General features: G+C 67.1%; 52 protein-coding genes, 3 tRNA genes and 1 pseudogene (2 of these 56 only partly in view). 34 read left to right on the top strand and 22 right to left on the bottom strand.

From position 1 onward, the window contains the following. The 8 genes from OC550_RS11290 to OC550_RS11255 form a co-directional block, all read left to right on the top strand. Positions 1–1,199: the 3' portion of a cystathionine beta-synthase gene (locus tag OC550_RS11290; RefSeq protein ID WP_262105868.1), read on the top strand. 178 nt of this gene lie to the left of the window's left edge; the window shows 1,199 of its 1,377 coding nt (coding positions 179–1,377); its start codon lies beyond the left edge, outside the window; it ends in the stop codon at positions 1,197–1,199. Between the two features lie 14 nt (positions 1,200–1,213). Further along, entirely contained in the window at positions 1,214–2,374 is a 1,161-nt protein-coding gene (locus OC550_RS11285; protein ID WP_262105867.1) for a cystathionine gamma-synthase, read from the top strand. A 107-nt stretch (positions 2,375–2,481) separates the two neighbouring features. Beyond that, a complete protein-coding gene (locus OC550_RS11280) occupies positions 2,482–3,156 on the top strand; it encodes an MOSC domain-containing protein (protein WP_262105866.1) in 675 nt (224 codons plus the stop codon). 133 nt (positions 3,157–3,289) lie between these two features. Then, entirely contained in the window at positions 3,290–5,314 is a 2,025-nt protein-coding gene (locus OC550_RS11275) for an NADPH-dependent 2,4-dienoyl-CoA reductase (protein WP_262105865.1), read from the top strand. Next, on the top strand, positions 5,314–5,841 hold the full coding sequence (locus OC550_RS11270) for a PadR family transcriptional regulator (RefSeq protein ID WP_262105864.1): 528 nt from the start codon (positions 5,314–5,316) through the stop codon (positions 5,839–5,841). The genes OC550_RS11275 and OC550_RS11270 overlap by 1 nt, the downstream gene beginning before the upstream one ends. 408 nt (positions 5,842–6,249) lie before the next feature. Next, entirely contained in the window at positions 6,250–8,148 is a 1,899-nt protein-coding gene (locus OC550_RS11265; RefSeq protein WP_262106325.1) for a DEAD/DEAH box helicase, read from the top strand. Positions 8,149–8,428: 280 nt separating this feature from the next. After that, positions 8,429–8,500, top strand: a tRNA-Thr gene (locus OC550_RS11260). Positions 8,501–8,558: 58 nt separating this feature from the next. Next, a tRNA-Met gene (locus OC550_RS11255) sits at positions 8,559–8,632 on the top strand. A 230-nt stretch (positions 8,633–8,862) separates the two neighbouring features. On the opposite strand, the gene OC550_RS11250 is transcribed toward OC550_RS11255, so the two are convergent. The 3 genes from OC550_RS11250 to OC550_RS11240 form a co-directional block, all read right to left on the bottom strand. Further along, positions 8,863–10,338 carry an MDR family MFS transporter gene (locus OC550_RS11250; RefSeq protein ID WP_262105863.1) on the bottom strand — a complete coding sequence of 492 codons (1,476 nt, stop codon included), beginning with the start codon at positions 10,336–10,338 and terminating at the stop codon, positions 8,863–8,865. A 99-nt stretch (positions 10,339–10,437) separates the two neighbouring features. Next, positions 10,438–10,911 carry a MarR family winged helix-turn-helix transcriptional regulator gene (locus OC550_RS11245; protein WP_262105862.1) on the bottom strand — a complete coding sequence of 158 codons (474 nt, stop codon included), beginning with the start codon at positions 10,909–10,911 and terminating at the stop codon, positions 10,438–10,440. 57 nt (positions 10,912–10,968) lie between these two features. Then, the gene (locus OC550_RS11240) at positions 10,969–11,355 is read right to left on the bottom strand and encodes a hypothetical protein (RefSeq protein ID WP_262105861.1); all 387 of its coding nucleotides are present in this window, start codon (positions 11,353–11,355) and stop codon (positions 10,969–10,971) included. Positions 11,356–11,685: 330 nt separating this feature from the next. Here OC550_RS11240 and OC550_RS11235 point away from each other — a divergent pair, with 330 nt between their 5' ends. From OC550_RS11235 to OC550_RS11215, 5 genes are all read left to right on the top strand, one after another. Continuing rightward, a complete protein-coding gene (locus OC550_RS11235; protein ID WP_262105860.1) occupies positions 11,686–12,252 on the top strand; it encodes a type 1 glutamine amidotransferase domain-containing protein in 567 nt (188 codons plus the stop codon). A 118-nt stretch (positions 12,253–12,370) separates the two neighbouring features. After that, complete coding sequence (locus OC550_RS11230) at positions 12,371–12,610, top strand: hypothetical protein (protein WP_262105859.1); 240 nt, start codon at positions 12,371–12,373, stop codon at positions 12,608–12,610. Positions 12,611–12,699: 89 nt separating this feature from the next. Next, on the top strand, positions 12,700–13,161 hold the full coding sequence (locus OC550_RS11225) for a MaoC family dehydratase N-terminal domain-containing protein (protein WP_262105858.1): 462 nt from the start codon (positions 12,700–12,702) through the stop codon (positions 13,159–13,161). Continuing rightward, positions 13,158–13,586: a MaoC family dehydratase gene (locus OC550_RS11220; protein ID WP_262105857.1), complete on the top strand. Its 429-nt coding sequence runs from the start codon at positions 13,158–13,160 to the stop codon at positions 13,584–13,586. Before OC550_RS11225 ends, OC550_RS11220 begins: the two co-directional genes overlap by 4 nt. Then, positions 13,576–14,685, top strand: coding sequence for a UDP-N-acetylmuramate dehydrogenase (locus tag OC550_RS11215; protein ID WP_262105856.1), 1,110 nt, complete (start codon positions 13,576–13,578; stop codon positions 14,683–14,685). Before OC550_RS11220 ends, OC550_RS11215 begins: the two co-directional genes overlap by 11 nt. Before the next feature lie 3 nt (positions 14,686–14,688). Here OC550_RS11215 and OC550_RS11210 read toward each other — a convergent pair whose 3' ends face one another. From OC550_RS11210 to OC550_RS11170, 9 genes are all read right to left on the bottom strand, one after another. Continuing rightward, the gene (locus tag OC550_RS11210; protein ID WP_262105855.1) at positions 14,689–15,099 is read right to left on the bottom strand and encodes a hypothetical protein; all 411 of its coding nucleotides are present in this window, start codon (positions 15,097–15,099) and stop codon (positions 14,689–14,691) included. A gap of 244 nt (positions 15,100–15,343) precedes the next feature. Next, positions 15,344–16,489, bottom strand: coding sequence for an aspartate-semialdehyde dehydrogenase (gene asd, locus OC550_RS11205; protein WP_262105854.1), 1,146 nt, complete (start codon positions 16,487–16,489; stop codon positions 15,344–15,346). A 67-nt stretch (positions 16,490–16,556) separates the two neighbouring features. Beyond that, positions 16,557–17,099: a dihydrofolate reductase gene (locus OC550_RS11200; RefSeq protein ID WP_262105853.1), complete on the bottom strand. Its 543-nt coding sequence runs from the start codon at positions 17,097–17,099 to the stop codon at positions 16,557–16,559. Beyond that, positions 17,096–17,929 (bottom strand): thymidylate synthase, encoded by an 834-nt coding sequence (locus OC550_RS11195; RefSeq protein WP_306556920.1) that lies wholly within the window; start codon positions 17,927–17,929, stop codon positions 17,096–17,098. The genes OC550_RS11200 and OC550_RS11195 overlap by 4 nt, the downstream gene beginning before the upstream one ends. 76 nt (positions 17,930–18,005) lie before the next feature. After that, positions 18,006–18,536, bottom strand: a complete 531-nt coding sequence (locus tag OC550_RS11190; RefSeq protein WP_306556931.1) for a ferritin — start codon at positions 18,534–18,536, stop codon at positions 18,006–18,008. Positions 18,537–18,613: 77 nt separating this feature from the next. Next, positions 18,614–19,561, bottom strand: coding sequence for an NUDIX hydrolase (locus OC550_RS11185; RefSeq protein ID WP_262105851.1), 948 nt, complete (start codon positions 19,559–19,561; stop codon positions 18,614–18,616). A gap of 23 nt (positions 19,562–19,584) precedes the next feature. Beyond that, positions 19,585–21,813, bottom strand: coding sequence for an RNA degradosome polyphosphate kinase (locus OC550_RS11180; protein WP_262105850.1), 2,229 nt, complete (start codon positions 21,811–21,813; stop codon positions 19,585–19,587). A gap of 66 nt (positions 21,814–21,879) precedes the next feature. Then, positions 21,880–22,869: a mycothiol synthase gene (gene mshD / locus OC550_RS11175; protein ID WP_262105849.1), complete on the bottom strand. Its 990-nt coding sequence runs from the start codon at positions 22,867–22,869 to the stop codon at positions 21,880–21,882. Positions 22,870–22,907: 38 nt separating this feature from the next. Next, entirely contained in the window at positions 22,908–23,618 is a 711-nt protein-coding gene (locus tag OC550_RS11170) for a response regulator transcription factor (RefSeq protein ID WP_262105848.1), read from the bottom strand. 158 nt (positions 23,619–23,776) lie between these two features. On the opposite strand from OC550_RS11170, the gene OC550_RS11165 reads away from it, so the two are divergent. From OC550_RS11165 to OC550_RS11155, 3 genes are all read left to right on the top strand, one after another. Beyond that, positions 23,777–24,520: a hypothetical protein gene (locus OC550_RS11165; RefSeq protein ID WP_262105847.1), complete on the top strand. Its 744-nt coding sequence runs from the start codon at positions 23,777–23,779 to the stop codon at positions 24,518–24,520. Positions 24,521–24,726: 206 nt separating this feature from the next. Further along, positions 24,727–25,329 (top strand): FABP family protein, encoded by a 603-nt coding sequence (locus tag OC550_RS11160; RefSeq protein WP_262105846.1) that lies wholly within the window; start codon positions 24,727–24,729, stop codon positions 25,327–25,329. A gap of 45 nt (positions 25,330–25,374) precedes the next feature. Continuing rightward, positions 25,375–26,457, top strand: a complete 1,083-nt coding sequence (locus OC550_RS11155) for a folate-binding protein YgfZ (RefSeq protein ID WP_262105845.1) — start codon at positions 25,375–25,377, stop codon at positions 26,455–26,457. An 82-nt stretch (positions 26,458–26,539) separates the two neighbouring features. On the opposite strand, the gene OC550_RS11150 is transcribed toward OC550_RS11155, so the two are convergent. The 6 genes and pseudogenes from OC550_RS11150 to OC550_RS22370 form a co-directional block, all read right to left on the bottom strand. Then, positions 26,540–27,247, bottom strand: a complete 708-nt coding sequence (locus OC550_RS11150) for a GNAT family N-acetyltransferase (RefSeq protein WP_262105844.1) — start codon at positions 27,245–27,247, stop codon at positions 26,540–26,542. Positions 27,248–27,273: 26 nt separating this feature from the next. After that, the gene (locus tag OC550_RS11145; RefSeq protein ID WP_262105843.1) at positions 27,274–28,302 is read right to left on the bottom strand and encodes an ATP-dependent 6-phosphofructokinase; all 1,029 of its coding nucleotides are present in this window, start codon (positions 28,300–28,302) and stop codon (positions 27,274–27,276) included. A gap of 160 nt (positions 28,303–28,462) precedes the next feature. Then, positions 28,463–28,717 carry a PspC domain-containing protein gene (locus tag OC550_RS11140; protein ID WP_262105842.1) on the bottom strand — a complete coding sequence of 85 codons (255 nt, stop codon included), beginning with the start codon at positions 28,715–28,717 and terminating at the stop codon, positions 28,463–28,465. Positions 28,718–28,777: 60 nt separating this feature from the next. After that, on the bottom strand, positions 28,778–29,041 hold the full coding sequence (locus tag OC550_RS11135; RefSeq protein WP_262105841.1) for a hypothetical protein: 264 nt from the start codon (positions 29,039–29,041) through the stop codon (positions 28,778–28,780). After that, positions 29,038–29,679: a hypothetical protein gene (locus OC550_RS11130; RefSeq protein WP_262105840.1), complete on the bottom strand. Its 642-nt coding sequence runs from the start codon at positions 29,677–29,679 to the stop codon at positions 29,038–29,040. Before OC550_RS11130 ends, OC550_RS11135 begins: the two co-directional genes overlap by 4 nt. 391 nt (positions 29,680–30,070) lie before the next feature. After that, positions 30,071–30,223: pseudogene (locus tag OC550_RS22370) on the bottom strand (PspC domain-containing protein); the annotation flags it as partial. 359 nt (positions 30,224–30,582) lie between these two features. On the opposite strand from OC550_RS22370, the gene OC550_RS11125 reads away from it, so the two are divergent. Genes OC550_RS11125 through OC550_RS11115 form a run of 3 tightly spaced genes read left to right on the top strand, consistent with a single transcriptional unit; the run spans position 30,583 to position 33,906 of the window. Further along, on the top strand, positions 30,583–31,908 hold the full coding sequence (locus OC550_RS11125) for an ATP-binding protein (protein WP_262105839.1): 1,326 nt from the start codon (positions 30,583–30,585) through the stop codon (positions 31,906–31,908). Continuing rightward, on the top strand, positions 31,905–32,555 hold the full coding sequence (locus OC550_RS11120; protein WP_262105838.1) for a response regulator transcription factor: 651 nt from the start codon (positions 31,905–31,907) through the stop codon (positions 32,553–32,555). Before OC550_RS11125 ends, OC550_RS11120 begins: the two co-directional genes overlap by 4 nt. A gap of 34 nt (positions 32,556–32,589) precedes the next feature. Then, positions 32,590–33,906 (top strand): FAD-dependent oxidoreductase, encoded by a 1,317-nt coding sequence (locus OC550_RS11115; RefSeq protein WP_306556919.1) that lies wholly within the window; start codon positions 32,590–32,592, stop codon positions 33,904–33,906. 5 nt (positions 33,907–33,911) lie between these two features. Here OC550_RS11115 and OC550_RS11110 read toward each other — a convergent pair whose 3' ends face one another. Continuing rightward, a complete protein-coding gene (locus tag OC550_RS11110) occupies positions 33,912–35,120 on the bottom strand; it encodes a pyridoxal phosphate-dependent aminotransferase (RefSeq protein ID WP_262105837.1) in 1,209 nt (402 codons plus the stop codon). A 293-nt stretch (positions 35,121–35,413) separates the two neighbouring features. Here OC550_RS11110 and OC550_RS11105 point away from each other — a divergent pair. From OC550_RS11105 to OC550_RS11075, 7 genes are all read left to right on the top strand, one after another. Continuing rightward, positions 35,414–35,486, top strand: a tRNA-Trp gene (locus tag OC550_RS11105). 115 nt (positions 35,487–35,601) lie between these two features. Then, on the top strand, positions 35,602–35,868 hold the full coding sequence (gene secE / locus OC550_RS11100; RefSeq protein WP_262105836.1) for a preprotein translocase subunit SecE: 267 nt from the start codon (positions 35,602–35,604) through the stop codon (positions 35,866–35,868). 110 nt (positions 35,869–35,978) lie between these two features. Continuing rightward, positions 35,979–36,839, top strand: a complete 861-nt coding sequence (gene nusG, locus OC550_RS11095; RefSeq protein ID WP_262105835.1) for a transcription termination/antitermination protein NusG — start codon at positions 35,979–35,981, stop codon at positions 36,837–36,839. A gap of 126 nt (positions 36,840–36,965) precedes the next feature. Continuing rightward, a complete protein-coding gene (gene rplK / locus OC550_RS11090) occupies positions 36,966–37,397 on the top strand; it encodes a 50S ribosomal protein L11 (RefSeq protein ID WP_262105834.1) in 432 nt (143 codons plus the stop codon). A 127-nt stretch (positions 37,398–37,524) separates the two neighbouring features. Next, on the top strand, positions 37,525–38,232 hold the full coding sequence (gene rplA, locus OC550_RS11085) for a 50S ribosomal protein L1 (protein ID WP_262105833.1): 708 nt from the start codon (positions 37,525–37,527) through the stop codon (positions 38,230–38,232). A gap of 257 nt (positions 38,233–38,489) precedes the next feature. Continuing rightward, positions 38,490–38,816, top strand: a complete 327-nt coding sequence (locus OC550_RS11080; protein WP_262103508.1) for a helix-turn-helix domain-containing protein — start codon at positions 38,490–38,492, stop codon at positions 38,814–38,816. Then, a complete protein-coding gene (locus tag OC550_RS11075; protein WP_262105832.1) occupies positions 38,813–39,667 on the top strand; it encodes an IS3 family transposase in 855 nt (284 codons plus the stop codon). Before OC550_RS11080 ends, OC550_RS11075 begins: the two co-directional genes overlap by 4 nt. A gap of 131 nt (positions 39,668–39,798) precedes the next feature. Here OC550_RS11075 and OC550_RS11070 read toward each other — a convergent pair whose 3' ends face one another. Further along, positions 39,799–41,214, bottom strand: a complete 1,416-nt coding sequence (locus tag OC550_RS11070; protein ID WP_262105831.1) for an MFS transporter — start codon at positions 41,212–41,214, stop codon at positions 39,799–39,801. 189 nt (positions 41,215–41,403) lie between these two features. On the opposite strand from OC550_RS11070, the gene OC550_RS11065 reads away from it, so the two are divergent. The 6 genes from OC550_RS11065 to rplL all read left to right on the top strand — a co-directional run bounded on the left by OC550_RS11065 (position 41,404) and on the right by rplL (position 48,155). Further along, positions 41,404–43,317 carry a glycoside hydrolase family 15 protein gene (locus OC550_RS11065; RefSeq protein WP_262105830.1) on the top strand — a complete coding sequence of 638 codons (1,914 nt, stop codon included), beginning with the start codon at positions 41,404–41,406 and terminating at the stop codon, positions 43,315–43,317. A gap of 115 nt (positions 43,318–43,432) precedes the next feature. Further along, positions 43,433–43,900, top strand: coding sequence for an Ig-like domain-containing protein (locus OC550_RS11060; RefSeq protein WP_262106322.1), 468 nt, complete (start codon positions 43,433–43,435; stop codon positions 43,898–43,900). A 59-nt stretch (positions 43,901–43,959) separates the two neighbouring features. Further along, positions 43,960–45,066: a GNAT family N-acetyltransferase gene (locus OC550_RS11055; protein ID WP_262105829.1), complete on the top strand. Its 1,107-nt coding sequence runs from the start codon at positions 43,960–43,962 to the stop codon at positions 45,064–45,066. Positions 45,067–45,157: 91 nt separating this feature from the next. Beyond that, a complete protein-coding gene (locus tag OC550_RS11050; protein ID WP_262105828.1) occupies positions 45,158–46,852 on the top strand; it encodes a glycoside hydrolase family 10 protein in 1,695 nt (564 codons plus the stop codon). Positions 46,853–47,130: 278 nt separating this feature from the next. Beyond that, on the top strand, positions 47,131–47,706 hold the full coding sequence (gene rplJ, locus OC550_RS11045; protein ID WP_262105827.1) for a 50S ribosomal protein L10: 576 nt from the start codon (positions 47,131–47,133) through the stop codon (positions 47,704–47,706). Positions 47,707–47,777: 71 nt separating this feature from the next. Beyond that, complete coding sequence (rplL, locus tag OC550_RS11040) at positions 47,778–48,155, top strand: 50S ribosomal protein L7/L12 (protein WP_262105826.1); 378 nt, start codon at positions 47,778–47,780, stop codon at positions 48,153–48,155. Positions 48,156–48,217: 62 nt separating this feature from the next. Here rplL and OC550_RS11035 read toward each other — a convergent pair whose 3' ends face one another. Together OC550_RS11035 and OC550_RS11030 are read right to left on the bottom strand one after the other, a co-directional pair. Continuing rightward, positions 48,218–48,676, bottom strand: coding sequence for an aminoacyl-tRNA deacylase (locus OC550_RS11035; RefSeq protein ID WP_262106321.1), 459 nt, complete (start codon positions 48,674–48,676; stop codon positions 48,218–48,220). A 27-nt stretch (positions 48,677–48,703) separates the two neighbouring features. Beyond that, complete coding sequence (locus tag OC550_RS11030) at positions 48,704–49,906, bottom strand: acetyl-CoA C-acetyltransferase (RefSeq protein ID WP_262105825.1); 1,203 nt, start codon at positions 49,904–49,906, stop codon at positions 48,704–48,706. A 472-nt stretch (positions 49,907–50,378) separates the two neighbouring features. Between OC550_RS11030 and rpoB the strand changes: the two genes are divergently transcribed. Beyond that, positions 50,379–53,897, top strand: a complete 3,519-nt coding sequence (gene rpoB, locus OC550_RS11025) for a DNA-directed RNA polymerase subunit beta (protein WP_262105824.1) — start codon at positions 50,379–50,381, stop codon at positions 53,895–53,897. A 109-nt stretch (positions 53,898–54,006) separates the two neighbouring features. Next, positions 54,007–57,135, top strand: partial view of a DNA-directed RNA polymerase subunit beta' gene (locus tag OC550_RS11020; protein WP_262105823.1) — the 5' portion only. It continues 762 nt past the right edge of the window; the window shows 3,129 of its 3,891 coding nt (coding positions 1–3,129); it begins with the start codon at positions 54,007–54,009; its stop codon lies beyond the right edge, outside the window.

Genomic DNA, 57,135 nt, shown 5'->3' with positions numbered 1-57,135 from the left:
GGCTCAAGCCCGGCGGCACCGTGATCGAACCCACCAGCGGCAACACCGGCGTCGGCCTGGCGCTGGTGGCGCAGCAGAAGGGCTACAAGTCCATCTTCGTCACGCCGGACAAGGTCGGGGTGGAGAAGCGGGACGTGCTCAAGGCCTACGGCGCCGAAGTCGTGGTCACGCCCACCGCGGTGGCCCCTGACAGCCCCGAGTCCTACTACGGCGTCTCGGACCGCCTGGTGCGCGAGATCGACGGCGGCTACAAGCCGGACCAGTTCTCCAACCCCACGGCACCGCTGAGCCACTATGAGACCACGGGCCCGGAGATCTGGCGCGACACCGACGGCAAGGTCACGCACGTGGTGATCGGCGCAGGAACCGGCGGAACCATCACGGGAACCGGCCGCTACCTGAAGGAAGTCTCGGCGGACCGTCCGACCGGCCCGGTGAAGATCATCGGGGCGGACCCGGAAGGCTCCGTGTACTCCGGCGGCACCGGGCGCCCCTACTTCGTCGAGGGCGTCGGCGAGGACATGTGGCCGGGCAACTACGACAAGTCCGTGCCGGACGACGTGCTGGCCGTCAACGACGCCGAGTCCTTCGCGATGACCCGCCGGCTGGCCAAGGAGGAAGGGCTGCTCGTCGGCGGATCCTCGGGCATGGCCGTGGTGGCCGCGCTGCGCGTGGCCAAGGACCTGGGTCCGGACGACGTCGTCGTGGTGATCCTGCCGGACTCCGGCCGCGGCTACCTGGCCAAGATCTTCAACGACGAGTGGATGCGCTCCTACGGCTTCATCGCCGCGGGCGAGGAAGCCACGGTCGGAGAGATCCTCAATGGCAAGAACGGCCGGATGCCCGAGCTGGTCCACACCCACCCGACCGAGTCCGTCCGCGACGTCGTCGCAATCATGAACGAATACGGTGTTTCCACGCTGCCGGTGTTCTCGCAGGAGCCGCCGGTAGTGATGGGCGAGGTCCTCGGCTCCGTCGACGAGCGCACGCTGACCGCCCAGCTGTTCAAGGGCGAAGCCAAGCTGACGGACAAGATCGGGGACCACATGGGTGCGACCATGCCGCTCATCGGCGCCCTCGATTCGCTGTCGGCCGCGCGGGAAAAGCTGCAGACCCACAACGCGCTGCTGGTGACCCTCGAGGGCGCACCGGTGGGCGTGCTGACCCGCCACGACCTGCTGACCTATCTGACGAGCTGAAGGAAGAGGACCACATGACTGCAGAGAACACCGGCGGCTTCAACACCCGCGCCATCCACGCCGGACAGGCCTTCGAACCGCGCACCGGCGCGGTCGTTCCGCCCGTCCACTTCAGCTCCACCTACGCCCAGGACGGCATCGGCGGACTGCGTGAGGGCTACGAGTACGGCCGCGGCACCAACCCCACCCGCGATGCGCTCCAGGAGCAGCTGGCCGCCCTCGAGGGCGCCAAGTACGCCTACTCCTTCTCCTCCGGCCTCGCCGCGGAAGACGGCCTGATCCGCGCCCTGATGGCGCCGGGCGACCACATCGTGCTGGGCAACGATGCCTACGGCGGAACCTACCGCCTGATCAACCGCGTGCTCGGCCCGTGGGGCATCGGCCACACCGTCGTCGACATGGCGGACCAGGCGCGCGTGGCCGAAGCGGTGAAGGCCAACAAGACCCGCTTCGTCTGGGTGGAGACCCCGTCCAACCCGATGATGAAGGTCACCGACATCGAGGCCCTCGCCAAGGTGGCGCACGACGCCGGAGCGCTGCTGGTCGTGGACAACACCTTCGCCTCGCCGTACCTGCAGAACCCGCTGGCCCTCGGCGCCGATATCGTGGTCCACTCCACCACCAAGTACATCGGCGGGCATTCGGACGTGATCGGCGGCGCCGTGGCGCTGAACGACGACGAACTGGCCGAGAAGGTCGGCTTCGTCCAGTTTGCCGTGGGCGCGGTCTCCGGCCCGCTCGATGCGTTCCTGACCACGCGCGGCCTGAAGACCCTCGGCGTCCGCATGGACCGGCACTCGTCCAATGCGCAGGCCGTCGCCGAATGGCTGCAGGGCCGGCCCGAGGTGGAAGCCGTCTACTACCCGGGCCTGCCCGACCATCCGGGCCACGAGCTGGCCAAGAAGCAGATGCGCCGCTTCGGCGGAATGGTGTCCGTCTCCTTCAACGGAGGAGAGGCCGCCGCCCGCAAGATCGCCGAATCGACCCGCGTGTTCACGCTGGCCGAGTCCCTCGGCGGCATCGAGTCGCTGGTCAACTACCCGTCCCAGATGACGCACGCGTCCGTCAAGGGCACCGAGCTCGCCGTGCCGGAGAACCTGATCCGGCTCTCCGTGGGCATCGAGGACGTCGAGGACCTGATCGCCGACCTCGAACAGGCGTTCGCCAACCTCTGAGCATGAGCCGCTGAGGGGGCAGACTCCGGGCCCCAGGGCTAACGACGACGGCCGCCCGCCTTTCGCACGAAAGGCGGGCGGCCGTCGTCGTACATAGACTTAGCCTTATGACTCACGGATCCCTGCTCGCCGTCTGCCGCGTCCACGCGCTCAAACCCGACGAGAGCAACGTGGGAATCACCGCGATCGACAAGCGCCCGGTGGCCGGCCCGGTGGCGGTCCACGAACTCGGCCTGCGCGCCGACGTCCAGGCCGACAGGAAGAACCACGGCGGGGAGCTGAAGGCGCTCTACGCCTACTCCGCCGAAGACGCCGCGCAGTGGGCCGAGGAGCTCGGCCGGGACATCCCCGCCGGACTCTTCGGCGAGAACCTGAGGACCGAGGGGCTGCCGGTCAGCGGCGCGCTGGTGGGGGAGCGGTGGCGGATCGGCGAGGCCGTGACGGTGACGGTGACCATGCCGCGCATCCCGTGCGCCACCTTCGGCCGCCACATGGACCAGCCGCAGTGGGCCAAGCGCTTCCTGGCCCGGGGCCTGCCCGGGGCCTACCTGAAGGTCGACACGGTCGGAGCGATCGCCGCCGGGGACCGCGTCGAGGTGCTGTCCCGCCCGACGCACGGGGTGACGGTGGCGGACGTCTCCGGCGGGCTGGGCCTGGAGCAGGCGCGGGCGCTGCTGGAGTCGGAGAACGACGGCGAAATCACCCTGGGCGGCAACGTTGTCCGGGCGGTGCGTCGGGCGCTTAAGCGGGCGGAGGCCGGGGCTCCGGCGACAGCGCCGTAACCGCCTGGGCCGCTGGCGGGGCTGCCTGCCCGCGACGGACCTTCATCCTGGCTGCCTTGCAGACGGTGCGCTCTTGCCACCCGGGCAACGGTGGCATAGCGTTTATGCAACTTGTTGTGCAAAGGAGTGCAGTGTGACCGGTCCGTATCCCCGCCTGCTGGAACCCCTCGACCTCGGCTTCACCACGCTGCCCAACCGTGTGCTGATGGGTTCCATGCATACCGGCCTGGAGGAACGGCCGGGCGGATTCGAGCGGCTGGCCGCGTTCTACACCGAACGCGTGCGCGGCGGCGTCGGCCTGATCGTCACCGGCGGCTTCTCGCCGAACGAGGCCGGCCGGCTGGCACCCGGCGGGGCCATGCTGTCTACGCCGGCCGAGGCCGCGCAGCACCGGACGATCACGCACGCGGTGCATGCCGCCGGCGGCAGGATCGCCCTCCAGCTCCTGCATGCCGGGCGCTATGCCGCCCACCCGGACCTGGTGGCTCCGAGTGCGGAGCAGGCCCCGATCAGTCCCTTCACGCCGAGGGAACTGGGACCCGCCGAGGTCGAGCAGACCATCGAGGACTTCGCCCAGGCGGCCTGGCTGGCGCAATCGGCCGGGTATGACGGCGTCGAGATCATGGGCAGCGAAGGCTACCTGATCAACGAGTTCATCACCGCCCGGACCAACCGGCGCACCGACGCCTGGGGCGGGGACTACGGCAGCCGCATCCGTTTCCCGCTCGAGATCATCCGCCGCACCCGGGACCGCGTAGGGACGGACTTCATCCTGATCTACCGCCTGTCGATGCTGGACCTGGTCGAGGGCGGTTCCTCGCTGGCGGAGGTCATCGAGCTGGCGCAAGGCGTGGAGGCGGCGGGGGCCACCCTCATTAATACCGGCATCGGCTGGCACGAGGCGCGCATACCAACCATCGCCACATCCGTTCCGCGGGCCGGCTTCGCCTGGGTCACCAAGCAGCTAATGGGGCGGACCCGCCTGCCCCTGGTCGCGACCAACCGAATCAACACCCCGGAGACCGCAGAGCAGGTGCTCGCCGACGGCTGCGCGGACCTGGTCTCGATGGCACGTCCGCTGCTGGCGGACCCTGCCTTCGTGCTCAAGGCCTCGCGCCGTGCGGCCGATGAGATCAACACGTGCATCGCCTGCAACCAGGCGTGCTTGGACCACACGTTCGTCGGCAAGGTGAGCTCCTGCCTGGTGAATCCGCGCGCCGGGCACGAAACCGAGCTGCTCCTGGTGCCGGCCGAGGAGAAGAAGAGGCTCGCCGTGGTGGGTGCCGGTCCGGCGGGCCTGGGCTTCGCGCTCGCCGCCGCCGAGCGCGGGCACCGGGTCACGCTCTTCGAGGCGGCTGATGCGATCGGCGGGCAGTTCAAACTAGCCGCGCAGATTCCCGGGAAGGAGGAGTTCCGCGAGACCCTCCGGTATTTCCGGCGGCAGCTGGAACTCGGCGGGATCGACCTGCGGCTGAATACGCGCGCGACGGCCGAGGCCCTGCAGGCCGAGGGGTTCGGCGAGGTCGTCCTGGCCGCGGGCGTGCTGCCGCGGCTGCCCGACATCGAGGGTCTGGACCATCCCTCCGTCCTGGGCTACACCGATGTGCTGCTGGGCAGGAAACCGGTCGGCGGCACGGTGGCCATCCTCGGCGCCGGCGGCATCGGCTTCGACGTCGCGCACTTCCTCACGGAGGCCGACCCCAGCGAGGCACTGGATCCCGGAATCTTCTGTGCGGCGTGGGGGATCGACCCGCACTACGCCAAGGCCGGGGGGCTGTCCCGGCCCGAGCCGCGGCCACCGGCCCGCAGGACCTACCTGCTGCAGCGGAAAAACAGCAAGATCGGAGCCGGCCTGGGCAAGACCACGGGCTGGATCCACCGGGCGGAGCTGAAGGCAAAGGACGTGACCATGATCCCGGGCGTGACGTACCGGAAGATCGACGACGGCGGACTCCACTTCAGCGTCGACGGTACCGACCGCGTACTCGCCGTCGATACGGTGGTGCTCTGCACCGGCCAGGAATCCCGCCGCGAGCTGCTGCCGGACCTCGAGGCCGCCGGCCTGAAGGTCCACCTGATCGGCGGTGCCGACGTGGCCGCCGAGCTGGACGCCAAACGCGCCATCGACCAGGCGGTCCGGCTGGCCGCAGTGATCTGATGTCGCTGCGCCACGCCATCCTTACGGCGCTGCTGGAAAAACCCGGGTCCGGGGCGGAGCTGGCGCGGCGCTTCGACCGGTCCTTCGGGTTTTTCTGGCCGGCGACGCACCAGCAGATCTACCGCGAACTCGGCGGCCTGGAGCGGGACGGCATGGTCCGCTCCACCGGCCGGGACTCCTCCCGCGGCCGCGCCAAGGACTACGCGGTCCTGCCGGCGGGCCGGTCGGAACTGGCGGACTGGACCGGACGGCAGCAGGATCCGAGGCCGGTGCGCGAGGAGCTGATGATCCGCCTACGGGCCTCCGCCGTCCTGGGCTCGCCGGACATCGGCCCCGAGCTGCGCCGGCATCTGGAGCTCCACCGCCGGCAGCTGGAGACCTACCTCGACCTGAAGGAACAGACCTTCCACCCCGGGCCACCTGACCGTAACCGGCAATTGCAGCTCGCCGTGCTGGAAGCCGGAATCGTGTTCGAGCGCGCATGGATCGAATGGGCCGAGGACACCCTCGAGACGCTGACAGGCTGACCTCCAAGGACATCAGCGCCGCGGAGTGGATGATGCTGTGCCCAAGCTCACCGCCGCCGTCGTACCTCTGCGGACCGGCGGGCGGCGCCGATACCGTACAATGGATGTATCCCCCACTCCGGTATTCCCTTATTTCGGCGCGTCGCGTCTGATTGGTGTGTTGGGTCCGCAGCTACTGCGGACAGTTTCATTTTGGGAGCGCCGGCTGTCGAAAGCGTCATACAGACCGCCGGGAGGCGGCCAGCAGCTGTGACGGAAAGTCCTGCCGCGGGATTGCAACAGCGCCGGACTTGTGTCATTGAGCCTCCCAGGACGTCGCCGTCTCCTTGAGACGGCCATGCTTTGCGTGGCTTCCGTTCCCCGAAATGAAAATGAGGAACCTTCGTGTCCGAAAATCCCACTTCCACCGTGTCCGAAACCGAAGCCGCTGCGCCGGTCGAGGCAGCACCCCAGGAAGAAACCGTACTCTTCACCGACTTCGGCCTCGACGGCCGCGTCCTGGCGGCCCTGACCGACGTCGGCTACGAGAAGCCGTCCCCGATCCAGGCCGCGACCATTCCGGTCCTGCTGGAAGGCCGCGACGTCGTCGGCCTGGCCCAGACCGGCACCGGCAAGACCGCCGCCTTCGCCATCCCGGCCCTGTCCCGGATGGCCGAACTGCCCGCCACCAAGAAGACCCAGATCCTGGTGCTCGCGCCGACCCGCGAACTCGCGCTGCAGGTCGCCGAGGCCTTCTCTTCCTACGCCGCCCACATGGAGGACTTCACCGTTCTTCCGGTCTATGGCGGCTCCGCCTACGGCCCGCAGCTGGCCGGCCTGCGCCGCGGCGCACAGGTCGTCGTCGGTACGCCGGGCCGCGTCATCGACCACATCGAAAAGGGTTCGCTGGACCTGTCCGAGCTGCAGTACATGGTGCTGGACGAGGCGGACGAAATGCTGCGCATGGGCTTCGCCGAAGAGGTGGACCAGATCCTCTCGAAGACCCCGGAGGAGAAGCAGGTTGCCCTCTTCTCGGCCACCATGCCCAGCGCCATCCGCCGGATCGCCAAGAAGTACCTGAAGGATCCGGCCGAGATCACGGTCAAGGCGAAGACCACCACGGGCATCAACACCCGCCAGCGCTACCTGCAGGTCATGGGCCCGCACAAGCTGGACGCCATGACTCGCATCCTCGAAGCCGAGGATTTCGACGGCGTGATCGCCTTCGTGCGGACCAAGATGGCTACCGAGGACCTGGCCGACAAGCTCAAGGCACGCGGCTACCGGGCCGCCGCCATCAACGGCGACATCCCCCAGCAGCAGCGTGAGCGTACCGTCGAGGCACTGCGCGACGGCAAGATCGACATCCTGGTCGCCACCGACGTCGCGGCCCGCGGCCTGGACGTCGAGCGCATCTCCCTGGTCGTCAACTTCGACATCCCGCACGACACCGAGTCCTACGTGCACCGCATCGGACGTACCGGCCGCGCCGGCCGTTCCGGCGACGCCATCCTGTTCATGACCCCGCGCGAGAAGTACCTGCTGCGGGCCATCGAAAAGGCCACCCGCCAGCCGGTCGAGCAGATGCACCTGCCCTCCGCTGAGACCATCAACAACCTGCGGATGAACAAGTTCGCGGAAAAGATCACCGAAACCCTCGCCTCCGAGGACGTCTCGATCTTCCGCGACCTGATCGCGAACTACGAGGCCGAGCACGACGTGCCGGCCGCCGAGATCGCCGCGGCCCTGGCCGTCATGGCGCAGGGCGGACGTCCGCTCCTGGTGCAGGACCTGCCCGAGGCGCCGAAGGGCCAGCGCGAGCGCGCCGGCGGCGGACGCGATGCAATGAACTCCCGCGGACCCAGCCGCGCGCTGACCGAGGGCAATGCCACCTACCGGATCGCCGTTGGCCGCCGGCAGCGGGTCATGCCCGGCTCGATCGTCGGCGCCTTGGCGAACGAGGGCGGCCTGACCTCCGCCCAGATCGGCGGCATCGACATCCGCAGCGACCACTCGCTGGTCGAACTGCCCGCCGACCTGTCCCAGGACCAGCTGCGCGCGCTGTCCAAGACCCGCATCGGCGGCGAGCTGATCCACCTCGAGCTCGACAGCGGCCGCAAGCCGCGCCGCGACCGTGATGATTTCGGGGGCAGCCGCGGCGGCTACGGCGAGCGTGGCGGTTTCAAGAAGAAGTTCGACGGCGACCGCGGCGGTTACAAAAAGAAGTACGACGGCGAGCGTAGCTTCGGCAAGGACCGTGGCGACCGCGGGGAGTCCCGCTTCGGGCACGGCGCCGGTGCTCGCAAGCCGCGGCACAGCAATTACTAAGAACAAGGCTCAGCACCCCAGCTGACCCCTTCCGGGAGGCACCCGCAGCCAGGCAGGCTGCGGGTGCCTCCCGCTTTTGTGCGCAAACTCACTGCGTTCCCGGCCCGGCCACCAGGACTGCCAACCCGGAACGGCCCCGTCTGGCGCGGATCGAGGAGCCTCTCCGTGGCGCCCGTCGGCCTCAAAAACCGTGGCGGAGACCGGTTTATGTGGGACTGGACACAAACCGGTCATTTTGATTTCACTCTGGCCGAATCTGCTGGTAATGTATTTCTCCGTTGCCCCCCTAGCTCAGTGGTAGAGCGCGTTCTTGGTAAGAACGAGGTCACCGGATCGATTCCGGTGGGGGGCTCGGAATGGCGGAGCCCGCGTCTGTGTCGAAAAGGCGCAGCGCGGGCGTTCCCATTCGTGGCGGTGTAGCTCAGCTGGTTAGAGCGCACGACTCATAATCGTGAGGTCCCGGGATCGAGTCCCGGCACCGCTACAAAGGAAAGGCAGGTCAGCGGCTAGTTCAGCCGCAGGACCTGCCTTTTGTCGTTTCCGCCGCCTCAGCAGCCGCAGGAGGCTCTCCGCCGGCCGATCAGGAACCAACGGAACTTAGGGGGCACCGGGCCGGTTTCGACCCGCCCGGTGCACCCTCCCGGAGCGAAGGAAGCCGACCGTCCCCGCGGGGATGGCCGGCTTCCTTTGTTTTCAGTTGGCTCCGGGCCGAACCTAGTGGTCCGTGTTTTCCTTGAGGCGGCGCACCATCGGCGCGAACACGATGGCGACGAGGCCGAGGACGCCGCCTACGGTGAAGGCGAGGCGGACGCCGTCGACCAGGGCAACGTTGCCGGCGATGCCGCTGGAGGCCGCCATGGTCGTCCCGATGGTCATGGCCGCGATAAGGATGGCGGTACCGGCGGCGCCGGCCAGCTGCTGCAGCGTGTTCATGATGGCGCTGCCGTGGCCGTACTGCTCACGCGGCAGCGAGCCGAGTGCGACGGTCATCAGCGGGGTCATGAGCATTGCCATGCCGATGCAGAACACCGTGTGGAAGGCGACGATCATGCCGACCGGGGTGTCCACGTGGACGCTGCCCAGCAGCCACTGCCCGCCGCAGAGCAGGAGGGCGCCCGGGATGACGATCGGCCGCGGGCCGACCTTGTCGTAGACGCGTCCGACAACCGGAGAGATGATGCCCTGGATCAGGCCGCCGGGCAGCAGGGCCAGGCCGATGGTCAGGGTGTCCAGACCCATGCCGTTCTGCATGAAGATCGGCATCACCATGACGGTGCCGAGCATGGTCGCCATCGCGATCATGACGATGATCACGGAGATGCGGAAGTTGCGCACCTTGAAGGGGCGCAGGTCCAGCAGATCGGACTCGGTCTTGCGGAGGGCGCGCTGGCGGTTGACGAACAGCACCAGGGCCGCGACGCCGACAACCAGCGCGACGATCGGCGACCAGGCGCCGTCCAGCAGGTCGGCGATGGAGGACAGCGCGTAGACGATACCGCCGAAGGCAAAGGCGGAGAGGATGACCGAGGGGACGTCCAGGGGAGCCTTGCGGGTCTCCTTGCCGGTCTTGATGGCGAAGATGCCGAAGAGGAACACGATGATGGCAACCGGCACCATCAAGCCGAAGACCCAGCGCCAGCTCATGGAGTTAATGATGGCTCCGGAGAGGGTGGGGCCGATGGCCGGTGCTACCGAGATGACCACGGAGTTCAGGCCCATGACGGTGCCGCGGTGCTGGACCGGGACGGAGGTCAGGGTGGTGGTCATCAGCAGCGGCAGGATGATGGCCGTGCCGCCTGCCTGGACGATGCGGCCGATCAACAGCACGGCGAAGGTCGGGGCAATGGCCGCCAGCGCGGTGCCGGCGATGAACAGCAGCAGGGCCCAGACAAAGAGGCTGCGCGTCGTGAAACGCTGCAGCATGAAGCCGGTGGTTGGGATCACCACGGCCATGGTGAGCATGAAGCCGGTGGTCAGCCACTGTGCGGTGGTGGCCTCGATGGCCAGGTCCGCCATGAGGTTTGGCAGCGCGACGGTCAGCACCGTCTCGTTGAGAATCATGATCAGTGCCGACAGCACCAGCGCGGTGATCACCGCGGCAATCCGCTTGGGTGGGACCCTCTCGGGTTCAACGGATTCGGCCGCGGCGACCTCTCCGGGCGGAGTGCTCTCTTCCAGCGCGTTCTTCATGGATACCTTTTCTGGTCGGGGGGATTCAGTTTGAGCGTAAATAATACTTACAAAAGTATAATTGTTTGCGAAAAAAGGGGGTACCGCCGGGATGTGAGCTTAATCCGGTTCTCCGATGAGCGCGGCCAGCCGTTGCAGGGCCGGCAGGCTGGCGGCGATCTGCTCCTTCTCCTCAGGGCGCAGCTTGCCGGCAGCCGCTCCCAAGGTGTCGGCCCACATCGTTTCCAGCAGGGTCCTGATGCGTTGCGATTCCGGAGTGGGGTGCAGCGTGACGTAGCGCTTGTCCGCGGCATCGCGGATCCGGGTCACCAGGCCGCGGGCGACGAGTTCCCGAAGCTGCGTGCTGACGTTGCTGAACTGGCGGTTTAGCCGGGCGGCGACTTCGGCCACAGTGATGCCGGGGTGGGCCTCGATGACGCGCATGATGTCCACCATTCCGTTGGGCAGCAGCGGAACGCCGGCATCTTCATGGGATTTCCGGCGTACGTCCGAGGAGATGTCGATCAAGGCCACGGCAAGCTGACGGAGGTCCACGGCGCCCTCCAGCAGCGTGCCTGGCTTATTGTTTTCCATCCCCCAAGGATAAGGTCTCCCGCCGTACGGCTTCCGGGCGGCGGCCCGTCGCTGTCGCTACCGGAACCACTCCAGGCCCGGGTGGTTCTCATAGCCCGGATCGATGGTGCAGGTTCCCTCGGGGTCCGTGATTTCGCGGGCGTCCTTCACCGAGAAGACGTAGGAGGCATCGCGTTCGTTGCAGGCCCAGCCCAATTGCCGCTCGTAGCGGCGGACGATCTGCTGCTCCGCATAGTCCATCCAGTCAACTTTCCCCGGCGGGAACAGTTCGTCGAGGCGGCCGCCCTCGTGGTCCAGCAGCATGGTTATATAGGCATGCGGCTCGTCCGTCTTCGGGTCCTCGACGACATGCCAGTGAAAGACGGAGGCCGTAGGAAATGTCGTCAGCATCTGCATCGACAGGTCTCGCATGATCTGCGCGTGTTCGCGGTTGGGATCGGGCACCGGAGTCTCCTTCCAGCGGGGAGTGCTGCATAGGTGGCCGGCTTCGGGAAGCGGCATCGAGCCAATACCGCAGAGCCGGGAGATGATCATCCCACTCCGGGCGCGCCGAGGGCAGGGGCAGTGCCGGATCGTTATCGTGCAAGGGCAGGCCCGTCCCGGATCGAGATCCGGCGGGACGCCGGGACCGTACGGCCGCCCCTATGGCTTTCAGAATATGGCTTTCGGAATGCGTGCGGCTGCAAAAAAGGTCAGCTTGCTTAGTTCCGGGCGACCTCGTTAGCGTGGGGGAGGGAGCAACTCCCGAAGATTCTGCGAAGAACTGGAGGAATCATGGCTGAACAGAGCATTTCCGGAAAGAAGATCGCCTTCCTGCTAACGGACGGCTTTGAGCAGGTCGAACTCACCAGCCCGTGGCAGGCGGTCAAGGACGCCGGTGCGGAACCGGTGCTGGTCGCCCCGAAGGCGGGCGAACTGCAGGGCTTCAAGGGCGTGGACAAGGCGGACAAGTTCCCCGTTGACGTGGCCGCCGACGCTGCCAACGCAGCCGACTACGATGCGCTCGTCATTCCCGGCGGCGTCGTCAACGCCGACCACTTGCGGGTCGAGAAGGCCGCCGTGGACTTCACCCGGGCCTTCTTTGAGAGCGGTAAGCCCGTGGCCTCGATCTGCCACGGTCCGTGGATCCTGATCGAAGCCGGCGTTACCGGCGGGCGGAAGCTGACCTCGTACCACACGCTCGCCACCGACCTGAAGAACGCCGGCGCGACGTGGGTGGACGAGGAAGTCGTCGTGGACCAGGGCCTCGTGACGAGCCGCAACCCGGGCGACCTGGAGGCGTTCAACGCCAAGCTCATCGAGGAAGTCGCCGAGGGCAAGCACGGCGGGCAAACCGCCTGACCAGACCGTAGACAACGACGCCGGGACCGCCTTGCGCGGGTCCCGGCGTCCTTGTGCCGCGGCAGGGGAGCGCCGGCCCGGTTGAGGGATCTGCGCCTCCAACCGATAACCTTGGAGCATGAACCCATGGGATCTTGGCTCGCCGCTGTACCGCAAACTGGTCATCTCCGCCATGGTCCTCATCGGTGCCGGCATCCTGCTGTCCATCGTTGCCGCTGTCGCCAGCGTGCAGCCGCTGACATGGGTCGCGCTGGCCTTCATCATCACCGGGCTGCTGACCCACCTCGCCGGCCTCGTGGTCCGTGCCAGGGACGCCCGCGCCCGCGTGGCGGCCGCGCGGTCCGGCAGGGGCAGCTGACCCCTCCGGTGCCGCTGCCCCGTGCGGCTTCCCCGCTGCCGCTGCACTAGGCTTGTCCAAGCTTGTTTCCGCCCGCTCAAAGGAGTTCCATGACAGAGCAGAAGGGGGTCAACCCCGAGCTCGCCGGCCGCGTCTATCCCGCCGGCGATGCCTACAGCGTTGGCCGCGAGAAGATCCGCGAGTTCGCCCGCGCGGTCAAAGCGACACATCCGGCCCACTACGACGTCGAAGCGGCCCGTGAGCTCGGCTACAAGGACCTGGTGGCACCGCCGACCTTCGCCATCATCGTGGCGCAGCGCGCGGACGCCCAGCTGATCGAGGACCCCGAGGCCGGGATCGATTTCTCCCGCGTGGTCCACGCAGACCAGCGATTCGTGCACCACCGGCCCATTGTCGCCGGCGACGAGCTCGTGGCCGAACTCCACGTGGACCAGGTGCGGTCCATGGGCGGCGGTGCGATGATCACCACCCGGGCGGAGATCAGCACCGCGGAGGGCGAGGGGATCGCCACCACGACGTCGTCCATCCTGGTGAGAGGGGAAGGCCAGTGACTGTTGCCCTGAACGAGCTGTCCGTCGGCCAGGAGATCGGCACGGCTGCCATCGACGTGTCCCGGGCGGACCTGGTCCGTTACGCCGGTGCCTCCGGCGACTTCAACCCGATCCACTGGAACGGACGCTTCGCCGAGCAGGTCGGCCTGCCGGGCGTCATTGCCCACGGCATGTTCACGATGGGTGCAGCGGTGCAGGTCGTGACGGACTGGATCGGCAATCCCGGTGCCGTCGTCGACTACCAGACCCGCTTCACCAAGCCGGTGGTCGTCGAGGACATTGACGGTCCGGGCGCCACCATCGAGGTCACGGGCGTCATCGGCGCCGTCGACGAGGCCAACTCGACCGTACGGGTGGACCTGACGGTGATGTCCGCCGGCCAGAAGGTGCTGGTCAAAGCGCAGGCCGTGGTCCGTGCCTGGTAGCAGCGAAGCCGCAGCCGGCGTGCAGCTGGCCCCGTTGACTACCGTCCGGGTGGGAGGCCCGGCGGCGAAATACATTGAGGCGGCTTCTGAAGAGGCCGTCATTGCCGAGGTCCGGTCCGCCGACGAGCACGGCGAGGACCTGCTGATCATCGGCGGCGGCTCCAACCTGGTGATTTCCGACGACGGGTATCCGGGGACGGTCCTGCGGATCGCGAATTCGGGCTACTCAATTTCCGAGGACGGTGCCGCGGGCGGGACCGTCCTGCTCGACGTCGAGGCGGGCCAGCAGTGGGACGAGCTCGTCGAGGCCACTGTCGGGCAGGGGCTGGCCGGGCTGGAGGCGCTCTCCGGGATCCCGGGGCTGACCGGCGCGACCCCGGTCCAGAACGTGGGGGCCTACGGAGCCGAGGTGGCCCACTCGCTGGAGAACGTCCGGGCCTGGGACCGCCAGGAGGCCCGGGTACGAACCTTCACCAACGGCGAGCTTGGCTTCGGCTACCGCGATTCGCTGCTCAAGCAGACCACCCTGAACGGCTCGCCGCGCTATGTTGTGCTGGCCGTGCGGTTCCGGCTGCGCCGCGACGCGCTGGGTGCTCCGGTGCGCTACGCCGAGCTGGCCCGGGCTCTGGGCGTCGAGGTGGGAGAGCAGGCGCCCGCCGCCGACATCCGCCGCGAAGTCCTCCGGCTCCGGGCATCGAAGGGCATGGTGCTGGACCCCGCCGACCGCGACACGTTCAGCACCGGCTCCTTCTTCACGAACCCCATCGTCCCGCCGGCTGGGGCCGAACACCTGCCGTCCGACGCGCCGCGCTGGCCCGCGGGGGAGCAAGTGAAGCTCAGCGCCGCATGGCTGATCGATCGGTCCGGTTTCGGCAAGGGCTTCGGCCTGGCAGGAACCGCCAACGGCGCCGTCGACGGCTTTACGGTGGCCGGCGGACGGGCCGCACTGTCCACCAAGCACACGCTGGCAATCACCAACCGCGGAAACGCCGAAGCCGCCGACATCCTCGCCATCGGACGGACCGTCCGCGACGGCGTTGAAAGCACCTTCGGTATCAGGCTGCACCCGGAACCGCTGCTGATCGGCTGCTCGCTCTAACCCTCATGGGCCGCGCTGGCTGGCCGCATCCTGCGCTTTGCGAAAGAGGATCAGGTCCTCGCGGTGGGCCCGGAAATCCACCAGCCGCTTCGTGCAGATCCAGTGCACCAGCTTGCTGCTGATGCTGATCTGGACCTTCCGGTCGAGCCGGTGAGCCATGAGCCACACCGGTGACAGGAAGGCCGGCAGTGCCGTGAGGAATTCGTCGGCGCCCATCAGCCGCGCGAAGGCGCCGTCCGGCCGGAACTGCCGTTCCAGCGCCAGGAGCTGGACCTGTTCCAGGTTCACGTAGTCGTCGCCGCAGGCGTCCAGGTACTTCCTCAGGTGCGCGTGGACGCGCTCATTGCGTTCCACAGTGGCAGGTTCCTGCTCCGCGCTGCAGAACAAGAAGAAGACGCCCAGCAACCGGTCCATGCAGGGTCTGTTCATCGGATGCCTTCCGCCGCGGCCAAGGGAACGCTTCCACGCTATCCAGTGTCGAAGCTCCGGCCCGGGACTTCGAAGCGCTTTGTGGACTGCCCGGTCGCCGGCCTGCGTGTGTAGGACCACCCGGCCGGCGGAAAAGCGTCTCGGACGGCAGGAGCCCGCTTCCCAAGAGGGGAGCGGGCTCCGTGAAGCTGAGGCCGTGAAGCGTGCCGCCGGGAGGCTGGCGCCCGGCCTAGAGGTTGCCGGTGGCGATCCGCAGCATGCGGCGCAGCGGCTCGGCGGCACCCCACAGGAGCTGGTCGCCGATGGTGAAGGCGCTGATGTACTCCGGGCCCATTTCGAGCTTGCGGATGCGCCCCACCGGAATGTCCAGGGTGCCTGCCACCTTGACCGGCGACAGCTGCTCCACCGTGGCTTCCTTGGTGTTCGGAACGACCTTGGCCCACTCGTTGTCGGCGTCGATGATCCGCTCGATTTCCTCGACGGACAGGTCTTCGGTGAGCTTCAGCGTCAGCGCCTGGGAGTGGCAGCGCATGGTGCCGATCCGCACGCACAGCCCGTCGAAGGGGATGCGCCGTTCGGACGCGCGGCCCAGGATCTTGTTGGTCTCCGCGCCGGCTTTCCACTCCTCCTTCGACTGGCCGTTGCCCAGGTCCTTGTCGATCCACGGGATCACGGAGCCGGCCAGCGGCACGCCGAACTGCGAAGAGTCCATGGCCGGATCCTGCTGCTGGGCGAGGACCTTCCGGTCAATCTCGAGGATGGCGGACGCCGGGTCGGCGAGCTCCGGCGCGACCGCGCCGTGCAGGGAGCCGAACTGGTTCAGCAGTTCGCGCATGTGCCGGGCGCCGCCGCCGGAGGCCGCCTGGTAGGTCATCGAGGTTCCCCATTCGACCAGGCCGTTCTTGAACAGGCCGCCGAGGCCCATCAGCATCGCGGAGACGGTGCAGTTGCCGCCGACGAAGTTCTTCACGCCGCGGTCCAAGCCGGCGTCGATCACGTCGCGATTGACCGGGTCAAGCACGATGATCGCGTCATCGGCCATGCGCAGGGTCGAGGCCGCATCGATCCACAGGCCGTCCCAGCCCGCGTCGCGCAGCTTGGGGTAGACCTCGGAGGTGTAGTCGCCGCCCTGGGCGGTCACGATAATCGGCAGCTTGGCCAGCGTCTCGATGTCGTAGGCATCCTGCAGGGTGCCGGCACCCTCGGCGAACGCGGGGGCCTTGCCTCCGGCGTTCGACGTGGAGAAGAAGACAGGATTGATCAGGTCGAAATCGCCCTCGTCCTGCATGCGCTGCATGAGGACGGAGCCGACCATGCCGCGCCAGCCGATGAGGCCGACGGACCGGGCAGGGGCAGAAGCTGCTGCTGAAGTCATGCCAACCATTCTAGGACAGCGGCCCTGAGCAGCGGCAAAAACGTGACCCCGGTCTCGCCCGCTGCGGTCAGGCCGGTGACTGCGTCCAGCGCTCGATTCGGTAGCGCGTGCCGTTGGCCGAGGTCAGCCAGCCCTCGGCCGGCTCGCGGGCCTCGGCCGTCCAGCCGCCGCCCAGCCGCGGGGCGTAGGTGTCCCCGTCCGTCTCCATGTCGATGACGGTTACGACGGCGGTGGTCGCCAGGGCGGTGGCGTCGCGGAAGATTTCCCCGCCGCCGATGATCCAGATTTCCTCGCTGCCGGGGCTCTCGCCTGCTGCTGCCATGGCCTGATCGAGGGATGCGGCCGCCACGGCGCCCGCGGCCTCGACCTCGCGGCGCAGCTCCGGGCGGCGGCTGATCACGATGTTCGTCCGACCGGGCAGCGGTCGGTACTTCTCCGGGAAGGACTCCCAGGTCTTGCGGCCCATGACCACCGGATGGCCGCTGGTCGTGCGCTTGAAATGGGCCAGGTCCTCGGGCAAATGCCAGGGCAGGTCGCCGTCGCGCCCGATGACGCCGTTGGAGCTCTCCGCCCAGAGCAGGCCCACCAACCTGCGGTCTGCGGCGCTCATACGGACACCGCCGCCTTGATGGTCGCGTGGTGCCGGTAGTTGGCCACCTCGAAGTCCTCGTACTCGTAGTCGAAGATGCTCCCGGGCTTGCGCAGGATGTTCAGCTGCGGGTACGAATACGGTTCCCGGCTGAGCTGCTCGTTGACCTGGGCCAGGTGGTCGTCGTAGATGTGGACGTCGCCGCCGGTCCAGATGAACTCGCCCGGCTCGAGGCCGACCTGCTGCGCGACCATCAGGGTCAGGAGCGCGTAGGAGGCGATGTTGAACGGCACGCCCAGGAACATGTCCGCGCTGCGCTGGTAGAGCTGGCAGGACAGCTTGCCGTCCGCCACGTAGAACTGGAAGAAGGCGTGGCACGGCGGCAGCGCCATGTTCTTGATCTCGGCGACGTTCCAGGCCGAAACGAGGTGCCGGCGCGAGTCCGGGTTCGCCTTCAGCCCTTCGACGAGCTCGGCGATCTGGTCGATGTGGCCCCCGTCCGGCGTGGGCCACGAGCGCCACTGTACGCCGTAGACGGGACCCAGCTCGCCGTCGTTGTCCGCCCATTCATTCCAGATGCGCACCCCGCGCTCCTGCAGCCACCGCGCGTTGGAATCGCCGCGCAGGAACCAGAGCAGCTCCAGCGCCACGGACTTGAAGTGCACGCGCTTGGTGGTGATCAGCGGGAAGCCCTCGGCCAGGTCGTAGCGGATCTGGCGGCCGAAGACGCTGCGGGTGCCGGTACCGGTGCGGTCGGCCTTTTGCGTCCCGTTGGCGAGGACGTCGCGCAGCAGGTCCTCATAGGGAGTGGGGATTGGCCGGTCCGTTGGGGGAGGGGGCGTAGACGTCACGCCCTCCAGTCTAACGGGGGTGTGTAGGACCTGCGGCTGGTGTCCCCAGGTGCGCCACTCCGGGGCCAGCGTGTGCCTAGAGGGAGCCGCCGGCGGCTGCGGGGGCACCGTAGTCGCGTCCGTCGTCGCCCACGGACTCGCGGGCCATGAAGTTCTCGATGTCGAAGAGGTTGTCCGCGCGCTCGGCGATGGCCAGCAGCGTGGACATGGAGGCGACCTCCTCGACCTGCTCCTTGAGGAACCAGAGCATGAACTGCTCGCCCAAGGCGTCCGTCTCGGCGCGGGCCGCGGCAAAGAGGGCCTCGATCTGCCGGGTGACGGTCCTCTCCTGTTCCAGCGCCAGCCGGATCGGATCCACGACGTCGGCGAAGTCGTTGCGCACCGCGGGGACTCCGGGGATGCTGATCCTCAGGTCCCGGTCCAGCATGTACTGCACGAGCATCATGGCATGGTTGCGCTCTTCGATGGACTGCCGGTAGAAATGCCTGGCCAGCTGGGGCAGGTCCTCGTTGTCGAACCAGACGGCGATGGCGACGTACTGCTGGGAGGCGGCAAACTCGTGGCCGATCTGTTCCGAGAGAAGTTCGTTGAATGTGCTCATATCCAGCAGCCTAGACGGCGGGGACGCGGACCGGTAGCAGCGAGGCAGGTCCAGCCGGTCCGCGCGCCCCGGTCCGGGCCCCGTCAGTCGTCGTAGGCGTCGTAGTGCTCGACGGAGAGAATCCGGCCGGGGTGGTTCACGCTGACCTGGCAGACGATCACCGCGCCGGGCTTCAGGTAGGGGTCCTTGGACGGCAGCTGTGCGGCCAGCTCGTCCGAGGCGTGGGCGCTGAGCACCTTGATTACCTGCGGCAGCACCGGGCGGTGCGTGCAGACGGCGGTGGACCTGCGCTTATCCAGCAGCCCCTTGACCGCGGCGCGGGCCTTCTTCGGGTTCCGGTGCGCGCTGTGCTCCGTGATGGCCTCCACCGTGCGGATCCGGGCGTTGTGGAACCGGGCATACGGCGTGAGGGTCTGCAGGCATCGGGTCCACGGACTGGAGACGATCCGCTTGGGCTTCCAGGCGCCGAGCAGCCGGCCCACGGCCAACGCCTGGCGCTGCCCGGTGGCGGCAAGGGGGCGTTCGCCTTCCGGGCGGGCCCAGGACGAGCGCGGGCGGGCTTTGGCATGGCGTACGACGACGAACGGGTACGTTTCCAGCTCGTCGCGCCGGTGCGCTTCCACCAGGGCCTCCAACGGATCCCGGTCCGACGGATTGCTGAGCATCCGGGACGCTTCGGCCGGCGTGCACCAGCGGACCTCGTCCACCTCGACGCCGTCCGGCCGCGGCGTGCTCTTCTCCAGCTTGGCGGCCCAGTAATAGACCTTCTTCAGCCCTGAGGCCACCGGGTATTCGATGGCGGGCAGCGGGATGCCCAGCTGCACGGTGACGTCGACTTCCTCCATCACTTCGCGGACGGCGCATTCCGGGTTGGTCTCGCCCGCGTCCAGCTTGCCCTTCGGCCAGGACCAGTCGTCGTAGCGCGGGCGGTGGATGAGCAGCACTTCCAACTGGCCCCGCCGGGCGCGCCAGCAGAGCGCCCCGGCGGCCGTCACGCTGACGTCCTGGGGCGAGGACTCCTGATCGGTCATTTTCCGGGTCTTGCTCTTCGCCATCAACGCCGGGTGCCCGAGCGCTGGCGGTCCCGGCTGGCCAACAGCCAGGACTGGATGTCGCTGAGGGGGTTGCCGGCGTCGTCCTTATGATGGCGCGTCCAGCGGCCGTAGCTGTCCAGGTGCCAGCTGGCCGTTCCGGGGTCCATGTATCGGTTCATCATTGACATCAGCTCGGCGATGTCTTCGCGCGAAGCGAGCTGGACGAGGGCCTCCACGCGGCGGTCGAGGTTGCGGTGCATCATGTCGGCGGAGCCGATGAAGACCACCGGGTCCCCGGCGTTGCCGAAGCAGAACACACGGGAGTGCTCCAGGAAGCGGCCCAGGATGGAACGGACCCGGATGTTGTCGCTCAGTCCCGGCACCCCCGGGCGCAGCGCGCAGATGCCGCGGACAATCACATCGACTTGCACGTCTGCCTGCGAGGCGCGGTACAGGGCGTCGATAATGGCCTCATCCACCATGGAGTTGACCTTGATGACCACGCGCGCGGGCAGCCCTGCCTTGCGGTTGGTGATTTCCGCCTCGATCCGGTCGATCAGGCCGCTGCGGACCGAACGCGGCGCAACGAGCAGCCGCTTGAACGTGGACTTGGGGGCGTAGCCGGAGAGCTGGTTGAACAGCTTGGAGAGGTCCTCGCCGACCTGGTCGTTGCTGGTGAGCAGGCCCAGGTCTTCGTAATAGCGGGCCGTGCGGGGGTGGTAGTTGCCGGTGCCGATGTGGCAGTAGCGCCGCAACCTGTCGCCTTCCTGGCGCACCACGAGCGAGAGCTTGCAGTGGGTCTTCAGCCCCACGATGCCGTAGACCACGTGCACGCCGGCCTGCTCCAGCTTCCGCGCCCAGTCGATGTTCGCCTGCTCGTCGAATCGGGCCTTGATCTCCACCAGCGCCAGCACCTGCTTGCCGGCTTCGGCGGCATCGATCAGGGCGTCCACGATGGGGGAGTCGCCGGAGGTCCGGTAGAGGGTCTGCTTGATGGCCTGGACCTTCGGGTCCGCCGCAGCCTGTTCCAGGAAGGCCTGGACGGACGTGGAGAAGGAGTCGTACGGGTGGTGCAGCAGGATGTCGCGGCGGCGCATCGCGGCGAACACATTGGCCGCTTTCGACGTCTCGCTCTCGTTGAGGTACCGGCTGGTGTGGGCCAGCTGCTTCGGGAAGTGCAGGTCATTGCGGTCGATGTCGGAGATGACGCTCAGGCCGCGCAGGTCCAGTGGTGCGGGCAGGGAAAAGACCTCGGACTCCTCGACACCGAGTTCGCGCACCAGCAGTTCGCGGACACTCGGGTTGATGTCCGTGGTGACCTCCAGCCGGACGGGCGGGCCGAACCGGCGGCGCAGCAGTTCCTTTTCCAGTGCCTGCAGCAGGTTCTCGGCGTCGTCCTCTTCGACCTCCAGGTCCTCGTTGCGGGTGACGCGGAAGGTGTGGTGCTCCAGGACCTCCATGCCTTGGAAGAGCAGGTCCAGGTGCTGGGCGATGATGTCTTCGAGCGGGATGAAGCGCGCGGTGCGGCCCGGGATCGAGCCGGCCCGCGGGCCGTCGATGGAGATCAGGCGCGGCAGCTGGTCCGGAACCTTGACGCGGGCGAAGAGCTCCTTCTCGCTGACCGGGTTGCGCACCACCACGGCCAGGTTCAGCGACAGCCCGGAGATGTAGGGGAAGGGATGGGCCGGATCCACCGCGAGCGGGGTAAGGATCGGGAAGACTTTCTCCTTGAACATGGCGGTCAGCGAGTCGCGGTCCTGGTCCGTCAATTCGGACCAGCGCACCACGTGGATGTGCTCGTACGCCAGTTCCGGCCGGATGTGCTCGGCGAAGACGCGGGCATGGCGGCTCTGCAGCCGGTGGGCCTCGACCATGATCTGTTCCAGCTGCTCCAGCGGGCTGGTCCCGGCGGCGGAGGGCACCGCGATGCCCGTGGCGATCCGGCGCTTGAGTCCGGCCACGCGGACCATGAAGAACTCGTCCAGGTTGGAGGCGAAAATCGAAAGGAAGTTCACCCGCTCCAGCAGGAACATGTCCGGGTCCTCGGCCAGCTCCAGCACCCTGGCGTTGAAGTCCAGCCAGCTCACTTCCCGGTCGAGGAACCTGTCGTCGGGACTGAAATTGCCGTCCGGAACCAGCGACGGCGCGAATTCAGGGATGTCGATCCTGTCCTGGGTCGCGCGGGCGGGGGCCGCTTCGGACGAGCCGAGCCGGTAGGCGGCAGCCGGAGTTGCCGATTCGGTAGCCATGGGAGGTCTCCTCAGCTTCAAGGGTGGTGCGAGCGCCCCGGTCGTGGCGGGGCCGATGAGACTAGGTTATCCTTCGTTCCGGCCGGCCGAGGCCGCGGCCGGAGCGTACATCACGTCCGTGTCCCATCGCGTGAAGCCGAGCTTGCGGTAGAGCGCCACCGCCGGCGCGTTGTCGCCGTCGACGTAGAGCATGATGGCCGGCTGGCCCTTTGCGTGCAGGTGCTTGATTCCGGCGACGGTCAGCGCCTTACCCAGCCCGGTGCCCTGGGCCCGCGGCGTCACGCCGACCACGTAGACCTCGCCGATGGACGGATGCGAGCCGGTGCGCGGATGGATCTTGGTCCAGTGGAAGCCGAGCAGGGCGCCGTCGTTATTGTCCACTGCGAGCAGGAAGCCCTCGGGATCGAACCACGGCTCGGCCATCCGCGCTTCAAGGTCGGCCAGCGTCTGCCCTCCCTGCTCGGGATGGTGGGCGAAGGCGGCGGCATTGGCGGCCAGCCATGCCTCCTCATCCTGTCCCGGAACAAAGGCACGGATGGAAACGCCCTCGGGAAGCCTGGCCTCGGGCAGCTGCTGCGCGTGGGTCAGGCGCATGCGCCACAGCTCGCGCACCGGGGCGAACCCGAAGCGCCCGGCCAGCTTGGCCGCGCCCTCGTGGTCCCCGTGCGACCAGGCGCGCAGGGCGGGCAGTTCGGCGTGCTCCTGCAGTTTGGCCGCGAGGCCGGTGCCCACGCCCTGGTTGCGGTATTCCGGGTGCACCACCAGTTCCAGGACGCCCGCGTCTTCGCCGTGTACAGGGAAATTAACGACGGCGACGCCCGCCAGCGCCGTGGCCGAGGCCGGGTCCGACTTCTCCTCGTTGGCGTAGGTGGCCAGCACGAGCAGCTGGTCGGAATCCGAGGCCTTGAGGTTGACCCAGGTCTGTTCGGAGAGCGGCGGGTTCCCGTCCGCCTCCTCGGCGGCGGCGGCGAGGGCGCGGACGCTGCCCAGCACCTCGGCGTCGGGAGCGCCCTTGAAAATCTGTACCGGCCAGTCGGACGAAGACAGTGCGTTCATGACCACAGCCTAGCGCGGGCGGGTGGAACGGACGGGGTTCAGACCGACTGTTCGGCGCCGGTTTCCGTGGCCTCGCCGGAGCGCGCCAGCGTGAAGCGGTAGCCGACGTTGCGGACGGTGCCGATCAGGCCCTCGTTGTCCGCGCCCAGTTTGGCGCGCAGCCGTCGCACGTGGACGTCCACGGTGCGCGTGCCGCCGTAGTAGTCGTAGCCCCAGACCTCGTGCAGCAGCTGGTCACGCGTGAAGACGCGCCCCGGGTGCTGCGCCAGGTATTTGAGCAGCTCGAACTCCTTGTAGGTCAGGTTCAGCGGCTGGCCGCCCACGCGGGCCGTGTAGCTGGCCTCGTCGATCACGATGCCGGCGGCGCGGATCTCCGTGCTGGTTTCCTCGTCGGCGTGGTTGGCGCGGGCGACGACGAGCCGCAGGCGCGCCTCCACCTCGGCCGGGCCGGCGCTGTCCAGGACAACGTCGTCGGCCAGCCAGTTGGCGGACACGGCGGCCATCCCGCCTTCGGTGAGGACCAGCATCAGCGGGGCTCCCAGACCGGTGGCCTTGAGCAGCTGGGTCAGGCTCCGGGCACCGACCAGGTCCTTGCGGGCGTCCACCAGGACGACGTCGGCCGGGTCCGCCTCAAGCAGGGCGGTGGGCTCGGCCGCAAGGATGCGGACCTTGTGGTTGAGCAGCTCCAGGGCGGGGAGCACCTCAATCGAGGAGCCCGGGCTGTTGGTCAGGAGCAGAATGTGCGGCATGTTTCCTCCCCGAAGGCTGATTCGGCGCACATCGACGGGCGAATCATCCGGCGGGCAGGGTGTAGCAGGGTGCGGATGATTGGGCACAAGTATAGCGCCGAGGGGCCGGGCCTGTGAGTGTTGTCGCACTCATTCCCGTAATGAGGCAGGATGGCCGGGTGAGAACGTGGATCGTCGCGGTCGTTGCAGCCGTGCTGTTAAGTGCCGTGATCGGCGCAAGCTACTGGTCGCCCGCGGCGGTAGTCGCCGTCGCCTGCGCGGGCGCGCTGATGGTCGGCCTCGGCTGGCCGCAGCTGCTCGGCATCCCGGCGCGCAAGACGCTCTCGACCGTGATCTCGCTGGCCGGCATCGGTGCTGTCCTGCTGGCCTCGGTGGCCCCCACGGGGATGGCGCTGGCCTGGACGGTCGTCGTCGTTGCCTTGGGAGTGATGGCCGTGTTCATGGTGCAGCTGGTCCGCGGGACCGGCCAGCCGCACCGCCTCGAATCGACCTTCGGGGCCAGCACCGGCCTGGTGCTCGCGGTCCTCGGTGCCGGCTGGGTGGCTGCGGACCGGCTCTCCGACAATGAGGCCGACACCGGCATGATGTTGGTCACCGGGATCAGCATGCTAATGACGATAGCGGTCTGTGTGCTGCCGTGGCCGGACCGCCTGGTGGCGCCGCTGGGCGTGCTGCTCGCGGTGTTGACCGGCATGCTCGGCGCGGCCGTCACTTCGGACGTTCCGCTGCTGCCCGCCGCCGTCGTGGGAGCCGTCGTCGGCATTGTCGTTGTCTGCTTCCGGCGCCTGGTACTGGCGGAGGGCGGCCCCGAACAGCTGCCGGCTGCGCTCGCCGTCGGGTCCGCCCCGGTGATGGCGTCGGGCGGCCTCGTCTACTTCCTCGAAAAGATGCTGCTGGTCTGACGGACCCGGTTCGGCGCGCCGTCCGACGGGGCGTAATGCGTCAGCACCGCCCCGACCCGCCGGTTAGTATGGAGCTATGTCGCATCTTGCTCTTGAGATTTTCTTCCTAACCCTGCTTGTTGTTGCCGGTTTGTCCATGGCCTGGTTCGCCGGGCTGGTCGTATGGCGCCTGTTCAAGGGCCAGAAGTAAGGACTGATTTTCGGCCATGCCGATGGAACTACCCACCGACCTGACACCCGAGCTGGTGCCGCTGTCCTGGCTGCTGGGCACCTGGGAGGGCGCCGGCCGGCTTGGAGAAGGTGACGCGGATTCGGAGTACTTCTTCCAGTCCGTCACCTTCCGGCAGCACGGCCTGCCCTTCCTGCAGTACGACGCCGAGAGCTGGCTCACCGACGAGGACGGCACCAGGCTGCGGCCGCTGTCCGTCGAGTCCGGCTTCTGGGCGCTGGACCGCAAGCTCAATGACGCCGACGTCGGGCCCGGGCTGATCCCGGCGGAGATCGTTCCGGCGCTGAAGTCCGCGGACGAGGTCGAGGAACTGCGCAACGAAGCCGGCGGGTTCGACATCACCGCGACCATCGTGCACCCCGGCGGGATCTGCGAGCTGTACTACGGCCAGATCAAGGGGCCCCAGATCCAGCTCGCCACGGACATGGTGATGCGGGGTTCGCAGTCCAAGGAGTACAACGCCGCCACCCGGATCTTCGGCCTGGTTGAAGGGGACCTGTTCTGGCGCTGGGACGTTTCCTCGAGCCAGGGCAAGGAGCTGAAGGCGCACGCGTCGGCCATCCTGAAGAAGCTCGCCTGAGCCAAGGCGGGAATGCACCCTAGCCCGAGGACGTTGACCAAGGATATGAGCTACCGAAGCCCCCTGCTGTCACGCCCCGGAGCCGTCGAAGCCTCCGAACCGGATGCCGGCGTCGCCGCCCATTTCGGCGACCCGATGCGCGAACAGAGGCTGCTGGCCCGCGGCGCGGCGGTCGTGGATCTGTCCCACCGCGGCGTCGTGACGGTAGCCGGAGAAGACCGGCTGAGCTGGCTGAACACCCTCTCCTCGCAGCTGCTGCTGGACCTGAAACCCGGCGAGTCCCGGGAGACCCTGCTGCTGACCGTACAGGGCCGGATAGAGTACGACGTCAGCATCATTGACGACGGCGGCACGAGCTGGCTGATCGTGGAGTCCTTCGAAGCCGAAAGCCTTGCCGCGTGGCTCGCGAGCATGAAGTTCATGCTGCGCGTGGACGTGGCCGACGTAACGCGGGACTGGGCCGTGGTCGGTGCCGCCGCTCCGCAGGCCGGCTTCGAGGAGCGCCTCGCCTGGCAGGACCCTTGGCCCGAGATCGGCGCCGGCGGCTACGCCTACACCGGCATCGAGGAACCCAGTCACCCCGGCCGGGAGCGCACCTGGTTCGAGTACCTGGTTCCCGCGGACGAGCTGGAAGCGGCCGTGGCCGGACGGGACCTGGCCGGCGTCTGGGCGGCGGAGGCCCTCCGCGTCGCCGCGTGGCGGCCCCGGTTCGGCTTCGAGACCGACGACAAGACCATCCCGCACGAACTGGACCTGCTGCGCACCGCCGTGCACCTCGCCAAGGGCTGCTACAAGGGGCAGGAAACCATTGCCCGGGTGCACAACCTCGGCCACCCGCCGCGCCGCCTCGTCTTCCTCCAGCTGGACGGCTCCCAGCACACTTTGCCCGCGCGCGGCAGCGAAGTGCGGCTCGGCGAACGTGCCGTCGGCCGGGTGACGTCCGCCGTCCAGCACTATGAAATGGGCCCGGTGGCCCTCGCCGTGATCAAGCGCTCGGTGGACCCGTCGGCGGCGCTCCTGGTGGTCGACGGCGAGGAGACCTACGACGCCGCCCAGGAAGCCATCGTGGCCCCGGACGCCGGCCAGGTCGTCGGCCGTCCCACCGGCCTGCTGCGCGGGCCCCGCTAACTGCGCAGGCGGACCGAGGAACCCGCGGAGAAGGGCGCGTCGGCGCCATCGCCCCGGACAATGGTCCGGACCGCGGCCGCGGTTAGGGGGTGCCGGCTTTCAAATAGACCGACGTCTGGGTCCCTGCTTCGACGAATCCCAAAGAGAGCGCAGTCGCCCTGGACGCCGCGTTGGACTCATGGGCGCGCCACTGCGGAATCAGTCCGGCGGTGAGCGCCTCATGCCCGGCGATGGCGGCAACCAGCGAGCCGATGCCGCGCTGCCGGAACTTCGGCAGCGTCAGGGCGGAGATATGTCCCAGGATCTGCTGCCATTCCTGGAAGCCCGCGCCTGCCACCGGATCCGCGCCGTCCATCAGCACGAATGACTTGTCCATGCCGCTCAGACCGACCTCGTTGACGTCGTCCGGCGGGCACAAAGCCTCCAGCCGAAGCGCGTCGTCAGTGAAGGTGGACACCGTGATTTCTTCGTCCGGCTGCACGAGCGGGAGGTCGTCGGCGAAGTACAGCTGCGCCTTGCCGGCGCCGTTTCCGCCGTAGCCGCCGCTGAGCTGCAGCAGCGTGCGATGCTCCGCCAGCTCGCTGTCGGAGTAGGCGGCCGCCGCCTCCAGTGCCCACTCGGGTCCCACCAGGGCGGACCGGCCGAACAGGCGCACAAAGGTGAGCTTCCCGGCGTCGTTATTAATGCGGGTCAGCCGCCCGACGTCCCCGGCAAAAGCGGTGTCCCCGAAGCCCAGCAGCCGTGCCCAGGCCAGCAGCACAATGTCGCATGTGCCTGAGTCCAATTTCATGCTGACAGCCTACGCGCAGCTGAAGCTCAGCCGAAGAGGACAGCCGCCTCGTCGTAGCGATGCTGCGGAACAAATTTCAGATTCCCCACAGCTTCCTGGAAACCGACGTTGAGGACTTCGGTTCCGCGCAGCGCCACCATGGTGCCCCAGCGCTTGTCCGACACGGAATCGACGGCGGCCATGCCCAGCCTCGTCGCGAGGACCCTGTCGTACGCGGAAGGCACGCCGCCGCGCTGGATGTGGCCGAGCGTGGTGGCGCGGGTTTCCAGCCCGGTCATCCGCTCCAGCTCCGGGGCCAGGTGCTCGCCGATGCCGCCCAGCCGCGGCCGGCCGAAAGCGTCCACACCGCGTTCGGCCCACGGTTTGTCCTCGTCTTCCGGGACCCAACCCTCGGCCACGACCACCAGCGGTGCGCGGCCGCGCTCGTAGGCCTCCATCACCCAGGCGGCCACCTGCTCCATGGAGACCTTCTGTTCCGGGATCAGGATGGCGTGGGCGCCGGCCGCCATGCCGGCATGCAGGGCGATCCAGCCGACATGCCGGCCCATCACCTCGGCGATCATGCAGCGGTGGTGGGCCTCGCCCGTCGTGCGCAGGCGATCGATCGCCTCCGTCGCGATCTGGACGGCTGTATCGAAACCGAAGGAATAGTCCGTGGCATCGAGGTCGTTGTCGATCGTCTTGGGGACGCCGACAATGTTCAGGCCTGCGTTCGTCAGCTCCCTGGCGCCGGCGAGGGTGCCTTCGCCGCCGATCGCGATCACGGCGTCCACGCCCAGCCGTTCGAGCGTCGCGGCGATGTTCTCCGGGCCGCCGTTCGGTCCGTCATACGGGTTGGTGCGCGAGGTGCCGAGGATGGTGCCGCCCTGCTTGGAGATGCCGCGGACCTTGTGCCGCGGCAGGTCGATGCATTCGCCGTCCACCACGCCGCGCCACCCGTCGAGGAAGCCGACGAATTCGTGGTCGTAGGTCTTGATGCCCTTGAGCACGGCACCGCGGATCACCGCGTTCAGGCCGGGGCAATCGCCGCCGCTGGTCATGATGCCGATCTTCACTTCGAACCCACCTTCTTCGCGCCTGCTCGTAAGTCCGGAGCGCGCCGTCGGGCCCCAGTCGATTCTAGACAGACCCTGAGGCCGATCACATCCCTGGCGGGAAAGAGCGGGACCCCCGCAGGATTCTGCGGGGGTCCCTGGAGGGTCGGTGCTGTGCTGCTCAGCGGCCCAGCCTCTTGTTGGCCAGCAGCCGCTCCAGCGCAATGCTGTCGTCGTAGTTGGGCAGGAGCAGCCACACCACCAGGTAGCCGGCGACGCCGATTCCCGGCACCAGGAAGAGCAGGAGCGTCGCGATCCGGACCAGGGTCGGGTCCCAGCCGAACTTGGCGGCGATGCCCCCGCAGACTCCGCCCAGCCAGCGGTTGGGGCCGCGGCGCAGCGGGATGGCTCGGAGGAAGCGGTAGAAGGAGTCCATGGAAGCAGGTTCTTTCGTCTCGAGGGCTGGGATGTGGGGTCGGACCGCCGCCGGCTGGCGTTACGGCGTGTCCCGGTCGGAGGAACGGTAAGGGTCGGCGGCCTTGTCCCGGGTGCGCAGCACGCCCCAGATGCCGCCGGCCACGAGGGCCAGGCCGGAGCCGATCAGCAGCACGATCAGCACCTGGCCGAAATCGAAGCTGAGGCCAAAGATGACGCTGAGCAGCACCAGCAGGCTGACCGCCACCGCGACCAGGCCCCACACAATGGTGCCGGTGCTCGGGCCGGTGATGATCCCGCCGTCGTTAGTGGTTTGCGAACTCATGACGAGCTACCCCTTTCCGGCGCTTCGACAATCTCCACATTGCTGGCTGCGCCCCTGATCTGCAAGATGACGTCGGGCGAGGAGCCGTCGTCGTTGATGGTGAACGTTGCCGGCTGCCACAATCCCGACCGGCGCTGGGTACCGGCCGCCCCCGGGTATTCAATGTTGCCCATGGCCAGCGAGGACTGGACCTCCACCTGTTTGGTGGCCGGCAGGACGATCTCGACGTTGGACGCCACCGTGTTGACCGGCACCACCGTGGGCCCGCCGAAACTGCCGGCGCCGAGGTCGCTCAGGTCGACCCTGCCCTGGCTCGCCACGATGCTGTAGCCCTCGCTTGGCGCGGCGCCGGATTCGCTGGTCCAGGTGGTCTGGGTGCCGATGGAGTAGTTCGCCGTGGTCCACTGCACGCCGGCCGTGGTCACGAGGGACAGGACGATGCCGACTGCGGCGAGGAAACCGAGGATGCCCGAGGTGCGGCCCCGCGCCCCGAGGACCACGATGCCGGCCCCGATGCACAGCAGTGCGGCCGCCACGGCCACCGGGAGGATGGCCACGCCCGCATCGGTGCCCAGCACCAGCGGCAGGGCAAGTACGACGCCGGCAGCCACCATCGCGGTTCCGAGCGTGAGGGCCATACTCACCCCGGAGGGGCCGCGGCGCCGGGGCCGGGTCCGAGCCGAGGCTGCTGGCCGAACCGGCGGGGCTGCCCGGTACCGGGCCGAGACTGCTGGTAGGCCCGGTCGGCGCGGCCGTCCCGGGATATCCGGCAGACGGATAGCCCGTGCTCCCTGCCGCCTGAGGGCTGTTCCGGTTGCGCGTGGCCAGCCAGTAGATGAAATAGCCGAGCGCGCCGAGCCACACCACGGCCCACAGGTAGGCGCTGAATTCCCAGTCGCCGTCGCGGAAGAAGCCGAACGGGCGGTCGAACAGGCCCAGGATCGTCGCAATCAGCGCGCCCGTCATGCCCGCCGTCCAGTGGCCGCGGCCGGCCTCCTCGGCGTGGATGCGTCCGTCGGCCTCCGGAAGCAGGGCCCAGGCAAGGCCGTAGAGGAGGACGCCGAAGCCGCCGAACAGTGCGACCAGGATGAAGAGTCCGCGGACCAGCACGGGGTCCAGCCCGGTGCGGTGTCCGACGCCGGAGGCGACGCCGCCGATCCAGCGGTCCGCGCCGCGCGGCATGCCCAGGCTGCGGAACCAGTTGAAGAAGCTGTTGCTGTCCGGCTGCGGGATGCTGCCGGGCATCGGCGGAACGCTGCCGGTCACGGGGCCACTGCTGCCTGGGGGCAGGTCGCCGCTCGAGGAGGTCCCGCCGTCGTTATGGTCAGTGGGCTGTTGCCGCTCTTCCGGAACGTCCCGGCCGGGCGCGTCCCCGGGACGTTCCGGACCGGTGGGGTCAGAGGGATTGGAAGTCATACCCCGATCATTCCAACGGGGCGGTGCGGATTCTATGGGGGGCTACCCTGAACCGTCCCCGACCTGCCCCGAAGTCTCCCTGACTACGGTCCCTTTCGGTTGCCTGGCCGTGTTTGGATTAAGCCATGCGCGCACCCCTCGTCCGTTCCAATGACCGGCTCATTGCCGGCGTCTGCGCCGGGCTGGCGGACCATCTGGGAGCGCCCGTGCAGCTGGTGCGGGCAGCCATGGTCCTGCTGGCCGTCGGCGGGGGAGCGGGCCTGCTCCTGTACGCGTGGCTGTGGCTGCTGGTGCCGACGGCGGACGAGGCAGTCCGCAATGAGGCCCAGGCCTTCAACCCCCGCAACATCGCCGGCAATTTCGCCCGCAGTTTCGGCGCTCGGCCGGACACCCCGGGCGCTCCGGCGGCCGGGACCGGCGCGGCAGCCGGAGCTGGAGCGGGCGCGGCGCCCTCGAACGGCGGACGGGCTGCCTGGCTGATGCGCCGCGGGGGCTGGGAGATCGTGCTCGGCGCGGGCCTGGTGCTGGCTGGCGCCGCGATCGTGGCCCAGATGGCCGGCTTCAACGTGCCATGGGGAACCTGGCTACCGCTGGCTGCGATTGCGGGCGGCGCCGTGATCGCCTGGATGCAGCTGGACAACACGCGCCGCGCCGGAATCATGGACCGGGCCGGTGCCAGCGGTGCCCAAGGCGCGGTGCGGCTGGGAATCGGCCTGGCGTTGGTCATCGCCGGGATTTTCGCCATGGTCTCAGGCTCGATCAGCTGGGACCTGATGTGGCCGGCCATGTTCGCCTCCCTCGCCGTGCTGGCCGGCGTGGGGCTCGTCCTGGCGCCCTGGGGCTTGAAGTACTGGAAGGACCTGGAGACCGAACGGTCCGGCCGCATCCGGGAAACGGAGCGGGCGGAGATCGCGGCCCACTTGCACGATTCGGTGCTGCAGACGCTGGCCCTGATCCAGAACCGCGCGTCCTCGGAACAGGACGTCACCAGGCTGGCCCGCGCCCAAGAGCGTGAACTGCGCGAGTGGCTGTACCGGGACAAGCGGCAGGAACAGGGCGACCTCGTGGACCGCATCAAGTCGGTGGCCGCCGAGATCGAGGACGCCTACGGCCAGCCCGTGGACGTCGTCGCGGTCGGTGACACCGCGATGACGGACCGCCACGAGGCCCTGGTCCACGCCACCCGCGAGGCGGTGCAGAACGCCGCCAAGCACGCGGGCGGCAACATTTCGGTCTACCTGGAGTGCCGTCCTGGCAGCGCCGAGGTGTTCGTCCGCGACCGTGGTCCGGGATTCGACCTGGCCAACGTACCGGCGGACCGGCTGGGCGTGCGGGAGTCCCTGATCAACCGGATGGAACGGCACGGCGGCGACGCTCGCATCCGCAACACCGGCAATGGCACCGAGGTGCAGCTGAGCCTGAAGTATCCCGAGGAAGGAACCGCATCATGACCCCATCAATCCGCACGGTGGTCGTCGACGACCACGCCATTTTCAGGTCTGGCCTCAAGTCGGATCTGGACGCGCGGATCGAGGTGGTCGGCGAGGCGGCGACCGTGGAGCAAGCCATCGAGGTGATCCACGCGCTCACGCCGGATGTCGTTCTGCTGGACGTGCACCTGCCCGGGGGACGCGGCGGTGGCGGTGCGGAAGTCGTGGCGGGCTGCGCGGCGCTGCTGGGGCAGACCAGGTTCCTCGCGTTGAGCGTCTCCGATTCCGCGGAGGACGTGGTGACCGTCATCCGGGCCGGCGCCCGGGGCTATGTCACCAAGGCCATTTCCGGGGCGGAGATTTCCGACGCCGTGGCCCGGGTGGCCGGGGGAGACGCCGCGTTTTCGCCGCGACTGGCAGGGTTCGTGCTGGACGCTTTCGGGACCGCGGCCGTCGCCTCGGTGGACGATGAGCTGGACAAGCTGTCGGCCCGCGAGCTGGAAGTCATGCGGCTGATCGCCCGCGGCTACAGCTACAAGGAAGTGGCCAAGGAGCTGTTCATTTCCATCAAGACGGTGGAAACCCACGTCTCGGCCGTGCTGCGCAAGCTCCAGCTCTCCTCGCGGCACGAGCTGACCCGGTGGGCGGTGGACCGCCGCATCCTCTAGTTTCCCGACCCGCGCGCCGGAATTAAGCTGGAGCATGGCATCCATGCCCCCGTGGACGGAGCAGTCGCCGCGACGGGAACATCCGGAACACCGCAGGACCTCTTGCATCGTTGCCGGCGGAGGGCCCGCCGGAATCATGCTGGGCTTGCTGCTCGCGCGCGCCGGGGTGGATGTCACCGTGCTGGAGAAGCACGCGGACTTTCTCCGGGATTTCCGCGGGGACACGGTCCATGCCTCCACCATCCGGCTTCTGGACGAACTCGGCTTGGGCGAGGACTTCCGCCGGCTGCCGCAGAGCCGGCTCGATAATTTCCAGCTGCCGCTGCCGGACGGCAGCCGGCTGCCATTGGGTGACTTCGGGCGGCTGCGGGCCCCCTACAACTATGTAGCGATGCTGCCGCAGTGGGATTTCCTGAATTTCCTCGCCGAGGCCGCCGCCCGCGAACCAACGTTCCGGCTGCAGATGAATTCAGAGGTCATCGCCCTGCTCTACGAAGATGGCCGGGTCACCGGGGTGCGCTACCGTAACCGCGACGCCGGCACCGGCCGATCGCGGCCTGCTGAGAGTGCGGTACCCGATTCGGAACTGCGCGCAGAGCTGGTTGTTGCGTGCGACGGCAGACATTCGACCTTGCGGAGGCTCGCCGGACTCATACCGAGGGAGTATTCCGTGCCTTTCGATGTCTGGTGGTTCCGGCTTCCCCGGCATGCGGATGAGCTCGGAGGGATTGCCAGCATTGTGCCGTCCTTCGGGCCCGACGAAGCGATGGTGGCGCTCTTCCGGCAGGACTACTTCCAGATCGGTTACCTGACGCACAAGGGCCAGGACGCCCGGCTGAGGGCCGAGGGCGTGGAGCGCTTCCGCGAGCGGGTGCGCAGGCTGCGGCCGGACTTCGCGGATCGGCTGGGCACGATCGAATCCTTTGACGACGTGCAAATGCTCGACGTTCGGCTGAACAGGTTGCGCCGCTGGTACCGGGCGGGGCTGCTCTGCAGCGGCGATGCGGCACACGCTATGTCGCCGGCTGGCGGAGTCGGTATCAATCTGGCCATCCAGGATGCCGTCGCGGCCGCAAGCCTCCTGGCCGCGCCTTTGCGGCGCGGCCAGGTGAGAAGACGGGACCTCGCCAGCGTGCAGAGACGGCGGCAACCGCCTACCCTGCTGGTCCAAGCGGCGCAGCGCCGGCTGCACAAAATCCTCTTTTCGGGGACGTCCGCCGGCCGCCCCGCCGGAGTGCCGCGGCTGCTGGTCTTCGCCGCCCGGCATCTGCCGCGGCTGCGCGCGCTACCCGCGCGCATGATCGCCTTCGGGCCGTTGCCGGAGCACGCGCCGCCGTTCGCCCGGCGCTGAGAGCCCTACTTGGCAGTGCCGAGGAACTCCTGGAGCCGGCCGACGCCGGTGGCCAGGTCCTCGTCGCCGAGGGCGTAGGACAGGCGGACATACCCGGAGGGACCGAAGGCCTCACCCGGGACCACGGCCACCTCGACCTTGTCCAGGATGAGCGACGCCAGCTCGGCCGATGTCGCCGGACGTACGCCGCCGATCTCCTTGCCGAGGAGCCCGCGGACGTCCGCGTAGGCGTAGAACGCGCCCTTGGGCGTCGGACATTCCACACCCTCGATCTCGTTGAGCGCCGTGACCATTGCCTTGCGCCGGCGGTCGAAGGCGACCTTCATCTCGTCGACGGCGGTCAGCGGCCCGGAAACCGCGGCCAGGGCTGCCATCTGGGACACGTTGGCGACGTTGGACGTGGCGTGGGACTGCATGTTCGTCGCCGCTTTGATGACGTCCTTGGGCCCGATCATCCATCCGACACGCCAGCCTGTCATCGCGTATGTCTTGGCCACACCGTTGAGGATGACGACCTTGTCGCCCAGTTCAGGTGCCGCAGTGGCGATGGAGGTGAAGGGCATGCCGTCATAGGTCAGGTGCTCGTAGATCTCGTCCGTGACGACCCAGAGGTCCTTGGACGCGGCCCACTTTCCGATTTCGGCGACCTGTTCCGGCGAGTACACGGCGCCGGTGGGGTTCGACGGCGAGACGAACAGCAGGATCTTGGTCCGCTCGGTCAGGGCTGCTTCCAGCTGGTCCACGGTAACGAGGTAACCCTGTTCCGGGCCCGCAAAAACCTCGACGGGGACGCCGCCGGCGAGCCGGATGGCCTCCGGATACGTGGTCCAGTACGGGGTCGGCACGAGGACCTCATCGCCCGGGTCAAGCAGGGTGGCGAAGGATTCGTAGACGGCCTGTTTGCCGCCGTTGGTCACGAGCACCTGGGCGGGTTCCACCTCGTATCCGGAGTCGCGCTTGGTCTTCTCCGCGATGGCCTGCTTCAGCTCGGGAAGCCCGCTGGCGGGGGAGTAGCGGTGGAACTTCGGCTGGCGGGCAGCAGCGATCGCTGCTTCCACGATGTAGTCCGGGGTGGGAAAGTCGGGCTCGCCGGCGCCGAACCCAATGACCGGGCGGCCGGCTGCCTTCAACGCTTTGGCCTTGGCATCGACAGCCAGGGTGGCGGATTCGGCAATGGCGGCGATGCGCTGTGAGATGCGCGCGGTGGCAGGCATGGATTTCCCGTCTGATTAAGCGTCAAAACTGTTCCCGGCCAGTCTAAAGCTTTGCCGCTGCGCCTGTCCCGCGTGACCGGAAGCGGCAAGAGGTTCCGTGTGCGGCAGCTGCGGTCGAGGACGCCGGTTCGGTGCTGGGCCGGAAATGTTGCATAATAGAGAGTCCCCCTTCGAAGGGAGGGCGAGGTCGGTTCGACGAAAGGGCTTCCCTGACGTACACTTGATCTCCGGTGTTGAAGAACGCCATGATGTGCCGTGCCTGTGAAGGTTTCGGCGCTCGTGGATCAACCCAAAGGGTAGTGGCGCAATTGGTAGCGCAGCGGTCTCCAAAACCGCAGGTTGCAGGTTCGAGTCCTGTCTGCCCTGCGCATTACCGTCTCGGCGGGAAGCAGCAGTTCAAGCAATACATGGCGTGACGCCAGCGGTGCTGCCGGTCGCGGACCGGCTCACCGGCTACCGGACTAGATGAGTGAGGCACAGGTTGACCGAAACGGCTGCCGGAAGCTCGAGACGCCCGTCGGGCAAGAGCCCCGAGAAGCGTGGATTCTTCGGCAAGATCATCCTCTTCATCCGCCAGGTCATCGCGGAGTTGAAGAAGGTCGTTACGCCGACCCGCAAGGAACTGCTCAACTACACGCTCGTGGTGATCGCCTTCGTCGTCATCATGATGCTGATCGTGACAGTCTTGGATCTCGTCTTCGGTCAGGGTGCGCTGTTCATCTTCGGTGACGGAGCGCCCGAACAGTAGCGTCCTTGCTCAGGATTCTGCCGTTCGTACCGGAAACGGCGGGCAACGCGCGGGCCTGGCAGGCAGGCAGAGCGAACCAACCAGAGCTGAAGAAGAAAGCAGGAAGCTAAGTGTCCGAGCAGGAACTCGAGTCGCAGAACACCGAGGAAACCGCTGATCTGGAGACACCGGATCAGGCCACCGTGACCGGCGCCGATGAGGCGCCGGCTTTCGACGTTGCCGAGGACCTTGCCGACGCCGACGAAGCCAGCGAGGGCGAGGAGCCTGACGCTGAGGAGGCCGGCGAGGACGCCGAAGCCGCCGCAGAGGAAACCGGCGAGGGCGAGGAGCCTGCCGCCGAGGAAGCCGAAGCCGAACCGGAAGAAGATCCGGTCGAAGCCTTCCGAGCCAAGCTCCGCCGGCAGCCCGGCGACTGGTACGTCATCCACTCTTACGCCGGCTACGAAAACCGTGTGAAGGTCAACCTGGAGACCCGTATCCAGACCCTGAACATGGAGGACTACATCTTCGAGATCCAGGTCCCCATGGAAGAGGTCGTGGAGATCAAGAACACCACGCGGAAGATCGTCAACCGCGTGCGCATCCCCGGCTATGTCCTCGTCCGCATGGACCTGACCGACGCCTCCTGGGGCGCCGTCCGCCACACCCCCGGCGTGACCGGCTTCGTCGGCAACGCCCACAACCCGGTGCCGCTGAGCCTGAACGAAGTGTTCTCCATGCTCGAGCACACCGTGACCGCGGCCAAGCCGGAAGCCGGCAAGCCGGCAAAGGCGGCCCAGGCCGCCGCGCCGATCGCCGTGGACTTCGAGGTCGGCGAGTCGGTCACCGTCAACGACGGCCCGTTCGAGACCCTCCCGGCCACGATCTCCGAGATCAAGCCGGAGTCCCAGCAGCTGGTGGTGCTGGTGACCATCTTCGAGCGCGAAACCCCGGTGACGCTCTCGTTCAACCAGGTCACCAAGATCCACTAACCCCAAGAACTTCGCGCAGGCCGGCCCGCTTTACCCGTCCTGCGCGGCCGGCCACCTCGCCAGGGTGGCCAACCACCGCCGGCACGCTCCTGTGCCTCCGGTACGCAAAGAAGAGAAGGACCCGATATGGCCCCCAAGAAAAAGGTCACCGGCCTCATCAAGCTGCAGATCCAGGCAGGCGCCGCCAACCCGGCCCCGCCGATCGGTCCTGCACTTGGCCAGCACGGTGTGAACATCATGGAATTCTGCAAGGCGTACAACGCCGCCACGGAATCCCAGCGCGGCAACGTGATCCCGGTTGAAATCACGGTCTACGAAGACCGCTCTTTCACCTTCGTCACCAAGACCCCGCCGGCCGCCGAGCTGATCAAGAAGGCTGCAGGCGTGCAGAAGGGCTCGGCCACTCCGCACACCGTCAAGGTCGCGAAGCTGACCCAGGCCCAGGTCGAGGAAATCGCTTCCTCGAAGATGGAAGACCTGAACGCCAACGATATCCAGGCCGCGGCCAAGATCATCGCCGGCACCGCCCGCTCGATGGGCATCACCGTAGAGGGCTAAGTCCCAAGCGGTAACAAGACAATACAAAGAACGACGGCGGAATCCTCCGCATGACCCGCGGGTCGCCGTCGTTGTGGCAGGGCCGGGCGCGGTCCGCAGACCACAACTGCATAAGGAGAAAAAGCAGATGGCAAAGCGCAGCAAAGCATATGAGGCAGCTGTAGCCAAGATCGAGGCGGGCAAGCAGTACGCTCCGTTCGAAGCGATCACCCTGGCGAAGGAATCCAACCCTTCCAAGTTCGATGCCACCGTTGAGGTTGCATTCCGCCTGAGCGTGGACCCCCGCAAGGCCGACCAGATGGTCCGCGGTACCGTCAACCTGCCGCACGGCACCGGTAAGACCGCCCGCGTGCTGGTCTTCGCCACCGGCGAAAAGGCTGAGGCCGCGATTGCCGCCGGCGCCGACTTCGTTGGCTCCGATGACCTGATCGAGCGGATCCAGGGCGGCTGGACCGACTTCGACGCCGCCGTTGCCAGCCCGGATCTGATGGGCAAGGTCGGCCGGCTGGGCAAGGTGCTCGGCCCGCGTAACCTGATGCCGAACCCGAAGACCGGCACGGTCACCCCGGACGTGGCGAAGGCTGTCAATGACATCAAGGGTGGCAAGATCGACTTCCGCGTCGACAAGCACGCCAACCTCCACTTCATCATCGGCAAGGTGTCCTTTGACGCCACCAAGCTGGCCGAGAACTACGCCGCCGCGCTGGAGGAGGTGCTCCGCCTGAAGCCGTCCGCTTCCAAGGGCCGGTACATCTCCAAGGCCACGGTGTCCACCACCTTCGGTCCGGGCATCTCCGTCGACCCGAACGTGACCAAGGTCCTCACCGAGGCATAAGGCACTACTGCTCAACGAGGCACCCGCAGCCATCCTGAAGTGCTCCCCGGAAGTTGGACTGAGAAATTCAGTTCCGACATCCGGGGAGCACTTTTATGTATGCACGTAGTTCGTTGTCGGTTGTGCAGCGGGAGGCCGCTGTAGCGTGGTTCGAGAAGGGCATCGCAGATACGGCGACCGCAACCATACTGGGCGTGGCCCGCTGGCCGGTTAGGCACCTTTATCGGCGGTGGAGGATCCATGGTCGAGGAGCGCTCGTGGGCAAACCGACAAAAAAGGCGTACTCGTTCGAGTTTAAGCTCGCCTTGGTAGAGAAGTTCCTGGCCGGTGAGAGCGCTTCGGACCTCGCGGCTGAGGCGGACCTGTCCTCACCTCGTCTGCTCGAGACATGGGTACGGGTATATCACCGCCAGGGCGCGGACGCCCTGCGTCCGAAGCCTAAAGGCAGACCGAGGAAGCCCGGCGCTCCACCGCCGGCGGAGCCATCTGAACTGGAGCGGCTGCGCCGGGAGAATGAACGGCTGCGGGCGGAAGTGGCCTACCTGGGAAAATTGCGGGCCTTGAGGGCACCAAAACAACGGTGAAGGTTCAGGCCATCATCGCCCTCAAGGCCGACTTTTCGCTGCCGGTTCTGCTGCAGGTCGCCGGCTTGGCCCGTTCGACGTTCTTCTACCACCAGGCCCGACTCAGGGCTCCCGACCCGAAGGAAGCAGTCAAGAGCGCTGCCACGACCATCTTCACAAAGAACCACGGCAGATACGGGCACCGCCGCATCCACACTGAACTGACCCGGCAAGGGTGGACGGTCGCGAAGAAGACCGTGCTGAAGCTCATGCGTTCCCTGCAGCTCGTCTGCAAGGTCCGGCAAAGGAAACGCTACAACTCCTACCAAGGCGAACAGGGCAAAACTGCCCCCAATCTGCTGAACCGGGACTTCGATGCCGATGCCCCGAACCAGAAGTGGGTAACGGATGTGACCGAGTTCAGAGTCGACGGTCGAAAACTCTACCTCTCACCCGTCATGGACCTTTTCGACCGGCAGATCCTCTCCTACACCGTCGGCCTGTCCCCGAACCTGGCGCTCACCAACACCTCACTGCGTATGGCGCTGGCAACGCTCGAGTATGGGCAGAAACCGATCGTGCACTCAGACCAGGGATTCCAATACCAGCACGCCTCATGGCGGAGACTCCTGCAGGGCGCCAACGCCATCCAATCGATGTCCCGCAAGGGCAACTGCTACGACAACGCAGTGATGGAAAACTTCTTCGGACACCTCAAGGAAGAGCTCTTCCACCATGTCCGATTCCTCAGCACCGGCGCACTCACATCAGCCATCCACGAATACATCCGCTGGTACAACACCGAAAGGATCTCCACAAAGCTCGAGGGCCTGAGCCCGGTGCAATACCGTGCTCAGGCCCTCAAGGTTTAGGCTCTTAATTACCCAGTCCAGCTTCAGGGGACCAGTTCATCCCGGCTGCGGGTGCCTTCTGCGTCTGCGCCCGACATGGGCAACCCGCTTCACGGCAAGTCCTCTGCTATCCGGCCGGTCTGCAGATGGACTCAGGCAGGCCCGCTCGACGCCGCGGGAGCGGCACGTGGAACCACGCCGCGGGGGAGGAGCGTCGAGACGATCAGTCCGCCGAGACCGATGACCGCCAGCGCTGTCATCGCGGCCGCGTAACCGCCGTGGCTGAGGCCGGCGACCAGGATGGTGCCTGCGATTGCCGTCCCGAGCGAGGATCCGAGGTTCGACACGCTGCGCGACAGCCCGGAGATCTCACCCTGCTGATCCTCGCCGAAGCTCGATTGGACGAGGTTGACTGAGGGGGTCAGCATCACGCCGATGCCGAACCCGGCAAGGAAAAGGCCTGGTGCGAACGCCCAGGGGCTGGAGGATTCGTTCACCATGGTGATCAGGACGATAATGCCGACGACCGTGATCGCGAAGCCCAGGACGATGAGGGTCCGCTGGGCACGCCGCTTGGCGAAGCGCTCGGCGCCGAATGACGACAGGAGCAGCCCGACCGTGGCCGCCGTGAAGATGACTCCGGTCTCGATCGCGTTGTAGCCGCGCACCACCTGCAGGTAGGCGGCGACTGTGAATGACAATCCCATCAGCACCAGCCATTGGAAGTTTTGCGTGGCGAGGCCGAGGTTGGACGTGCGGTTGCGGAATAGGCTCGTCGACAGCAAGGGCTCCTTCCCAGCACGTTCCTTGGCGCGAACCGAGAGGAAGAACCACAGCAGCACAAGGGCACCGGCGACGAGTAGAGAGACCATCAGCCAGACGTTGTTGTCCGCAGCAAGGATGCCCATGACGATCAGGATGAGGCCGACCGCCGACAGGACCGCACCACCTGTATCGAAGACGCTCGTCGGATCCGGCGGCAGGGGATCCTTGATGTGGCGGCTCAGCAGGATAATCACCACGATGATCAGCGCCTGGAAGACGAAGGCAGCCCGCCAGCTCAGGGCGGAGGTGATCAGGCCGCCGATCAACGGTCCCGCAGCCGCGCCGACACCTCCCATCGCGCTGATCGCCCCGAAGGCGCGTGCACGCGAGGTGAATTCGGTGAACAGCAACGTGGTGAGGATGTACACCGGCGGGATCAGCAGCGCCGTGCCGACGCCCTCGAGGATCGAGTTTCCGATGATGAGGACACCGAGGTTGGGAGAGACGGCGCTGATCAGGGCGCCGACACCATAGACGGCGAGGCCCACGATCAGGCACCGCTTCCGTCCGTAACGGTCGGTCAGCTTCCCGCCGGGGATCATCAGCGCGGCCATGACGAGCAGGAAGATAGTGATCGCCGTCTGGATGCCCTGCACGGTGGTGTCGAGGTCCTCGCTCATATCGTTGATCATGACGTTCATGTTTGAGCCGGCGAAACTGCAGATGAACTGCGCCAGGGCAAGGGGAACCAGCACCCTGCGCAAGGCGCTCGACGGCCGTTGCGACACGCTGCTACCGCTCATACGGCACCCGCCTTCCGCGGAACTGCTACGTCGCCCAGTGGGCGCTGCACCTTGAGTGTGCCTACCGCCGCGGCAGCATCACATCACCCGCCGCGAATGATTCGCCGCCGCCCGCGCGAACCCGATACTAAGGGTGCGGTCACTGCCGGACATCGGCAGGCGTCGTCAACTTGCAGGGAAAGGATCCGGATGTCTGGCTACCCGCTCATCTCAGACCACGGCCTCATCGGAGACCTCCAGACCTCGGCGCTCGTGGCCACGGATGGATCCATCGACTGGTTCTGTGCTCCACGGTTCGATTCCCCGAGCATCTTCGGGTCGCTGCTCGACCACGAGCGTGGCGGCCACCTCAGGACGCGTCCCACGGTGGAGGCTTTCGCGAGCAAGCAACTGTACTTTCCCGATACGGCGGTCCTCGTCACGCGCTTCATGAGCGAAGCCGGCGTCGGCGAAGTGATAGATTTCATGCCCGTGACCGGCGCTGTGGCGTCGGTCAGGCACCGGCTGATTCGGATGGTCCGTTGCGTCCGCGGTGAGATGGGCTTCGCTGTCGATATCGCGCCTCGTTTCGACTACGGACGCGAGGCGCATAAGACGCACCTGACCGCGGACGGCGCGGTTTTCGAGGGCCCTCATACATCGATGACCATGCATGTCGTCCGCGAGCCGGACGACGAGCGTCTTGCCCAGACACGTGTAGACGAGAACGGGGACCTGCACGCCGAGTTCAGTCTCCAGGCAGGGCAGACCCGTGGTCTTGTCCTGGAAACCGGCACGGCAGGTCCGATCCGGCAGGTACGGGTGGCCGAGGTGCTGCGGCTATTCGAAGAGACAGTGGCCTTTTGGGAGCACTGGCTGGGGCAGTCGACGTACTCGGGCCGCTGGCGCGAGTCCATTAACCGCTCGGCGATCACGCTCAAGCTGATGACCTATGCGCCCAGCGGAGGGCTCGTGGCGGCCCCCACGGCGGGGCTCCCCGAGCAGATCGGCGGGGAGCGGAACTGGGACTACCGCTACACCTGGGTGCGGGACGCCTCCTTCTCCGTGTATTCCCTGCTCGGGCTAGGGTTCACGGAGGAAGCCGCCGCCCTGGGCCGTTGGCTTAAGGACCGGGTCGAGGAGCAGTCAGCGAACGGTGGCAGCAGTCCACTGGACATCATGTACCGCGTCGACGGCTCCAGCGACCTCAGCGAGGAGGTCATCGAGCACTGGGAGGGCTACCGGGGGTCGAGCCCGGTCCGCATTGGCAACGGAGCCGCCGGGCAGTTGCAGCTCGATATTTACGGCGAAGCCATCGACAGCATCTACTTTGCCGACCAGCACGGCCTCGTCACAGGGCATCAAGGATGGCTGAAGTTGCGCGATCTGCTGGACTGGGTCAGCGCGAACTGGGACCAGCCTGAGGAGGGAATCTGGGAGACCCGGGGAGGCCGGCATGATTTCACCTATGGCCGGCTGATGAATTGGGTGGCGCTGGACCGGGGGATCCGTCTGGCGACAAGCCACGGGCGTCCGGCCCCGCTGGACCGCTGGCGTGCCGAACGGGACGCGATCTACAACCAGGTCATGGAGCGGGGATGGAGCCCGACGCGCCAGGCATTCCGGCAGCACTACGACACCGACGTCCTGGACGCCTCGCTGCTGCGGATGACCGCAGTTGGGTTCATCACCCCGACCGATCCGATGTGGACGTCCACGCTGAAGGCGATGGATGGCGAGCTGGTGAGCGACAGCTTGGTCTACCGCTACGACCCCGAGGCCTCGCCCGACGGTCTCCGCGGTTCCGAGGGCACGTTCTCCCTGTGTACTTTCGCCTACGTCGATTCGCTGGCCCGGGCCGGGCAGATCGACAAGGCACGCATCACGTTCGAGAAGATGCTGACGTACGCCAACCACCTTGGGCTGTATTCCGAGGAAATCGCGCTGACCGGCGAGCAGATCGGCAACTTCCCGCAAGCGTTCACACACCTGGCTCTCATCGACGCTGCGATTACGCTCAACCGCCGGCTCGATGCCAGGCCTTCGGCCGCGCCCAGGCAGGCTCCGACCATACCTGCCCCGCAGGCAGCAGCCCAAGAGGCGCAGGCCGCCGAAAAGGCCTGACTGGAGTTGGGTTAACTGCGCTGCAGGGCTCCGGCACCCTGCAGCCCTGCAGTCCTGCTCTGCACAATTGGCCATTTTCGGCCCCTCCCGGGCTTCCTAGTCTGGGGTGGCAACAATGGCGTGGGCCGGGGCGTCCAGCGGATCGCTGGCCTGTCCTCCCGGCTTTGAGGCGTTGCCCGGCTGCAGCGCCGATACCAGCAGCGCGGGTGCTGTCTCATCGGGGTCCCGGGTCGAGTTCCGGGCGGGCGGCCAGCTGCTCGGCACCGACTCGGCGGCGCCCTACAGCTGGAGCTGGGACACCAGCGGGCAGCCCAACGGGGCGGCCACGGTTACTGCAACGGCCGTGGACAGGGCCGGCAGGAACGCGGTCGCAGCGGCCAACGTCGTCGTCAATAATGACCAGGACGCCCTCTACTGCGGCAGCGCCTCCAATGCTGAACACAAGGCCAAGGGCAGGGCGGTCAGCTACGGCACGAACCCCTACAACCCGTACTACGCGCAACCCGTACTACGCGCAACCCGTACTACGCGGTCGGCTCCCAGGGCTACATGGGCCAGGGGGACAGCACGGTCACCCGGCTGAGGGAGACGGCGGCCGGCTAATTCATTGTTGCCTCCGGCTGCACGGGGTAGTCTGCATCGATGAAGCAGAGCTCCATCAGCATCGCCGCGCTGGCGGTTCCGGACTCGCTGGAATCCGCCGGCGCGGCGGACTTCGTTGCGTCCGCGCAGCTGGCCAACTTGGTCAATGGCCTGGCGTGGGGCAACAACGACTTCTGGGTCAGCCCGGGCACGCGTCTGGAGTCCTCGCGGCCGAGCGGCTACGCCGTGTCGCGCCTCTGGGCGGCGCAGGACGGCGGCAGGCATGTCGGACGCGCACTGCTGGAGTTTCCGCTGGCGGACAACCTGGAGAACGCCTTCGTCCACGTGATGGTGCATCCGGAATACCGGCGCCGGGGCATCGGAACCAGGCTGCTCCGGATGGCCGAGCAGGAGGCCGCCGCAGCCGGACGGCAGGTGCTGATGAGCTGGGCCAAGCAAGCAGGACTGCCCGCAGAGCAATCCGCTGCGGCCGTGCTGCCCCGCTCCGGCCCGGATGCGCTGCGGGCCCAGTTGGCGTCGGTCCGCTTCGCCTTGGCCTCCGGCTTCGTGCTGGAACAGGTCGAGAGGATTTCCGCGTTGGTGCTGCCGCCCGACGCCAAGCGGACCGAAGGGCTGCTGGCCGCGGCGCAGGAGCGGGCGGGCGCGGACTACGGCCTGGTCGCGTGGGAGGGCAGCTGCCCGGCGGAATTCGTCGACCAGTACGCCCGGCTGCGCCAGCGGATGAGCACCGACATCCCGCAGGGCCGGCTGGAATACGGGGAGGAGCGCTGGGACGCCGACCGGGTGCGCCACTACGAAGCGGAGGCCCGGGCCAAGGGCGCCCGCACGCTGGTGGCCGCGGCGCTGCACCGCCCGACCGGCGAGCTCGCGGGCCACACCCTGCTGGAGTATTACCCGGAGCAACCCGAGGTGGTCTTCCAGGACGACACGCTGGTCCTTGATGCCCACCGCGGCCACCGTCTGGGGATGCTCGTGAAGGCCGCCAACCTGCAGCGGGTCGCTGCCATCTGGCCAGAGGCCCGCCGGCTGCTGACCTGGAACGCCTCCGAGAACGGGCACATGCTGGCCATCAACCTGGAGCTCGGCTTCGTGCCGGTCGGCCACGAGGCCGCCTGGCAGAAGCGGCTGGCGGGACCCGCTGCCTGAGCGCCCCAACCGTTACCCGGCCGGTCTTCAGCGGCGGCCGATCCGGGCGTAACGTGGATTCAGCGGTACCTTCCATGTTGGGGAGCGGGTCATGGCCGGAAGGGAAATCCAAACAACCCAAAAGACGCAGTCGTTCTCGCGGCGGCAGTTCACGGCAGCGGCGGCCGTGGCGGTGCTCGGCGCCGCGGGGCTCCTGGGCGGACGGCTCTCCCGGGCCGTCACTGAGACCGGACCAAACGGCCCCCTGCAGCTGAGCCTCGCTGCCGCCGTGATCAACCGCGTCTACCGGATCACCGCCCGCGAGGCGCCGCGTGTCACTGACATGCCCAAGCACGAGTTCCGCGGCTTCTGGCTCTCCACCGTCGTGAACATCGACTGGCCATCGCGGGCCGGCCTGACCGCGGCGGCGCAGCAGACCGAACTCCGCGGCTGGCTGGACCTCGCCCGCAACCAGAACCTCAACGCGGTGATGCTTCAGGTCCGTCCGTCCGGGGACGTCTTCTGGCCCTCGACCGTCGGCGAGCCCTGGTCCCGCTACCTGACCGGCACCCAGGGCCGGAACCCGGGCTATGATCCGCTCGCCTATGCCCTCAGCCAGGCCCATGCCCGCAACCTGCACCTGCACGCTTGGTTCAATCCGTTCCGGGCCTCGATGACCGCCAGCCTGACGGATCTGGTCGCGTCCCATCCCGCGCGGAAGAACCCGAGCTGGACCTTCGCCTACGGCGGCCGGCGCTATTACAACCCGGGACTTCCCGCGGTGCGCAGCTTCATCATCAAGGTCATCGCGGAGGTCGTGTCTAAGTACGACGTCGACGGCATCCACCTCGACGATTACTTCTATCCGTATCCGGTCGCCGGGCAGACCATCGCGGACAGCGCCGCCTACAACGCCTACAAGCTGCCGGGGGAGAGCCTCGCGGACTTCCGCCGCCGCAGCGTCAACCTCTTCGTCCGGGACCTGAGCACGCGCATCTTTGCGACGAAACCGCGGATGCTCTTCGGCATCAGCCCGTTCGGCATCTGGCGGAACAGCTCCACCGACAGCCGCGGCTCGGCCACGTCCGGCTTCCAGAGCTACGACGGGATCTTCGCCGACTCGCGGAACTGGGTGAAGCAGGGCTGGCTCGACTACGTCGTTCCCCAGCTCTACTGGCACCAGGGTAATCCGGCGGCGGACTACAACACGCTGATCCAGTGGTGGTCCGCGCAGGTCGCGGGCACCAACTGCAGGCTCTACATCGGCGAGGCCGCCTACAAGGTCGGCGACCCGGCCCAGGGCGCGGACTGGCAGGATGCCCGGGAGCTGTACAACCACAGCGCCAAGTGCCGGGCGACGGCGAGGGTGGCCGGACAGGTCTACTTCTCCGCCAAGTCCGTGCGCGCCAACACGCTGGGCAGCATGACCCTGGTCAAGAACAAATTCTACCGGCGGGTCGCGATGACCCCGGTCATGTCGCACCTCGGTGCCCAGCGTCCCTACGCCCCCGTGATCAGCAGCGCGAAGTGGAATGGATCCGGCGTCGAACTGATCTGGCGCGGAGCCACTACCGGTACTCTGCCGCGGCACTACGCCGTCTACCGCTGGGAAGCCGGCGCCAGCTCCAGCGCCTACATCCCCTCCCAGGCCGGCGCCCTCCGCCGGGTGCACCGCCGACGCGGCAACCCGGAGAAATTCGTGGATACCGGGGTGGTGCGCGGACACACCTACTGGTATGTCGTCGTCGCCCTCAGCGACCTGATGGTGGAGTCCGCGGCTGCTTCGGCGATTTTCATCCGCGCCTGACAGCCGGGCGTCCGCGCCCGAGGAGGCGGACGACGTCGTCAATTTGGTGCGCGGGGGAGGCATCCCGTAAGCTTGAGACACCAAAGACCGCCGGTCGTTGATTTCCCTTGGAAATGAACCGAAAGTCCCATGCATTGGGACGGCCTGCGCAGGTGAACGAAGCAATCCTCCATGTCGGCCGTATGGCCGAATGTCGAGGCGAAGCCCCGTGCATCTGCCCGGGGCGTTTTTTATGCGTGCGGCCCGATCCACCGGCACTATTCCCCGGAAGGAGGGTTATGGCAACGCCAAACAAGGTGGAAGCAGTTGCAGAAATCACCACTGATTTCAAGGAATCCAACGCTGCAGTCCTAACCGAATACCGCGGGCTTACTGTTGCACAGCTCAAGGAGCTGCGTGTTTCTCTCGGCCAGGACACCAAGTTCTCCGTCGTCAAGAACACCCTGACTGGCATCGCAGCCAAGGAAGCCGGCATCGACGCGTTCGAAGGCCAGCTTGCCGGACCTACTGCTATCGCCTTCATCAAGGGTGACGCTGTTGCAGCCGCCAAGTCCCTGACGGATTTCGCAAAGTCCAACCCGCAGCTCGTTATCAAGACCGGATTCTTCGAGGGCAAGTCCCTGGACGCTTCCGCTGTTGCAGCGCTGGCCGCTCTCGAGTCCCGTGAGTTCCAGCTGGCCCGCGTGGCCGGTGTGCTCAAGGCCCCGATGTCCGCACTGGCACGCACCGTCGACGCACTGCGCATCAAGCTGGAGGAGAACGGGGGCGCGGCAGCAGCCGAGGCTCCCGCCGAAGAAGCTCCCGCTGCAGAGGCAACCGAGGCTCCGGCCGAGGCTGCCGCAGAAGAGAACTGATTCTCTTCCCAACCACAACTCTTGGTGCCAGGCCGAAGCGCTGAACACCACTTACAGGAAGGACGCCAACCATGGCGAAGCTCACCAACGAAGAGCTCATCGAAGCTTTCAAGGAACTGTCCATCATCGAGCTGTCCGATTTCGTCAAGCTCTTCGAAGAGACCTTTGACGTTACCGCTGCTGCTGTTGCCGTTGCTGGCCCCGCCGCCGGCGGTGCCGCTGAGGCCGCTGAAGAGAAGACCGAATTCGACGTCGTTCTCGAAGCTGCCGGCGACAAGAAGATCGCAGTGATCAAGGAAGTTCGTGCCCTGACTTCCCTGGGCCTGAAGGAAGCCAAGGACCTCGTCGACAGCGCTCCGAAGGCTGTCCTCGAAGGCGCAACCAAGGAAGCTGCCGACAAGGCCAAGGAAGCCCTCGAGGCTGCCGGTGCCACCGTCACCGTCAAGTAAGCTTCTTAGCTTCACGTAGAAGAGCCCCGCACTGCTGTGCGGGGCTCTTCTGCTCTTTAAGGTCAGGCCGGCTCGCTGATGTCCGCGGTGGTCGCGCCGAGGGCGTCGATCAGCGCGTCCGCCTGCAGGAAGGCCGAGTGGCCGTGGTCCCCGGCGCCCATCGAGATGCGCCTCCCCGTGATCGCCGCGTCGGCGAAGACCGGCCAGGCCGTGGTGCTGCCCAGCGGCGTGATGGTCCCGCGCGGGTAGCCGGTGGCTTCGAAGGCGACGTCCGCCGGCGGGAGCGAGAGCTTGTTCACGCCCAGCAGCGCCCGCAGCTTGGGCCAGGAAATCTGCCGGTCGCCCGGGATCAGGGCAAACAGGAACGAACCGTCCTTGTGCTTGACGACCAGCGACTTGACGATGTCCGCGGGCCGGATGCCGAGCAGTTCCGCCGCGTCCGCCAGGCTGCGCGCCGGCGGACGCGGCACCGCCTCGACGTCGAGCCCGCGTTCCTTCGCGTCCGCCAGGAACCGGTCCATCCCGTTCGCTTCGCCCACCTGCCGCTCCTAATCGCGGTAGAGCAGCAGGGCCTCGCCCTGTCCGCCGCCGCCGCACAGGGACACGGCCGCCTTGCCGGCGCCGCGCCGCTGCAGCTCGAGCGCGGCATGCAGCGCGAGCCGTGCGCCAGAGGCCCCGATGGGGTGCCCCAGGGCGATGGCGCCGCCGTGCAGGTTGCACTTCTCCGCGGGGTAGTCCAGGTCCTTCAGCGACTGCACGGCCACGGAGCCGAACGCCTCGTTGATCTCGATGAAGTCCAGGTCCGCGGTGGTCCAGCCGGCCCGCTTCAGGGCCTGGGAGATGGCGTTGGAGGGCTGCGAGTGCAGCGACGTGTCCGGGCCCGCCACCTGTCCGGGCTTGCCGACGACCGCCAGCCAGGGCAGGCCGTTGTCCTCGGCGTAGCCGCGGGAGGCCACAACGACGGCGGCGGCACCGTCCGAGAGCGGCGAGGAGTTGCCGGCGGTGATGGTTCCGTCCTTGGCGAAGGCCGGCCGCAGCGGGGCCAGGGTCTCCACCGTGGTCTGCGGGCGCACGCCTTCATCGCGGGTCAGCACCAGGTCGTCGCCCTTGCGCTGCGGCACCGTGACCGGGACGATCTCGCCGTCGAAAATCCCGGCCTCGGCCGCGGCGGCGGCCCGCTGGTGCGAGGCGGCGGCGACTCCGTCCTGGGCTTCACGGCCGATGCCGAGCTCCGTGTTGCGCCGCTCGGTGGAAGCGCCCATGGACTCGTGGTCGAAGGCATCGGTGAGGCCGTCGTGGGCCACGGAGTCGAGGAGGTTGACGCTGCCGTAGGTGAAGCCCTGGCGCGAGCCGGGCAGGACGTGCGGCCCGTTGGACATCGACTCCTGGCCGCCGGCGACGACGACGCTGGCCTCGCCGCTGCGGACCAGCCGCGCGGCGTCGGTAATGGCGGCCAGCCCGGAGAGGCAGACCTTGTTGATGGTCACCGTTGGTACGTTCCAGCCGATTCCCGCCGCGATGGCGCTCTGGCGCGCCGGGTTCTGGCCGGCGCCCGCCTGGATGACCTGGCCCATGATGACGGCGTCCACGGCGTCCGGCGAAACCCCGGCGCGCTCCAAGGCGCCGGCGATCGCCTTGCTGCCGAGCTCGACCGCGCTGAAGGCGGCCAGCTGGCCCTTGAGCCGGCCGAGGGGCGTGCGTGCGCCGCCCAGAATGACGACGTCGTTCCGGTCCTTTTGGTTCTCTGACACTGCCGTTTGCTCGCTTTCGTCCTTGAAATTGCGGTTGCACAAAGGCTACAGTTAGCTGGCGCCGGAAATCGACGCGTTCCCATAGAATGGAACGCGGCGGACCGAAGCGTTGTTCCAAGCTGATGCCGGGGGAGAGGCACGCTCGGGCCGGCCCGTTGGTTCGAGGTTGGCGTCGTTTGAGCGTCGATCGCCGACACACCGGAGGAGGGCCGTTGCGGCCTAAGCATCCTCCGGCTATTCTGCCGTCCGCTGGACATTCTGAAAACCGCGGCGTAGAGTAATTATTTGCGTCTTCCCTCTTAACCTTCGGCCTTCATATAGCGGTGGGCATTGCCACGCCTTCCTGTATTTAACAGGAATCCGGCGGGGGCTTGGATCATATAGCGGATCCGGTCAGGTTGTACCGGCACTTTAGTGTGCCGGAAGTGCGGAGGCGCGTACAAGCCTGAAGGTCTGTGGAAGGATCCCTCTCTTGGTCGCCTCGAGCACCTCTAATACTGATACCGCTAACAGCCTGCTGGACGCCTCATCGAACGATGGAGCCACCCGCAGGATCTCATTCGCTAAGATTCACGAACCGCTGGATGTCCCCAACCTCCTTGCCCTTCAGACGGACAGCTTCGATTGGCTGGTCGGCAATGAGCGCTGGAAGGCGCGGGTCAAGAAGGCCCAGGAAGAAAACAACCAGGGCGTAGCCACGACCTCCGGTTTGTCCGACATCTTCGAAGAGATCTCCCCGATCGAGGACTTCCAGGGCACCATGTCCCTGAGCTTCTCCGAGCCGGAATTCGCCGATCCCAAGTACACGATGGCGGAGTGCAAGGACCGCGACGCCACCTTCTCCGCTCCGCTGTACGTCAAGGCGGAGTTCATGAACAACAACACGGGCGAGATCAAGCAGCAGACCGTGTTCATGGGCGACTTCCCGCTGATGACCGAAAAGGGCACCTTCGTCATCAACGGCACCGAGCGCGTCGTCGTCTCCCAGCTGGTCCGTTCCCCGGGCGCCTACTTCGAGCGCACCGCGGACAAGACCAGCGACAAGGACATCTTCACCGCGAAGATCATCCCCTCCCGCGGCGCCTGGTTCGAGCTCGAGATCGACAAGCGCGACCAGGTCGGCGTCCGCCTCGACCGCAAGCGCAAGCAGTCCGTCACCGTGCTGCTGAAGGCCCTGGGCTGGACCGAAGGCCAGATCCTGGAGACCTTCGGCGAGTACGACTCCATCCGGGCCACCCTGGAAAAGGACACCACCGAAACCCAGGAAGACGCACTCCTGGACATCTACCGCAAGCTCCGTCCGGGCGAGCCGCCGACGGTCGATGCTGCACGTTCCCTGCTGGAGAACCTGTACTTCAACCCGAAGCGCTACGACCTGGCCAAGGTCGGCCGGTACAAGATCAACCGCAAGCTCGGCGTCGAAACGCCGCTGGATGATCCGAACGCCTCGGTCCTGAACCTGGACGACATCGTCGCGATGATCAAGTTCCTGGTCGCGCTGCACGCCGGCGAGAAGACCATCCCGGGCAAGCGGGACGGCGAGGACCACGAGATCCGCGTCGAGGTCGACGACATCGACCACTTCGGCAACCGCCGCATCCGCGCGGTCGGCGAGCTGATCGAGAACCAGGTCCGCACCGGCCTGTCCCGCATGGAGCGCGTGGTCCGCGAGCGGATGACCACCCAGGACGTGGAGGCCATCACTCCGCAGACCCTGATCAACATCCGCCCGGTCGTGGCAGCCATCAAGGAGTTCTTCGGAACCTCCCAGCTGTCGCAGTTCATGGACCAGAACAACCCGCTGGCCGGCCTGACCCACAAGCGCCGCCTATCCGCGCTCGGCCCGGGCGGCCTGTCCCGCGACCGCGCCGGCATGGAGGTCCGTGACGTCCACCCGTCGCACTACGGCCGCATGTGCCCGATCGAGACCCCTGAAGGCCCGAACATCGGCCTGATCGGCTCGCTCGCCTCCTACGGCCGCATTAACGCGTTCGGCTTCATCGAGACCCCGTACCGCAAGGTCGTCGACGGCCTGGTCACGGACCAGATCGACTACTTGACCGCGGATGACGAGATCGAGTGCGTGATCGCCCAGGCGAACGCGCCGCTGGACGAGGGCAACCGCTTCGCCGAAGAGCTCGTGCTGGTCCGCCAGCGCGGCGGCGAGGGCGAGCCGGTCCTGATCGAGGCTGCAGACGTCGACTACATGGACGTTTCCCCGCGCCAGATGGTGTCCGTGGCAACCGCCCTGATTCCGTTCCTGGAGCACGACGACGCCAACCGCGCGCTCATGGGCGCCAACATGCAGCGCCAGGCCGTGCCGCTGCTGCGTTCGGAGGCACCGCTGGTCGGTACCGGCATGGAGCGCTACGCGGCGGTCGACGCCGGCGACTCCGTCGTGGCCGCCAAGGCCGGCGTGGTCACCGAGGTGTCCGCCGACCTGGTCACCGTCCTGAACGACGACGGCACCGAGACGCACTACCCGATCATGAAGTTCGCCCGCTCCAACCAGGGCAACGCGTACAACCAGCGCGTCCTGGTGGCCGAGGGCCAGCGCCTCGAGCTCGGCAGCATCATCGCCGACGGTCCCTCCACGGACCAGGGCGAGCTGGCGCTGGGCAAGAACATGCTGGTGGCCTTCATGTCCTGGGAAGGGCACAACTACGAGGATGCCATCATCCTGAGCCAGCGCATCGTCTCCGACGACGTGCTGACCTCCATCCACATCGAGGAGCACGAGGTCGACGCCCGCGACACCAAGCTTGGTGCCGAGGAAATCACTCGCGACATCCCGAACGTGAGCGAGGAAGTGCTCTCCCAGCTGGACGAGCGCGGCATCATCCACATCGGTGCCGAGGTCGAGGCAGGCGACATCCTGGTGGGTCGCGTGACCCCCAAGGGTGAAACCGAACTCACCCCGGAAGAGCGCCTGCTGCGCGCGATCTTCGGCGAGAAGTCCCGCGAAGTCCGCGACACGTCCCTGAAGGTGCCCCACGGCGAGTCCGGCACCGTCATCGGCGTGCGCATCTTCGACCGCGACAACGACGACGAGCTGCCCCCGGGCGTGAACCAGCTGGTCCGCGTCTACGTTGCCCAGAAGCGCAAGATCACGGACGGCGACAAGCTCGCCGGCCGCCACGGCAACAAGGGTGTCATCTCCAAGATCCTGCCGATCGAGGACATGCCGTTCCTCGAGGACGGTACCCCGGTGGACATCGTCCTGAATCCGCTGGGTGTTCCGGGCCGTATGAACGTCGGCCAGGTGCTGGAAATCCACCTCGGCTGGGTCGCCAAGCAGGGCTGGAACATCGAGGGCGATCCGGAATGGGTCAAGAACCTGCCGAACCTGCCGCGCCAGTCGGGTTCGACGACGGTTGCAACGCCGGTGTTCGACGGTGCCAGCGAGCACGAGATCACCGGGCTGCTGGCCTCGACCAACGTCACCCGCGACGGCGACCGCCTGATCGGTTCCTCCGGCAAGGCCCGGCTGTTCGACGGCCGCTCCGGCGAGCCGTTCCCGGACCCCATCTCGGTGGGCTACATGTACATCCTGAAGCTGCACCACCTGGTGGACGACAAGATCCACGCCCGTTCCACCGGGCCGTACTCCATGATCACCCAGCAGCCGCTGGGCGGTAAGGCACAGTTCGGCGGCCAGCGCTTCGGTGAAATGGAAGTGTGGGCCCTGGAGGCCTACGGTGCCGCGTACACCCTGCAGGAACTGCTGACCATCAAGTCCGACGATATCCACGGCCGCGTGAAGGTCTACGAGGCCATCGTCAAGGGCGAGAACATCCCCGAGCCGGGTGTTCCCGAGTCCTTCAAGGTCTTGATCAAGGAAATGCAGTCGCTGTGCCTGAACGTGGAAGTGCTCTCCACGGACGGCACCACGATTGAAATGCGTGACTCGGATGAAGAAGTCTTCCGGGCCGCGGAAGAGCTGGGCATCGACCTGTCGCGGGCCGAGCCGAGCTCTGTAGAAGAGGTCTAGCGACGCAGCGGCGGCCGGCGCAGCAAAGCCGGCCGCCCGCCGTCGTACCTCTTTCCGTACCCGTCAAAGACATTCAGAGATCTAGAGAACAAGAGAGAACAGGGACCATATGTCCAGCGAATCCTCCTTCGGCCTCATGCGAATCGGCCTTGCCACCGCGGAAGAAATCCGCGACTGGTCTTACGGTGAGGTCAAGAAGCCGGAAACCATCAACTACCGCACGCTCAAGCCCGAGAAGGACGGCCTCTTCTGCGAGAAGATCTTCGGCCCGTCCCGCGACTGGGAATGCTACTGCGGCAAGTACAAGCGCGTGCGCTTCAAGGGCATCATCTGTGAGCGCTGCGGTGTCGAGGTCACCCGCGCCAAGGTCCGCCGCGAGCGCATGGGCCACATTGAACTGGCCGCTCCGGTCACGCACATCTGGTACTTCAAGGGTGTTCCTTCCCGCCTCGGCTACCTGCTGGACCTGGCGCCGAAGGACCTCGAGAAGGTCATCTACTTCGCTGCCTACATGATCACCAGCGTGGACGAGGAACGCCGCCACGAGGAACTGCCGAACCTGCAGGTCGAGCACGACCTGGAGAAGAAGCAGCTGGCCGACACCCGCGACTCCGACATCGCGGCGATCGCCCGCGACCTCGAGGACGAGCTGGCCCGCCTCGAAGGCGAAGGCGCCAAGGCCGCCGACAAGAAGAAGGCCCGTGATTCCGCGGACCGCCAGATGGCCAACGTGCGCAAGCGCGCCGATGCGGACATCGACCGCCTCGAGCAGGTCTGGGACCGCTTCAAGAACCTCAAGGTCGCCGACCTCGAGGGCGACGAGGGCCTCTACCGCGAGCTGCGCGACCGCTACGGCCTGTACTTCGAAGGCTCGATGGGCGCCGAGGCGATCAAGAAGCGCCTGGAGACCTTCGACCTGGCCGCCGAGGCCGAGTCGCTGCGCGACGTCATCAAGAACGGCAAGGGCCAGCGCAAGACCCGTGCGCTCAAGCGCCTCAAGGTCGTCAACGCGTTCCTGACCACCACCAACAGCCCGCTGGGCATGGTGCTGGACGCCGTTCCGGTGATCCCGCCGGAACTGCGCCCGATGGTCCAGCTGGACGGCGGCCGCTTCGCGACCTCCGACCTGAACGACCTGTACCGCCGCGTGATCAACCGCAACAACCGCCTGAAGCGCCTGCTGGACCTCGGTGCGCCCGAGATCATCGTGAACAACGAAAAGCGCATGCTGCAGGAAGCGGTCGACTCGCTGTTCGACAACGGCCGCCGCGGCCGTCCGGTCACCGGACCGGGCAACCGTCCGCTCAAGTCGCTGTCCGACATGCTCAAGGGCAAGCAGGGCCGGTTCCGCCAGAACCTGCTCGGCAAGCGCGTCGACTACTCGGGCCGTTCCGTGATCGTCGTCGGTCCGCAGCTGAAGCTGCACCAGTGCGGCCTGCCGAAGCAGATGGCGCTGGAGCTCTTCAAGCCCTTCGTCATGAAGCGGCTGGTGGACCTCAACCACGCGCAGAACATCAAGAGCGCCAAGCGCATGGTGGAGCGTTACCGCCCGCAGGTCTGGGACGTGCTGGAAGAGATCATCACCGAACACCCGGTGCTGCTCAACCGTGCACCAACCCTGCACCGCCTCGGCATCCAGGCCTTCGAGCCGCAGCTCGTTGAAGGCAAGGCACTCCAGCTGCACCCGCTGGTCTGCGGCGCGTTCAACGCGGACTTCGACGGCGACCAGATGGCCGTGCACCTGCCGCTGAGCCCCGAGGCCCAGGCCGAGGCCCGCATCCTGATGCTGTCCTCGAACAACATCCTGAAGCCGTCGGACGGCCGTCCGGTGACCCTGCCGTCGCAGGATATGATCATCGGCCTGCACCACCTGACCACCAAGCGTGAAGGTGCCGCTGGCGAAGGCCGCGTCTTCGCCAGCCCGGCGGAGGCCATCATGGCCCACGATGCGGGCGAGCTGCACCTGAACTCGGTCGTCAAGATCCGCGTCCCGGGCTTCGTCCCGGGTCCGGACCAGGCGGCTCCGGAAGGCTGGGAAGAAGGACAGCCGGCGCTGATCGAGACCTCGCTCGGACAGGTGCTCTTCAATGAGACCCTGCCTGAGGACTACCCCTGGGTGGAGAAGGTTGCGGATAAGGGCCAGCTCTCCTCGATCGTCAACGATCTGGCCGAGCGCTACCCGAAGGTCGTCACCGCGGCCACGCTGGACAACCTCAAGGACGCCGGTTTCTACTGGGCGACCCGTTCCGGCGTGACCGTCGCGATCTCCGACATTGCCGCACCTGCCGAGAAGCCCGCCATCATGGAAGGCTACGAAGCGCAGGCTGCCAAGGTCGAGTCCCAGTACGGCAAGGGCCTGATCGCCGACGACGAGCGGCGCCAGGAACTGATCGACATCTGGAACAAGGCCACCAACGAGGTTGCCGACGCGATGCGCAAGAGCCTGACCAAGGAAAACACCATCAACCGCATGGTGTCCTCCGGTGCCCGTGGTAACTGGCTGCAGGTCCGCCAGATCGCCGGTATCCGTGGCCTGGTGGCAAACCCGAAGGGTGAAATCATCCCGCGTCCGATCAAGTCCTCCTACCGCGAGGGCCTGTCGGTGCTGGAATACTTCATCGCGACGCACGGTGCCCGTAAGGGCCTGGCCGATACCGCGCTGCGTACCGCCAACTCGGGTTACCTGACCCGACGCCTGGTGGACGTCTCGCAGGACGTCATCGTCCGTGAAGAGGACTGCGGCACCGAGCGCGGCCTCAACACCCCGATTGCCACCGTGGACTCGAACGGCGAGCTGCACCGGCACGAGGACGTGGAGAACTCGGCATACGCACGTACCCTCGCAGTCGACGTCGTCGACTCCGAAGGCAACGTGCTGGCCGCTGGCGGTTCGGACGTCGGAGACGTGCTGATTGATCAGCTGATCAATTCCGGCGTCACCGAGGTCAAGATCCGCTCCGTGCTCACCTGTGAGTCCGCCGTCGGTACCTGCGCGCTCTGCTACGGCCGTTCGCTGGCCACCGGCAAGACCGTGGACATCGGCGAGGCCGTCGGCATCATCGCCGCACAGTCCATCGGCGAGCCGGGCACACAGCTGACCATGCGTACCTTCCACACCGGTGGTGTAGCCTCCGCGGGCGACATCACCCAGGGTCTGCCGCGTATCCAGGAACTCTTCGAAGCCCGTACCCCGAAGGGTGTGGCTCCGATGTCCGAGGTTGCCGGCCGCGTCTCCATC

The organism is Arthrobacter sp. Marseille-P9274, from assembly GCF_946892675.1.
Classification (GTDB): Bacteria; Actinomycetota; Actinomycetes; order Actinomycetales; family Micrococcaceae; genus Crystallibacter.
The sequence above is the reverse complement of the archived record's forward strand: the minus strand, read 5'-3'. Positions and strand labels throughout refer to the sequence as shown.

Excerpts from the sequence above, each read along its gene's own strand:
- rplL (WP_262105826.1), top strand. The coding sequence starts at position 47,778 with ATGGCGAAGCTCACCAACGAAGAGCTCATCGAAGCTTTCAAGGAACTG.
- OC550_RS11050 (WP_262105828.1), top strand. The coding sequence starts at position 45,158 with ATGGCCGGAAGGGAAATCCAAACAACCCAAAAGACGCAGTCGTTCTCG.
- OC550_RS11120 (WP_262105838.1), top strand. The coding sequence starts at position 31,905 with ATGACCCCATCAATCCGCACGGTGGTCGTCGACGACCACGCCATTTTC.
- rplJ (WP_262105827.1), top strand. The coding sequence starts at position 47,131 with ATGGCAACGCCAAACAAGGTGGAAGCAGTTGCAGAAATCACCACTGAT.
- OC550_RS11110 (WP_262105837.1), bottom strand. The coding sequence starts at position 35,120 with ATGCCTGCCACCGCGCGCATCTCACAGCGCATCGCCGCCATTGCCGAA.
- OC550_RS11225 (WP_262105858.1), top strand. The coding sequence starts at position 12,700 with ATGACAGAGCAGAAGGGGGTCAACCCCGAGCTCGCCGGCCGCGTCTAT.
- OC550_RS11055 (WP_262105829.1), top strand. The coding sequence starts at position 43,960 with ATGAAGCAGAGCTCCATCAGCATCGCCGCGCTGGCGGTTCCGGACTCG.
- OC550_RS11125 (WP_262105839.1), top strand. The coding sequence starts at position 30,583 with ATGCGCGCACCCCTCGTCCGTTCCAATGACCGGCTCATTGCCGGCGTC.
- OC550_RS11060 (WP_262106322.1), top strand. The coding sequence starts at position 43,433 with ATGGCGTGGGCCGGGGCGTCCAGCGGATCGCTGGCCTGTCCTCCCGGC.
- OC550_RS11270 (WP_262105864.1), top strand. The coding sequence starts at position 5,314 with ATGTCGCTGCGCCACGCCATCCTTACGGCGCTGCTGGAAAAACCCGGG.
- OC550_RS11200 (WP_262105853.1), bottom strand. The coding sequence starts at position 17,099 with ATGAGCGCCGCAGACCGCAGGTTGGTGGGCCTGCTCTGGGCGGAGAGC.
- OC550_RS11250 (WP_262105863.1), bottom strand. The coding sequence starts at position 10,338 with ATGAAGAACGCGCTGGAAGAGAGCACTCCGCCCGGAGAGGTCGCCGCG.
- OC550_RS11140 (WP_262105842.1), bottom strand. The coding sequence starts at position 28,717 with ATGGACTCCTTCTACCGCTTCCTCCGAGCCATCCCGCTGCGCCGCGGC.
- OC550_RS11160 (WP_262105846.1), top strand. The coding sequence starts at position 24,727 with ATGCCGATGGAACTACCCACCGACCTGACACCCGAGCTGGTGCCGCTG.
- OC550_RS11280 (WP_262105866.1), top strand. The coding sequence starts at position 2,482 with ATGACTCACGGATCCCTGCTCGCCGTCTGCCGCGTCCACGCGCTCAAA.
- rplA (WP_262105833.1), top strand. The coding sequence starts at position 37,525 with ATGGCAAAGCGCAGCAAAGCATATGAGGCAGCTGTAGCCAAGATCGAG.
- OC550_RS11115 (WP_306556919.1), top strand. The coding sequence starts at position 32,590 with ATGGCATCCATGCCCCCGTGGACGGAGCAGTCGCCGCGACGGGAACAT.
- OC550_RS11035 (WP_262106321.1), bottom strand. The coding sequence starts at position 48,676 with ATGGACCGGTTCCTGGCGGACGCGAAGGAACGCGGGCTCGACGTCGAG.
- OC550_RS11130 (WP_262105840.1), bottom strand. The coding sequence starts at position 29,679 with ATGGCCCTCACGCTCGGAACCGCGATGGTGGCTGCCGGCGTCGTACTT.
- OC550_RS11285 (WP_262105867.1), top strand. The coding sequence starts at position 1,214 with ATGACTGCAGAGAACACCGGCGGCTTCAACACCCGCGCCATCCACGCC.
- OC550_RS11235 (WP_262105860.1), top strand. The coding sequence starts at position 11,686 with ATGGCTGAACAGAGCATTTCCGGAAAGAAGATCGCCTTCCTGCTAACG.
- OC550_RS11170 (WP_262105848.1), bottom strand. The coding sequence starts at position 23,618 with ATGCCGCACATTCTGCTCCTGACCAACAGCCCGGGCTCCTCGATTGAG.
- rplK (WP_262105834.1), top strand. The coding sequence starts at position 36,966 with ATGGCCCCCAAGAAAAAGGTCACCGGCCTCATCAAGCTGCAGATCCAG.
- OC550_RS11070 (WP_262105831.1), bottom strand. The coding sequence starts at position 41,214 with ATGAGCGGTAGCAGCGTGTCGCAACGGCCGTCGAGCGCCTTGCGCAGG.
- OC550_RS11180 (WP_262105850.1), bottom strand. The coding sequence starts at position 21,813 with ATGGCTACCGAATCGGCAACTCCGGCTGCCGCCTACCGGCTCGGCTCG.
- OC550_RS11245 (WP_262105862.1), bottom strand. The coding sequence starts at position 10,911 with ATGGAAAACAATAAGCCAGGCACGCTGCTGGAGGGCGCCGTGGACCTC.
- mshD (WP_262105849.1), bottom strand. The coding sequence starts at position 22,869 with ATGAACGCACTGTCTTCGTCCGACTGGCCGGTACAGATTTTCAAGGGC.
- OC550_RS11135 (WP_262105841.1), bottom strand. The coding sequence starts at position 29,041 with ATGAGTTCGCAAACCACTAACGACGGCGGGATCATCACCGGCCCGAGC.
- OC550_RS11065 (WP_262105830.1), top strand. The coding sequence starts at position 41,404 with ATGTCTGGCTACCCGCTCATCTCAGACCACGGCCTCATCGGAGACCTC.
- OC550_RS11230 (WP_262105859.1), top strand. The coding sequence starts at position 12,371 with ATGAACCCATGGGATCTTGGCTCGCCGCTGTACCGCAAACTGGTCATC.
- OC550_RS11185 (WP_262105851.1), bottom strand. The coding sequence starts at position 19,561 with ATGACCGATCAGGAGTCCTCGCCCCAGGACGTCAGCGTGACGGCCGCC.
- OC550_RS11155 (WP_262105845.1), top strand. The coding sequence starts at position 25,375 with ATGAGCTACCGAAGCCCCCTGCTGTCACGCCCCGGAGCCGTCGAAGCC.
- OC550_RS11150 (WP_262105844.1), bottom strand. The coding sequence starts at position 27,247 with ATGAAATTGGACTCAGGCACATGCGACATTGTGCTGCTGGCCTGGGCA.
- asd (WP_262105854.1), bottom strand. The coding sequence starts at position 16,489 with ATGACTTCAGCAGCAGCTTCTGCCCCTGCCCGGTCCGTCGGCCTCATC.
- OC550_RS11210 (WP_262105855.1), bottom strand. The coding sequence starts at position 15,099 with ATGGACCGGTTGCTGGGCGTCTTCTTCTTGTTCTGCAGCGCGGAGCAG.